Below are 53372 nucleotides of genomic sequence, written 5' to 3'. Positions count from 1 at the left end.
TGGCCGCGGACTGGACCTGGCCCCGGCTGGCCGAGGACCTGCTGCGCCTGCTGGACGCCGTGGCGCCCGGTGAGCCGGTCCACGGGATCGGCCCGTCCATGGGGGCGGCCACGCTGCTGCACGCCGCCCTCGCCGAGCCCGGGCGGTTCCGCTCGCTGACGCTCTGCGTGCCCTCCACGGCCTGGGCCTCGCGCCGCGGCCAGGCGGGGACGTACCGGCAGGGCGCGGACCTGGTGGAGCGCCACGGCCTCGAGGCCTACCTCCGGGCCGGCCGCGCCGCGACCCGGCCGCCCGCCGTGGCGGACCGGCCGGTGCACCCGCCGCGCGTCGACCCCGGCCTGCTGCCCGCCGTGCTGCGCGGCGCGGCCGGCACCGACCTCCCGCCGGTCGAGGAGCTGTCGCGGATCGGCGTGCCGAGCCTGGTGCTGGCCTGGTCCGAGGACGCCACCCACCCGCTGTCCACGGCCGAGGCGCTGCGCGCGGCCCTGCCCGGCGACGCCCTGCACGTGGCCGGCACGCCCGCCGAGCTGGCCGAGTGGCCGCGCCGGTGCGCGGATTTCGTCCGGGCGGTGGAGGCGGACCGGGGGGCCGGTTCGCCCGGCTGATCCGCGAAGGTCCGCAGGGGTCCGCCGGGGCCTCGCCGGGGCCGGCGGGTCAGAGCCGGCGGCCAGCGGTGAGGGAGGCGGACATGAACTCGGCGACGACCTGCTGGGAGATGGCCACGTCGAGGACGAAGACGCCCTCGTCGTGGGTGGCCAGCCAGTCGGTGAGCGCGGTGAGGTCGGCCAGGGTGTGCGCCTTGGCCCCGGCCGCGCCCATCGCCCGGCCCACGGCGGCGAAGTCGACCTCGTCGATGAGCATCGCGGTGGGGTCCAGGCCCTTGGACGCGTACTGGTGCAGCTCGGCGCCGTAGGCGGAGTCGTTGAGCACCACGATCACCCCGCGCTTCGTGGCGCGCAGGAACGTCTCGAGGTCGGCCAGGCCCATCAGCCCGCCGCCGTCGCCGGTGACGAACACGGTGGTGCGGTCGGGGCGGGCCACCGAGACCCCGGAGGCGGAGCCGAAGCCGAGGCCGATGGACTGGAAGGCGGTGCCGACCAGGACCATGGCCTGCGGGTCCGGCACGGTCAGGTACATCGGGGCCCAGCCGATGAAGTGGCCGCCGTCCATCACCACGGAGCGCTCGGCGGGGAGGACGTGCTCGAGGGCGGCGACGACGGCGCGGGGGTTGAGCCGGCCGTCCGGGCCGAACTCGGCCGGGTCCTCGACCGGGGCGGAGCCGCGGAAGGCGTCGGTGGCGACCTCCGGGGCGGCCGCCCGCCAGGTGTTCTCCGGGGCGGCGGCGGAGATCCGGCCGGTGAGTCCCTGGAGGAACGGTCCCAGGTCCGCGCGCACGTAGTCGGTGACCGGGGGCGTGCGGTCCTCGGGCTCGTTGTCGATGCGGATCACCCGGGTGCCCTCGGCGAAGAGCGTGCCGTAGCGCAGCTGGAAGGCGTTCAGCGATGCCCCGGCGACCAGCACGACGTCGGCCTGCCGGGCGAGCTCCAGACGGTGGGCGCGGGTGAAGCCCCCGGCGATGCCCAGGTCCCACGGGGAGCCGAAGACCCCGGTGGCCATGGCGGAGGTCATGAACAGCGCCCCGAGCCGGTCCCCGATCTCGGTGAGCGGGGTGGTGGCCCCGGCCAGGAGCACTCCGCGCCCGGCGAGGATCAGGGGCCTGGTCGCCGCGCGCAGCAGCCCGGCGATGCGGTCGAGGTCCTCGGTGGAGGCGGTGAAGGCGGGCTTGACCGGCAGCGGCTCCAGGACCGTCTGCTCGGTGAGGGGGGCGGTGGCGTGGTCGTAGGGGAGGGCCAGCACCACCGGCTGCACGGTCTGGGCGGCGAGGTCGAAGGCCCGGTGGGTGATCGCGGTCGCGTTGTCCGGGGCCGCGACCAGGGTGGTGACCCCGGCGGCGGCGGCCGCGGTGGTCTGGTCGACGTCGAAGGCCCGCCGCCCGGTGGTCGGGGCGTCGCCGACGACCAGGACCAGGGGGATCCGGGCCAGCCGCGCCTCGGCCAGGGCGGTGTAGGTGTTGGTGAACCCGGCACCGTAGGTGGTCGTGGCGGCCCCGGTCCGCCCGGTGGCCCGGTGGTAGGCGTCGGCCATGGCAACGGTGGCGGACTCGTGCCGGGCGGAGGTGAAGCCGAAGCCGCGGGAGGTCAGCGAGCTGATCAGGTGCGCGTTGCCGTTGCCCATCAGGCCGAACAGGTGGTCGGTGCGCTCGGCGAGCACGTCGGCAACGGCCGTCGAGACCGTGGGGAGCAGGAGGTCGGTGGTCATGGAGGAGTCCTTTCGGCGGGGCTCCGGTGGGAGCCCGGGGTGGGAGCGGGGTGTGCTCGGGGTGCCCGCACGAGCGGAGCCGCCCGCCCGCCCCCCGGGGGGGGGGGGGGGGGGGGGGGGCGCGGGGGGGGGGGGGGGGGGGCGGGGGGGGGGGGGGGGGGGGGGGGGGGGGCCGGGGGGGGGGGGGGGGGGGGGGGGCGGGGGGGGGGGGGGGGGGGGGGGGGGGCGGGGCCCCCCCCCCCCCCCCCCCCACGACCGGAGGTCGATCCCGTCACAGCAGGAACCGTCCCGTCGGATCAGCCGCGCGCGGCGCGACGGCGCAGGGCCCACGCGGCGCCGGCCGCGGCCGCCAGGACGCCGCCGCCGAGGGCCGCGGCCTGGGCGGTGGACCCCGTCTCCTGGGCCACGCCGGTGTCGGCGCCGCCCTCCGGCATCGCGCCCATCTGCGAGGCGGTCAGCGTGCCGCACGCGGCCGGGAGGGTCGCGGCCGCGGGCAGCGCCGGGTCGAGGTCGCTCATCTTCTCGGCGGCCGCGGCGGGCATCTTCGCCGGGTCCACGCCGTGGACCACGACGACCGCGGTGCCGTTCTGCAGGGACTCGGCGGTGGCCTCGTCCAGCTGCAGGGTCCGCTCGTAGGTGTACGCGGAGCCACCCGGGAAGCGCTCCACGGCCAGGCCGGAGTCGGGGCTGGTGTCGCCCTCGGTGGTGAGCGAGGTGCCGATCATGCCGTAGAAGGGGTGGCCCTCGGTGGTGTTGACCACGCCGTCGCCGTCCGCGTCCGCCTCCGGGCCCGGGCAGGTGCCCTGGCCGTGGATGTGGATGTGCTGGGCGTGCGGGAACGGGCCGTCCATGAACGTCTCGGCCGCGCCGCTCACGTTCATCGTGACGGTGGCCTCGGTGCCGTGGACGTCGACCATGACGTCGCCGGTGGTGCCGGAGTTGTTCAGGGTGCTCAGCGCCGCCTGGGCGGACCACATGTCGGAGTCGTGGGCGGCGGCGGGCGCGGCGGCCATGGTGAGCGCGCCGAGGGCCAGGGTGGGGACTGTGAGGAGCATGGACTTGCGCATCGGATTCTCTCCTGTGTCGTACCGGGGGGTCGTGCCGTGTGCGCACTTTCGGTGTGCGCACGGTGAGTTCGGCGCCGGAACGGGCCCGGACGGGTGCGGAGGCAGAAAAGTTTCCGGCGCGCCGGAACGGACCGCCGACCCGTCCGGTGCCGGCTCCGCGACGAACAACGGTCATGGAGACGACGAGTGTGTCGATGGCATCACATCGACCCGGTGTGGCAAGGTGCAGTGCGACACTGCTCCCGCCCGGACCCCGGGCGGGGTGCCGCTCTCCGAGTGAACAGCGAGACCGCGTGAGCCCAGGACCGACCGGCCGGAGCGGGAGAGCCGGGGCCCCGGTCCCCGCGCCCGGGCGGACCGAACAACAGGTCGAGCTGCTGCGCCGCGTGGCGGGCGGTGACGAGGACGCCTTCGCCCAGCTGTACGACGCGACGTCGTCCGCGGTCCACGGTCTCGTGCTGCGGCTGCTCCGCTCCCCGGAGCTCGCCGCCGAGGTGGTCCAGGAGGTCTACCTGATGGCCTGGCAGCAGGCGGAGCGCTTCGACGCCGGCCGCGGCACGGTCCTGGCGTGGTTGTGCACCATGGCGCACCGCCGCGCCGTGGACCGGATCCGGCAGAGCCAGCGGGAGCGGAATCGGGACCAGCAGTACGAGGTCCGGCGGGCCGAGACCCCCTCCGACTCCACCTGGAGCGAGGTGGAGCAGTCCCTGGACTCCGAGGAGGTGCGGGCCGAGCTCGGCGGGCTCAGCCCGCTCCAGCGGGAGGCCGTCTGCCTGGTCTACTACCGGGGGTACAGTCACCGACAGGTCGCGGAGCACCTGGACGTCCCGCTGGGCACGGCGAAGGCCAGGATCCGCGATGGACTCACCAATCTGAGATCGGCACTGGGGGTGCGGCAGTGAAGGACATCCAGGGGGACGACCGCGCCGGCGACGTCCACGCCGACGCGGCGCTCTACGCCGTGGACGCCCTCGAGCCCGGCGAGCGCGCCGCGTTCGAGCTCCATCTGCGCGGCTGTGCCGCCTGCCGGGAGGAGGTGGCCGCGTTCGCGGAGGTCGGAGCGCACCTGGCCGCCGCCGTGGCCGAGCCGCCGCCGCCGGCGCTGCGCGGGGACGTCCTCGCGGCCGTGCGCGGGACGCCCCAGGAGCGGCGGCCGGAGGAGCGGGCCGAGGACCGGGCCGGGGACGCGCCCGTGTCCCTGGCGCAGCGGCGCCGGCCCCGGCGCCGCTGGCTGGCCGCCGCCGCGGCCGCCGTGCTCCTGCCCGGTGCGGCCCTGGGCGGCTGGGCCGTCGGCACGCAGACCGAGCAGCGGGAGCAGCAGCTCGTGGCCCAGGAGCAGGACCGGCAGAACCGGCTGCTGAGCGCCCCGGACGTCACCACCCGACAGCTCGACGTGGACGGCCGGCCGGCCACCCTGGTGGTCTCGGCGCAGGCGGACGCGGCGCTGTTCGTCGCCTCCGACCTCGCTGGACCGGGGGAGGGCCGGGAGTACCAGCTGTGGCTCGTGCAGGACGAGACCCCGGTGCCGGACGTGCGCTTCGGCGGCGGACAGGTGCAGGTCTGGCTGGACGGCGACATCGACCGGGCCGGGGCGGTGGCCATGACCGTGGAGCCCGCCGGCGGCTCCGAGACGCCCACCCTGCCGGTGCTGGCCGCCGCGGAGATCTGAGCCCGGCTCCCGCCAGAATGAGGCCATGACCGAGGCAGAACCTTCCGGCAACGGCAACGGCAACGGCAACGGCGGCGACGACGGGGTGCGTGCGGGGGTGTGGGCCACGCTCGGCGACGCCCGGACCGTGCTCGCCCTCGAGCGCGCGGGCTTCGCCTGGGTGGGCGTCGACGCCCAGCACGGCCACTTCGACGACGCCGCCGTCCGTGGTCTCTTCGCCCTGCGGCGCGAGCCGGCCGCCCCGGTGCTGGTCCGGGTCGCCGCGAACGACCCCACGCTCATCGGCCGGGCGCTGGACGCCGGCGCCGACGGCGTCGTCGTGCCGCTCGTGCAGGACGCGGCACAGGCCGAGGCCGCGGTCGCCGCGGCCCACTACCCGCCGCGGGGCGCCCGGAGCTGGGGGCCGCTGCCCGGCACGCGGGACCCCGCCGCCGGGGTGGCGTCCGTGCCCCGGCCGCTGTGCGCCGTGATGGTGGAGACCGAGGCCGCGGTCGCCGCGGTCCGGGCGATCGCGGCGGTCCCGGACCTGGACATGGTCTTCGTGGGGCCCTTCGACCTCGCGCTCGCCCTGGGCCGGGACGTGGACGAGCTGCTCTCGGACACCTCGCAGCACGCGACCCTGCCCACGATCGTGCGCGCGTGCCGCGAGGCCGGTGTCCTGGCGGGCGCCTACGCCGGCACGCCCGAGCGTGCCGCCGCGCTGCGGGCGCAGAGATTCTCCTGGATCGCCGTCACGACCGACACCGGCGTCCTCCAGCTCGGCGGGGAGGCGGCCCGGGCAGCCCTGGCCCGCCCCTCATGAGATCCCGGCCGGGCGGGAGGCGACAGCACCCTCTGCGGTGGGTGCTGTCCCGGGAGCTGGTCCTCGACTGGCTGCGCTCGTTCGGCACCAGCCGCAGCGCCCTGCACTTCCGGCTTCGGAACCGCTTCTCGGACGCGCCCGTGCGGGGGGACGCGCCCGTGGTCGTGAGCCTCACGTCCTACGGGAGCCGGATCCGGGCGGTGCACCTGGCCGTCGAGTCGATGGTGCACGGCACCGTGCGCCCGCAGCGGCTGATCCTGTGGCTGCGCGAGGCCGACGTCGTGGCGGACCCGCCCGCGCCGCTGGCCCGGCTGGTGCGCCGGGGCCTCGAGCTGAGGTGCACCGAGGACTGGGGCCCCCACCAGAAGTACTACCCCTACGTCCGGTCCCGGGCGCGGCACGAGCTGCCGCTGGTCATCGCGGACGACGACGTGCTCTACGGCCCGGCGTGGCTCGAGGAGCTGCTCGCGGTCCACGCGCGGCACCCCCACGACGTGGTCGCCCACCGCACCCACCGGATCCGCCTCGGCGGAGGACGGATCCTGCCCTACGCGACGTGGAGCCCCGGCGCCCTGGCGGGAGCGTCCGTCCGCACCTTCGCCACGGGCACCTCCGGCGTGCTCTACCCGCCGCACCTGCTCGACGCCCTGCGCGAGCTCGGCACCGCGTTCACCGCGTGCGCGCCGATGGCCGACGACGTGTGGCTGCACGCCGTCGCCCTGCGCCACGGGACCGGCGTCCGGCCCGTCCGGGACGGCCGCACCGCCTACCGGCCCATCCCCAGGACGCTCTTCCGGGGCCTCAGCACCCGCAATGTCCTGCGCGGAGGCAACGACATGCAGATCGCAGCCACGTATTCGGCCTCGGACGTGGAAGAGTTGGAGCGTGCACGGGTGGCCGAGGGCCCCTGAGCACGTGGACGGGCGGTTCCCCCGCTTCCCGTCCGCCGGCCGTCCCCCCACGGCCGCTGTCCGCGCTCCCATCCCCCCAGGAGTTCCCATGCCGAAGAACTACCGCCGCCCGGACTCGCCGGACCACGTCGCAGCCGACGTGCCGGCGCGCGCAGCAGGGCACTCGATCGTCTTCGACTCGCCGGCCGAACTGGCCGCCTACACCCGCCACGACCGCCTGTCCGCCGACGGGCCCCTCCTGCTCGCCCGCCGCGCCGGGTTCCACCCCGACGGGTCCTGGCCCTGCTCGGCGCTCGAGTCCGCCCAGAACGTCCTGGCCACCCGGGCGCGCACCATGATCGAGATCGAGCTGCGCACCACGGTCGACGGCCGGTGCGTGGTCCTGCACGAGGCCGTCATGGGGCACGGGAGCACCGGCGCCGGCCCGGTGAGCGAACAGTCGGCCGACTACGTGCTCAGTCAGCACCTGGTGGACAACTACGGCGAGGTCACCCGGTTCCCCATCCGGGAGGCCGGCGAGTTCCTCACCTGGGCGGTGCTGGCCGGGGCGGTGCTGTGGCTCGACGTCAAGAACGTGACCCCGGAGGCCGTCGTCGAGCTCGTCCGCACGCACCGGGCCGAGGGCCAGGTGGTGGTGAGCGTGCACGGGCTGACGGAGCTGGCCGTCTACCGCCGGATCGCCCCCGACCTCGTCTACTTCGTCCCGACCCACCCGGACGGCCTGCCCACGGTCGACGACGTCCGGCGGGAGGTGCCCGACCTCCGCCGGGTGATCGGCTTCGCCGGCCACTACGTCCCGGACATGGAGGAGAGCCTGCGGATGCGGAGCTGGAACGTGCCCATGCGCCTCGAGCTGCACCGCTACGACGAGAACCTGTCCGCCGACGCCCTGGACGTGCACTACTACCGCCGCGCGGTCGAGGCCGGCTTCGGGATCCTCTCCACCAGTCACTACCGCGAGGTGGCCGACCTCCTCGGCCTGTCCGCGTGGGCGCCGAAGAACGCCTCCGCCCGGGACGACCGGGGGCTGACCCGGCACTGATCCCGGGCGCGTGCCGCCCTCGGCGGGACGCCCGGGACCGTCCGTGCCGGGGATCAGTCGTCGCCCGGCGCGTCCTCGGGGGCGTCCCCCTCGGCCTGGGAGGGCTTGTTGTCGTCCGGGTCGACGGCCGACTGCACGTTCTGGTCCTCCGGCACGTCCCCCTCGGCCTGGGAGGGCTTGTTCCGGGCCGGGTCCGGGGTCGTCTCGCTCATGCCGCTCCTCGTGTGCTCAGCAGGGTGATGGTCCCGGCTCACGCTACGCCGGGCCCGGGGCCCCGACAAGAGGATCCGGCTAGGCGGCGCGGCCGGCGCGGATCGCGGCGTAGAGCTGGGCGGGGATCAGCCCGGTCCGGTGGGCGCGCTCGACCGCGGCGAAGCCCTCCTCGGTCTCCTCGTACGGGAAGTGGATGAGGTCCGCCGCGAGCTCCCAGTGGTCGATCATCCCGCCGGCCCAGAGCTGGCAGATCGCCCACGGGGTGTCCGCGGAGAAGGCGGGGACGTCCGGCAGGACGTACTCGTCGGCCGGCACGCGCCAGGCCTCGAGGCTGTCCAGGTCCGCCGCGAGGTCCTCGAGGGTGTTGTAGTGGCCCGCGCGGTCCGGGTCCACGGAGCCGTTCGGGTTGGCCAGCTCGACGTCGTAGCCGCCCTCGGCCGCGGCGAACACGGTGGTGGGCCCGGGCTCCCCGCCCACGCCGGCGTCGAGGGGCAGCTGGGACGGCAGCCACTCCCACCCGTCGCCGAGCTGGTCCATCTCCAGGTCCCGGTAGGCCACCCAGCCGCGGGCGACGAGCAGCTCGTGGGCGTCATCGTCCCAGGTGCCCTGCGCGGCGCCCTCGATGTCGACGGTGCGGGCGCCGGCCGCGGCGTGGAACTCCCGCCGCTGCTGCTTCTTCTTGGCGGCGGCCTTCTTGCGGGGCTTGCTCTTGGGCACGGATCCTCCTGACGGACGGGGACGGACGCGTGCGCGGTCCCTCGGACCTCCCATGATCGCGCATCCGGCGGGATCCGGGGACGCCGGGCCCGCTCCGCCCTCCCGGGACCCCGCGGGGCTAGTCTGGCCGGGACCGTCCGTCCGTCCCGACCGCGAAGGATGCCCCATGACCTCTCCCCGGACCGCCCCCTCGACGAACGGCCCCGTGCGCTACGCGGTGGTCGGGCTCGGCCAGATCTCCCAGCAGGCGTTCCTGCCCGCCATGGCCCGGGCCGGCAGCTCCGTGCTGGCGGCGCTGGTCACAGGCACCCCGGACAAGGCCCGGGAGCTCGCGGCCGAGTACGGCGTGCCCGCGTACTCCTACGAGGACTACCCCGCGCTGCTGGCCTCCGGGGACGTGGACGCGGTCTACGTGGCCACGCCCGTGTTCCGGCACCGCGAGTTCGCCGAGCCGGCGCTCGAGGCGGGCGTCCACGTGCTGGTGGAGAAGCCGATGGAGACGTCCGTGGAGGACTGCCGGGCGATGATCGACGCCGCCGCGCGCGGCGGGGCCCGGCTGATGGTCGCGTACCGGCTGCACCACGAGCCCGGCACGCTCGAGCTGATCACCCGGGTCCGGGACGAGGGGCTGGTGGGCGACCCCCGGCTGTTCACCGCCGTCTTCACCCAGGACATCGACGAGGCCAACCACCGCGGGCACTCCGGGTACTGGGGCGGGCCCATCCCGGACATGGGCAGCTACCCCCTCAACGCGGTGCGCCACCTGTTCGCGGCCGAGCCCCTCGAGGTCCACGCGATGGGGGTGCGGACCCCGGGGCGCGGCTTCGACTTCGACGACACCGTGGCGGTGACGCTGCGCTTCCCCGGGCAGCGGGTGGCGCAGTTCACCATCAGCTACGCGGGCGAGGCCACCGAGCAGTTCACGGTGGTGGGCACCGGGGGCGTGGTCGCGGCGCAGCCGTGCTTCGGCTTCGGCCCCGAGGTGGGCATCAGCTGGACCGTGACCCGGGACGGGCGCAGCGAGACCCGCGCCCACGACCCGGTGGAGCAGTTCGCGGGCCAGACCGAGTACTTCTCGGACTGCATCCTCACCGGCACCGATCCCGAGGCCGGTGGGGAGGAGGGGCTGATGGACATCCGGGTGCACGAGGCGGTGCTCGCCTCCCTCGAGACGGGCCGGACCGTGCGCCTGGAGCCCGCGGACCGCGCGGTGCGCCCCGTCGCGGAGCAGGCCCGGGCCCTGCCGCCCGTGGCGGAGCCCGGCGACGACGAGCTGGTGGCCCAGGTCCCGCAGAACGGCTGAGCCCCGGTGGGCGGACCGGCTCCGTGCTTGTCCCGGCTCCCGCCCGGGAGTAGCTTGCGGGCATGACCAGCAGCAGCACGGACGTCGTCCGGCGGCTCTTCGCCGCCTACCTCGCGCAGGACGAGACGGCGGCCCGCGGGCTCGTCGGGGACGGGTTCCGGTTCACGTCCCCGCAGGACGACCACATCGACCGGGCCGCGTACTTCGAGCGGTGCTTCCCCACGGCGCAGCGGGTCTCCCGGCAGGACCTGCTCCAGGTGGTCGAGGCGGAACCCGGCCTGGTGCTCGTCCGGTACGAGTACGAGCTCCGGGCCGGGGGAACCTTCCGGAACATGGAGGCGATCACCGTGCGCGACGGGCAGGTGGTGGACGCCCAGGTCTATTTCGGCGGGCCGCCGCGACCGTAGACTCCGAGGACCATCCGACGCCCAGGAGGCTCGCCATGAAGCACTACCTGCTCAGCATCGAACAGCCCGACGGCGGACCGGCGGCCCCGGAGGTCCTCGAGCCCGTGATGCGGGACGTCGCCGCGTTCAACGAGGAGCTGAGGGCGGCCGGGGCGTGGGTCTTCGCCGGGGGCCTGGACCGGGCGGAGGCGTCCGTCGTCGTGCGCTTCCACGGCGAGGACGTGGTGACCACGGACGGTCCGTACGAGCGCGAGGACGAGCACGCCGGGGGCATCTGCATCGTGGCCGCCCCGGACTACGACGCCGCCATCGAGTGGGGCCGCAAGCTGGCGCAGGCGACCACGCTCCCGGTGGAAGTGCGCGAGTTCCAGGGCGAGCCGGAGGAGCACCTGGCGTAGGGCCCGCCCCGGTCCCGGCGGCTCACCGGCCGATCTGCTCGGCCTGCGCCTCCCACGCGGCATGGGCGTCCCGGGGCCGGGCCGGCCGGCGGGTCTCCCGCAGCGCCCGGAGCGCGGCGTTGCGCTCGCGCGCCAGGCAGTCCGCGGCGGCCCGGGCGGCGGCGTCCTCGCGGACCTGGGCGCGGACGGCGGTGATGGTGCCCATGATGGCCTCGACGCCCTGCGAGCCGCCCGCCAGGTAGGCGGCCCGGACCTCCCGGTCCGGGTGGTACAGGTAGCGGTCGTCGGTCTGGCCGCGGTGGGTGTCGAACTCCTCGTCGGTCAGCTCCGAGAGCATGGCGGCCACCCGGTCCAGGCGGGCCTCGACCTCCCCGTGCAGGGGCGTCCTGGCGGCGGCGTCCCGGACGGACCACAGGGCCTGGCCGTGCCGCCGCAGCCGGGTCGCGTCCCAGTCCGCGTGCGGGACCTCGGCCAGCCGGACGGCGATGAAGCTCGCCTCCCCGTGCCGCTGCTGCGGCGGCAGGACGCCGAGCTGCCACCGGATCCACGCGGTGCGCATGTCCTCCGCGGCGGCCAGCCGGGCCTGCTCCGCGGTCCTCGCGATCGACTTCCCGCTGTTCTTCCGGGGGCTCCTACCCGGGTTCCTCGCGGCGGCCCTTCCGTCCGTCCGCGCACCGGACCCGGCGCCGGTCCCGGAGCTGCTCCGCGGCCAGCCGTGCAGCCGCTCCCGCACGCGCACCACCAGGGAGCGGACGAGCGTCCGCAGGAGCACGCCGAGCAGCCACAGGGCTGCTCCGGCCAGCAGGAGGAGAAGGATCGTGCCCAGGTTGACGAGGACGAACGAGACCACCGACAGTACCACCGCCCCGATGATCAGGAGCACGATCCCGGAGACCTCGTTGTTCTCGGTGTTCTGCACGGCGGATCCTCCCGAACCCCTCACACCAGTGGACATCCACTCTAGCCGCCGGGGCGGGATCTGTGACCGGTCCCACAGGAAACTCCCGGCATCCCGGGGTGGTTGCGGGGGAGCCGGTGGCAGGGACCGCCCCGATATCCTGGACCCATGCGATCCGCCGTGCTGTCCGTGTCCGCCGCCGTCCTGCTCCTCGTCTCCGGCTGCGCCGGCGGGGGCTCCGAGCAGGACGACCTGCTCCGGGCGCACGGGCTCGAGGGCGCAAGCACGCAGGAGGTCGCCGAGCAGCTGGACCGCACGCACGAGGACCGCGACGCCGGGCTCGCCGGCTCCGTGACCTACGACGAGGTGGTCCTCGACGACGGCACCGCCGAGACGACCCTGCCCATGCCGGAGGACCGCTTCTACCTGGCGGTCGCCCCGTATGCCACCACCACCCACGAGTGCTTCTTCCACAGCCTCTCCGGGTGCCAGGGCGAGCTCGTGGGCGAGGACTTCGACGTGCGGATCACCGACGGCTCCGGGTCCGTGCTCGTGGACGAGAGCGTGACCAGCTACGAGAACGGGTTCGTGGGCTTCTGGCTGCCCAAGGACATCACCGGCACGCTCGAGATCAGCTCGGAGCGGGGCCGGGCGGTCCAGGAGTTCGAGACCTCCCCGGACAGCCCGACCTGCCTCACCACCCTCCAGCTGGCCTGAGCACGGCGCGAAGGAAGGGTGACCGGATGAGCATCAGCATGGCCCTGACCTCCCAGGCGGTCCGGCTGCGGGCGCGCCTGCAGCCGTGGACCCCGGTGGAGCAGCTGCACGGGCGCCGGTACCCGGAGCCGGCCAGGATCCCCGCCGACCTGCGGCGCTCGCACGCCGTGGAGCGCACCGAGGTGGCCGGGCGCCCGCTGCTGCGCCTGACCCCGCGCGCCGGGGCGGACGGGTCCCACCTGATCTACCTGCACGGCGGGGCGTTCGTGAACCCGCTGCTGCCGGCGCACTGGTGGATCGTCCGCGAGCTCGTGAAGAACACCGGGACCACGGTCACGGTCCCGCTGTACCGGCTGGCCCCGGAGGGCCACGTGGACGAGGGCTACGACTTCCTCGCCGCGGCCTGGGCGGACCTCGTGACCCTGCCCGCCGCGGACCGGATCGTGGTGGCGGGGGACTCGGCCGGTGGGTGCCTGGCGATCGGGCTGGCCATGCGCCTGCGGGACGCCGGGCAGCGGATGCCCGACCACGTGGTGGGCTTCTCCCCGGCGGTGGACGTCTCCGCCACGCACCCGGCCGTGCGGGAGATCGATCCGCACGACCCCATGCTGAGCACCGACCGGGTGGTGCCCATGGCCGCGGCCTGGGCGCGGGACCGCGAGCTCACCGACCCGCTGGTCAGCCCGCTCTACGGGGACGTGGCCGGGCTGCCGCCGGTGCACGTGGTCCAGGGCGGCAAGGACATCCTGGCCGCCGACGTCCTGGCCTTCGCGCGGGACCTGGCGCGGGCAGGCAACCCGGGGAAGCTGATCTACGAGCCCGGCGCCTTCCACGTCTACGTGGGCGCCTGGTGGACGCCGGAGGCCCGGCGGGCGGTCCGGCACGTGCGCTCCCTGCTCGGGGAGCACGCCCCGGCGGCGGGGCGGGCCCAGGAATAGCTCGGCACCCCCGGCCGTTCCCTGATTGGTGATACATCAACCAAAAAGGGGAGCGGGCATGAAGGTCGTGGTCATCGGGGCGGGACAGGCCGGGCTGTCGGCGGCCCACCACCTGCGGCGCCGGGGACTGGTCCCCGAGGAGGACTTCGTGGTCCTCGACGCCAATCCCGGCCCCGGGGGAGCGTGGCGGCACCGCTGGCCCTCGCTCACCTTCGGCGGCGCCCACGGGATCCACGACCTGCCCGGGCTGCCCCTCGGGGTGCCGGACCCGGCCGAGCCGGCCTCCGCCGTCGTCGCGCGCTACTACGGCGAGTACGAGCGCCGCTTCGCGCTGCCGGTCCACCGTCCCGTCGCGGTGCGGCGGGTCGAGGCGGCGTCCGACGACGGGCTGCTCGAGGTGGTCACGGACACCGGCACCTGGCGGACGGAGCTGGTGATCAACGGCACCGGCACCTGGGACCGCCCCCACTGGCCGTACTACCCCGGGCGGGAGTCCTTCCGCGGGCGGCAGCTGCACACCCACGACTTCCGCTCGGCGGAGGAGTTCCGTGGCCGGCACGTGGTGGTCGTGGGCGGCGGCACCTCGGCCGTGCAGTTCCTGCTCCAGCTCGCCGCGGCGGGCGCCACCACCACGTGGGTCACCCGCCGGCCCCCGCGCTTCACGGACCGGGAGTTCGACCCGGACTGGGGGCGGGACGTCGAGCGCCGGGTCGACGAGCGGACCCGCGCGGGGCTGCCGACGGCCAGCGTGGTCTCGGCCACCGGACTGCCCCTGACCGCGCAGTACCGGACCGGGATCGAGGCCGGGATCCTCGTCTCTGCCGGGCCGCTGGGGGCGGTGACGCCGGAGGGCGTCCGGCTCGCCGACGGCCGGGAGGTGCGGGCGGACGCGATCCTGTGGGCCACCGGCTTCCGGCCCGCCCTGGACCACCTGGCACCCCTGGGGCTGCGCGAACCTGGCGGCGGCATCCGGATGGACGGGGTGCGCGTGCTCCGGGATCCGCGGGTGCTGCTGGTCGGCTACGGCGCCTCGGCCTCGACCCTCGGCGCCACCCGTGCGGGGCGGGCGGCCGCCCGCGAGGCCGTGCGGCTGCTGTCCGCGGCTCCGGCCGGGAAGCAGCGGCCCGCAGCACGTGTTGCCACTGTCAGCACCTGATCCGAGACCCTCGGGAGGGATCGCCATGGTCCGCATCGGCATCATCCTCGGCAGCACCCGGCCGAACCGCAACGGCGGGGACGTGGCCCGCTGGGTCCTCGCCCACGCCTCCGGGCGCGGCGACGCCCGGTTCGAGCTCCTCGACCTGCGCGAGCACCCCCTGCCGCACTTCGACGAGCCGGTGCCGCCCTCGGCAGGGAAGTACCAGAACGAGCACACCAGGCGGTGGGCGGCCACGATCGATCGCTTCGACGGCTTCGTGGTGGTCACCCCCGAGTACAACCACGGCGCGCCCGGGGTGCTGAAGAACGCCTTCGACTACCTCTACGCCGAGTGGAACAACAAGGCCGTGGGCTTCGTCTCCTACGGCACCGCCGGTGGTGTGCGCGCCGTGGAGCAGCTGCGGCAGGTGGCCGGGGAGCTGCAGCTGGCCGACGTGCGCCAGCAGGTGTCGCTGTCCCTGCGCACCGACTTCGAGCACTACCGCACCTTCGCCCCGGCCGAGCACCACCGGCGCTCGCTGGCCACGATGCTGGACCAGGTCGTGGCCTGGTCCACCGCCCTCGCGCCGCTGCGCGCCCCGGCGGAGGACGCCGGCTGAGCAGGGCGCCGTCGTAGTCTGGGGACACCGCGCCGATGCGGCGCACGCCATCCCGACGAAGGAGCACCCCGTGAGCGAGCAGCCCACCTCCAGCCCGGACCCCATCGAGGACGCCGCCTCCAACGACGACGCCGACATGACCACCGAGATGACCCCGATCCCGCACGAGCACGGGGACGCCAAGAACGAGGAGTCCGAGCAGCGGGACTGAGCCCGTTCCGCTGGGCTCAGGCGGCCGTTCCGAAGAGCGAGGCGCGAAGAGCGGACAGGGGCGGGGCGTGCTCGGCCAGCTCCTGGAGGTAGCCCAGGTCGTCCAGGTCGCCCAGGGCGGCCGTGAGCTCCGCGCAGGTGAGCTGGGCGTCCTCGGCGACGACCTCGAGGGCGGGGGCCTCAGCGGCCGTGACGTGCTCGGCCAGGGCGTCGAGGACGACGACGGCGTCGACGCTGACGTGCTCGTCGTGGATGGCCTCGACGAGCAGCCGCTCGGCGGCGTAGACGGGCGCGGCGAACATGTGGGGAACGGGAGACTGCATCGGTGACATCACTGCCGGAACACTACCCCCGGTTCATAAGAATTCTCTGAGACCGGACGGCGGGCCGGGATGTCACCGGGAGATCGGCAGGTCCTCGTCGCGGCGCTCGCCGCGGGCCCGGCGTCGCGCGCGGATCCTGTGGCCGAGCAGCAGGAGGAGCACGACGACGACGAGCGGCGCGACCACCCACGGCTGCTCCAGCCACGCCCAGACGACCGCCATGCCCACGGTGCCGTAGATGACGCCCCAGATGAGGGTGCCCACGAGCATCGCGGGGATCCAGCGGCGCAGGGGCATGCCCGTGACGGCCGTGGTGAGGATGACGGCGGTCTGCAGACCCACGGTGAGGAAGCAGGCCGGGACGGCCAGGACGCCCCAGCGGTGCACGAGCCGCTGGGCCCGCCGGTAGACGGCGGTGTCCATGAGCTCGCGGACGCGGTCGGAGCGCCGGCTCCCGCCGGTGGCGGCGGCACGGCCCAGGGCGAAGATGGTGGTGGTCCGCACGACGGCCCCGGCCCAGAAGAACAGAATCGCGGCCCCGAGGGGGAGGGACTCCAGCCAGGCCTGCACCCGTCCAGTCTAGGGAGCGGGCCTGACAACCGCTGACGACAGGGTGTCACTCCGGGACGAGGTGTGCCCGCCCGGGCGCCGCGGATCCGGCCGGCAGAGGGTCTCCTCCGGCCCTGACGTGCCGCCCGGAGGTACTCTCGCCGTACGGCCGGCCCGCCCCGGGGGCCGGAGCCCCGACCGAGGAGGACGCATGAGCGTGGAGATCGACGAGCGCGGGACCGTGACCGCCAACGGGCGCCCCGTGGACTACGCGACGGCCTACGCCTGGTGCGTCGACTCGCCCGAGACGATCACCGAGCTCGTCCAGGACACGAAGGCGTTCGCCACGGTGATCGCCGCCGCCGAGCACGCCGGTCCCGAGGAGCAGGCCGAGGCCGTCCGGCAGGCCTTCGCCGCCGGGACGCCCCGGGAGCCCGGCGCCTCCTGGACCGAGGCGACGTCGGCGGAGCCGGTGACTGAGGAGCCGGCCGCCGAGGAGCCCACGTCCGAGGAGCCGTTGACCGAGGAGCCGCCGCTTACCGGGGGGTCTGCCGCCGAGGAGCCGGCCGCGGGCTGAGACCGCGGGATCAGCCCCGCACCAGGTTGACGGCCAGGGCGAGCATCACCACGCCGATCACCAGGTCCACCACCCGCCAGGTGCGCGGGCTGCTGAGCACCCCGGACAGCGCCCGGGCACCGTAGCCCAGGGCGGAGAACCACACCACGCTGCCCACCACGGCACCGCCGGCGAAGACCCACCGGGCGTCGGTTCCGTGCTGGTTGGCGAGGCTGCCCAGCAGCACCACGGTGTCGAGGTAGACGTGGGGGTTCAGGTAGGTCAGGGCCAGGGTGGTGGCGATGACCGATCCGCGGGAGCGTGGGGCCTCGGCGGTCACGGAGGACGGCTTCAGGGCCGAGGCGAAGGACCGCACGGCCCACCACGTCAGGTAGGCGGCCCCGCCCCACCGCAGCACGTCCAGCGCCTCGGGGAACCGGGAGACCAGCGCCCCGATCCCGGCCGTGCCGCCGAGGATCAGCACCGCGTCGCTGACCGCGCACAGCGCCACCACCACGCCCACGTGCTCGCGGCGGATGCCCTGTCGCAGCACGAACGCGTTCTGCGCGCCGAGGGCGACGATCAGCGCCAGTCCGCTCATCAGCCCGGTACCCCAGATGCTCCACATGGCCTCGACGGTAGCCAGCTCTCGAGATGCAGACAAACGAAAGAATTGACGGGTGCGTTAGTTTTGCTTCATGAACTTCGAGCATCTGCGCGCCCTGACCGCAATCGTCGACGAGGGCACCTTCGAGGCCGCCGCGGACGCCCTGGGGATCACCCCGTCGGCCGTCAGCCAGCGGATCAAGGCCCTGGAGGCCTCCGTGGGACAGGTCGTGGTGCGCCGCGGCGCGCCCTGCACTCCCACCGAGGCCGGGGCCGTGCTGCTGCGCACCGCCCGCCAGGTGCAGGTGCTCGAGGCGGAGGCTCTGCACTCCCTCGGCCACGGGATCTCCTCCCGGACGGTGACCCCGGTGGCCGTCAACGCCGACTCCCTGGCCACCTGGTTCGTGCCCGTCCTGCAGGAGGCCGCCGGCTGGTCGGACACCACCCTGGACCTGCACGTGGAGGACCAGGACCACAGCAGTCGGCTCCTGCGCCAGGGGGACGTCATCGGCGCCGTCACCGGCGACCCCGCCCCCGTGAGCGGGTGCCGGCTCGAGCGGCTGGGCTTCATGCGCTACGTCCCGGTCGCCACCCCCGCCCTGCGCCGGCGGTTCACCACCGAGGCCGGCGTCGACTGGGCGGACATGCCGGTGCTCCGGTTCAACGCCAAGGACGACCTGCAGCTGCGCGCACTGCGCGCCCGCGGCGTCGACGGGTCCCCGCCCACCCACACCGTCCCGTCCGCCGAGGGCTTCCTCGCCGCGGTCCGGGCGGGTCTGGGCTGGGGCATGCTCCCGGAGCTGCAGCTGGGCACGGAGCTCGCCGACGGGTCCCTGGCCCTGCTCGAGGACCACGCGCACCACGACGTCGCCCTCTACTGGCAGAGCTGGGCCCTGGACTCCGAGCGGCTGCACCGCATCACCGAGTGCGTCCGCCGGGTCGCCCGGGAGCACCTGCGCGCCACGGAGCAGGACGGGCCTGGGGCCGGCCCGCCGGCGTAGGGGCCCAGTCGGTCAGTGCGCTCGCGGTGCGGGGAAGGGGGTTGGTGCTCGACCGCCTGTTGAGCAGACGGCACGCGGACTAGTGTGAAGTGCGTCTCGTTGCAGCCTGCCCAGGAGTCCTGATGTCCTCTCGAGAACGTCCCGTATCGCGTCGTACGGTGCTCGGCGGTCTCGCCGCTGCGGGTGCTGTTCCGCTGCTCGCCCCGGCCCCCGTGGCTGCGGCGGCGGCCCGCACGCCGTTGCGTTCCGATGCACGGACCAAGATCGTCCTCCTGGGCACCAGCGGTGGTCCGGGCTGGGGCGCCACCGAGCCGCCGCGCACGGGCATCGCCAGCGCGCTGGTCGTCGGTGACCGCTACTACCTCGTGGACACCGGCGAGGGCGTCGGATTCCGGCTCATGGACGCCGAGCTCGGGAACTGGCAGGCCAGGGCCGCGCTGAGCGATCTGCGCGCGATCTTCCTCACCCACCTGCACTCGGACCACATCAACGACCTGTCGAACATCCTCAGCCTGGGCGCCTACAACGGTCTGGTGGCCGCGGACCGCCCTGTCCCGGTGTGGGGCCCCGGCAACCGCGGGATCCTGCCGCCGAAGACCGGCACCCATCCGATGCCGCCCATCACCGCCCCCGACAACCCCACCCCGGGCACCGCGGAGATGGTCGGGCTGCTCGTGCGTGCCTTCGCCACGGACTTCAACGATCGCGCCATCGACGGCGGCATGCCCGCTCCGCAGGACATGTTCGCCGGTCACGACATCCCGCTGCCGGAGCGTCTCGTCGACGACCCGAACGGCGATCCGCACCCGCGGATGAAGCCGGTGGTCTTCTACGAGGACGACCGGGTGAAGGTCTCCGCGACCCTGGTCCAGCATGCTCCGGTCTTCCCCTCCTTCGCCTTCCGCTTCGACACCGAGGACGGCAGCGTCGTCTTCTCCGGCGACACCGGACCCAGCGAGAACCTCGTCCGGATGGCACGGGGCGCGGATGTGCTGGTGCACGAGGTGATCGCCACCGAATGGGCGGCCCAGCGCTATCCGGAACCTCGCAGTTCCGAGGACGAAGCGGCTTTCCAGCACCTCATCAAGTCCCACACCCCTGTCGAAGAGGTGGGCGCCATCGCGGAGAAGGCCGGCGTCCCGACGCTCGTGCTCAACCACTTCGTGCCCGGCAGCTGGCCGCTCGAGAAGTGGCAGGCGGCGCAGCAGGGGTACAGCGGTCGGCTGATCGTCGGGGCCGACCTGGACGAGATCGGTCTGTAGCCGCCTCCCACGCCTTCCTCCAGGCGCTCCTGGTACTCCCGGACCGGTCTTTTCGTGCTGCGCCCCGGCCTCGACCTCCTCGGTCCCGCCGGGTCGTACGCCCGTTGACCCGGGAACCTGCTCCGGAAGATCAGCGTTCCATGAGGGCGAAGACTCCCCAGCCGAGGTGCTCACGCGTGGAGCGCGCGTAGCGGGCGGGCTCCGTGGTGAGTTCTTCGCGTACCTCGGTAGCCAGATCGTCGTCCGGGTTCTGGTCGAGCCAGCGGCGCAGGTTGAGCCACTGGGCCGCGGCGTAGCAGTCCCAGCTGTCCTGGTCGGCCAGCATCATCTCCACGACGTCGTATCCGAGCTGCTGGAACTGCTCGATCAGTTCCGCCAGGAGCAGGAAGTCGGCGAGGCCGGTGGCGTGGCAGGCCCGGGCGGTCTCCTCGTCCGGAGGGGTCCGCCGCCAGTAGGGCTCGCCGATCAGCATCAATCCTCCGGGGCGGAGGCTGCGGTCGAGCAGCTCGGCGGTTCCGGCGACGCCGTTGCCGATCCACGTGGCGCCGATACAGGCGGCGAGGTCGACCGGCTGGTCGGCGACATGGCCGGCGGCGTCACCGTGGACGAACTCGACCCGGTCCGCGACGCCGAGTTCGACGGCGCGGGCCCGGGCCTGCTCGGTGAAGACCGTGCTGATGTCCACCCCGGTGCCCGTGAAACCCAGGTCACGCGCCCAGGTGCACAGCATCTCGCCCGAACCGCTGGCCAGGTCGAGCATCCGTGTCCCGGGGTCGAGACGGAGCGCTTCGCCCAGGGCTGCGAGCTTGTCCGCGGTCAGCGGGTTGTGGATCCGGTGGGTGCTCTCGCGGATGGTGAAGATGCGGGGAAGGTCCATCACCAGATTCTTCTCCGTCCTGCCGTGCGAGGGGAAGAGCAGCGGGGCTGCCGCCCCGCAATCATGTGGTGCGACAGACCCCATTGAACTCATGGGTGAAGCGTGCTTCACTTGTTCGCACAGGGAGGGGAGTATCCCACCAGCGTTCCGTCGTCACTACGACCCCGTGCGGGTCCGGCGGACGGGCCCGCAGCCGGGGCCGGGAGAGACCTCCGATCGGATCGATCGGAAGGTTTCGTCATGGATGTCCCGTTCTGGATCTGGGCCGCGGTATTGGGCTTCATCGTGGTGATGCTGGCGGTGGACCTGTTCGCCCACCGCCGCGCCCACGTGATCGGAGTGCGCGAGGCGGCGGTGTGGTCGGGGGTGTGGGTGGCCTTCGGCGTGGCCTTCGGCGTCATCGTCTGGCAGGTGTGGGGCGCGGAGTTCGGTCAGCAGTACTTCGCCGGCTACCTGATCGAGAAGTCCCTGGCGGTGGACAACGTCTTCGTCTGGGCGATCATCTTCAGCTACTTCGCCGTCCCGCGGGAGTTCCAGCACCGGGTGCTGTTCCTGGGGGTGCTCGGCGCCCTGGTGTTCCGCGGGATCTTCATCGCCGCCGGGGCGGTGCTGATCCAGAACTTCTCCTGGATCCTCTACGTCTTCGCCGCGTTCCTGCTCTACACCGGCTACCGGATGATCCGCCAGCGCAACGAGCACCTGAACCCCGAGCAGTCGATGGTGCTGCGCGGCTTCCGCCGCTTCGTGCCGATGACCGATGCCTACCACGGGCAGAAGCTGCTGGTCCGGAAGAACGGGGTGCTGCTGGCCACCCCGCTCCTGGCGGTGCTGGTGCTGATCGAGGCCACCGACGTCGTCTTCGCCGTCGACTCCATCCCGGCGATCTTCGCCGTCACCGACGAGGTGTTCCTGGTCTTCACCGCCAACGCCTTCGCGATCCTGGGGCTGCGGGCCATGTACTTCCTGCTGGCCGACCTGATCCACCGCTTCGTGTACCTGAAGATCGGCCTGGCTCTGGTGCTGATCTGGGTCGGGATCAAGATGCTGCTGAAGATCGACGTGTTCTACATCCCGACCCCGGTGTCGCTTGCCGTGGTCGCCACGATCATCGCCGTCTCCGTCGTCGCCAGCCTGCGCGCCACCCGCGGACAGGGCCGCCAGGCGCTGCCGGCCCCGGCCGAGCCCCCGTTCCGGGTTGCCACCGAGGCCGAGGACGCCGCCCTGGAGCCCGTGTGGACCCGGCGCACGGCGTCACGCCCGGCCACTCGACCGCAACAGGCCCAGGCCCAGGACACCCACCGCGAGCCCGAGCGCGTCCACCCGCACGAAGGAGACCCCCGATGACCCTGGTCCACCTGTCCCCGGCACCGTGCCGCACCGTGGTCGCGGTGATCACCGACGGGCCCGAGGCCGTCGCGGTGACTCGCTGCGCCGTCCGGATCGCCACCGACCAGGACCGCCCGCTGCTGCTGCTGGTGCCGATGCTGCGCTCGGCCTTCACCATCGAGCCCGTCATCGCCGACCGGGTCCGCCAGGAAGGGCTGCGCGAGGCCGAGGCCATCGCAGCCCGCACCCGCCCGACCCTCGACGCCGCCGGCATGAGCGCCGCGGTGCAGGTGGTGTGGCACCGATCCTGCCCCTTCCGCCGCGCCCAGCAGGTGCGGGCCATCGCCGTGTCCCACGCGGGCGCCCGGATCGGAGCTGCCGTGATCGTCACCCCGGCACAGCTGCCGGTGCCCACGGTGCGGCACGGGGCCGAGGTCCTGCTCGTGGCCGAGGCCGGCGGCTCCCCGTTCAGCGTGCACCGCCCGGCGCGCTCCCGCCGACTGGCCCAGCTGTGATGCCCGCGCCCCCTCGGGACGGCACACCGGTCGACGAGAAGTCCATGGACGCCCCGACGACAAGGACCCCACCATTGCCCTCCAGCTCCCATCCCGGTACGGCTCGGACCTCCTCCCCGGCCCCAGGTCACTCCGACGCGGCAGGAGCGGAGGATTCCGGCCCGGTCCAGCGCCCGCCGTGGACGCTGCTCACCAATCACGGCCACGTCCTGTTGGCCGTGGCCCAGTCCCAGGACGCCCGGGTGACCGAGATCGCCGCCCAGGTGGGCATCACCACCCGGGCGACCCTGACCATCCTCAAGGACCTCGAGGACGCCGGCTATCTCACCCGGCACCGAGTGGGCCGGCGCAGCCACTACACCGTCGACACCCACCGGCACTTCCGCCATCCGGCCACCGCCGCCCACGAAGTGGGCGAGCTCCTCGCGATCTTCGCCCCCGGGGCGGCGGCTCCGTCGCAGGAGAACGGGTGAGTCGATGCCGGAGAGGGCGTTCCCGAACTGCACGAGGAACGGTGTGTGGGAGTCAGGCCGGGCCCGCATACGCCGTTCCGGTGACGGCCCCGGTGGTCCTCCGCGGAGAGCGCCGCGGCGTCGGCCGTCACTCGCAGGCCAGGCCCTCGGCCCCGCCCCGGTCCAGCTCCGGCCGATAGCCGGGCTGGTCCGAGCGCAGGGGCGCCGCACCCGCGGCGCGGACCGCGGCGCAGTCGGCGTAGTAGACCTCCTCCGCCGGTGACGGTCCCGCGGCGGCGTTCCCGGCGGGCGGGACGTCGGTGGGCACGTCCTGCTCCGGGCACCCGGCCAGCACGTCCGCCATGGCGTCCCGCTCGGGAGCCGTCACGAACAGCTCGTAGCGGGTCTTGACCGCGATCTGGGTGGCCACGTACTCGCACCGGAAGGACTCGTTCGGCGGCAGCCACCCGGCGGCGTCGGAGGCGGACTTCTCCCCGTTGGTCGGCCCGTCAACGGCCCGCAGGTTGAGCGGGTCGTTGGCGAGGGCCGTGCGCTCGTCCTGGGTGAGCCGGTCGGCCCCGGAGATCCACGCGTTCTTCAGCGCCACCACGTGGTCGATCTGCACGTCGGCGGAGGTCAGCGGTCCGCGGACGAACTCGATCGTCCGCCCGGTGTAGGGGTCCTCGAGGGTCCCGGAGAGGACCCTGCACCCGTCGTCGTGGAGGACGTCACCGGTCAGGTCCCGGGCCAGGACGTCGTTGCGGGCGTCGCAGCCGTTGCCGTCGGGATCGGCCCAGTCCCCGAACTGGGCGAGCCGGTCGTAGTCCTCCCCGCCGCCGGCGTTCTCGACCGGCAGGGCCGCCAGCGCCCGCGCGGCGGGGGAGGTGGCCTCCACGGCCTGCGGCGTGCAGCCGGTCAGGACGCCCAGGGCGACCGCGAGCGGGACGAGCAGCGTCCGCCGGGCACGGGGCTGCGGTGGCTCGAACCTGCGCACGGTGTTCCCTCCGCTCCGGCCGGTGGTGTCGGGACCCCTATTCTCGCAGGTCAGCCGTTCGGGGTAGATTGCGGCACCGGAGGAGGGCAGACATGAGACGGTGCTTCGCCGCGGCCCGCGTGCTGATGGGCCTGGCCCTGGTCGTGGCAGTGGCCGGGCGGCTGCAGGCGTACCTGCGGTTCTGGATCGAGCGCGGGGACCGGGCCATCGCGGTCGACGTCGCCAACTTCTTCAGCTACTTCACCATCCAGACGTCGCTGTTCCACGCCGTGGTGTTCGGGTTCGGCGCGTGGTACCTGCTCGCACGGCGGGGCGCCGACCCGCCGTGGTTCGGGGCCCTGCGCGCCGCGGCCACGACGTACACCGTCACCACCGGGGTGGTCTACAACGCGCTGCTGCGCGCTCTGCCGCAGGAGGCGGCCCTGGAGCAGCCGTGGGCCAACGAGGTGCTGCACACGATCGTCCCGGTCTACGCGCTGCTGGACTGGCTGCTCGCGCCGGGGCGGAGCCCGGTCCGGTGGCGGACGGTCGGCGGGATCGTGGTGTATCCGGTGCTGTGGGCCGTCTACACCCTGGTGCGGGCGCCGTTCGTGCTGGACGAGGGCACCGGCAACCCCTGGTGGTACCCCTATCCGTTCCTGGACCCGCACGAGGCGGCCGGCGGCTACGGGTCCGTGGCGGTCTGGATCGCGGTGCTCGCGGTGGCGATCACGGCGACGGCCTCGGTCCTCGTCGGGTTCTCCCGGCTTCGCACCAGGGCTCCCGCCGACGACGACGGGGCCGAGCGCCGCCGGTGACCGACCGGGCCGCGCAGGGACCGCCCGGTCCGGCCCGGGCGGCCCCTGGAATTGCGGCGTCAGGGCAGGGCGCCGGACCGGGTCGTCAGGACAGGTCCTCGAGGGCCGCTACCGCGAGGTCCGGGTGGTCGGAGAAGAGTCCGTCCATGCCGGCCTCCACGAAGGCCCTGATCTCCCCCGCCAGGTCGCCGTGCGCCCGCGGATCGGCGCCGGCGCGGTGCTCGGCGGGGAGGAAGAAGTTCTCCGCCCGGAAAGTCCAGCCGTGGACCTCGAGACCCGCGGCGTGGGCGTCGGCGATCACGGCCGTCGGCTCGCCGAGGGTGTCGTCGGCCTTCCGCGGGATCATGACGTCCTTGCAGGCGCCGAGGATGTCGGCGTAGGACGCGATCTCCTCGAGGCCCTCCGCCGTCGTGAGGTCCGCGTAGCCGCGCGGATCGCCGGCGGTAGCGAGGTCGAACGGCGCGCCCGAGCAGTCGACCAGCTGGGCGAGGCGCACGTCGGTCATCCCGTCGAGCTCGCGCAGGTTGGCCGTCTCGAAGCTCTGGAGGACGACCGGGTCCGCCTCGTCGCCGTAGCCCTTGGCCTCGAGCACCTGGACCGTCCTCTCCTCCAGGGACAGGCCGATCGAGTCGAAGTACGTGGGGTGCTTGAGCTCGGGCGCGATCCCCACCGGCTCGCCGTCGCAGGTGCGCGAGCGGCGGGCGAGGTCCACGACCTCCTCGAACGTCGGGATCGGGTACAGGCCGTCGAAGGCGGTGCTGCCCGGGCGCAGATCCGGGATGCGCTCCTCCGCGCGCAGGGTGCGCAGCTCGGCCAGCGTGAAGTCCTCGGTGAACCAGCCGGTGACCTCGGTGCCGTCGACCACCTTGGTGGTGCGCCGCTCGGCGAACTCCGGGCGGTCCTCGACGTCCGTGGTGCCGCCGATCTCGTTCTCGTGCCGCGCCACGAGCTCGCCGTCCTTCGTGGGGACGAGGTCGGGCTCGACGACGTCGGCGCACTGCGTGATGGCCAGCTGGTAGGAGGCCAGCGTGTGCTCGGGGCGGTAGCCGGAGGCGCCGCGGTGACCGATCACCTCGGGGCCCGTCCCGGCCGCGGGCTCGAGGCGCTCGCGGTCCAGCACGATGAGCTCGGTGTCGTCCGGGGTGCCCGGGACGCGGGCGTCGTTGCCCGGGTAGTTGTTGTCGTTGCCGACCAGCAGGCGGCCGTCCCGCAGCTGCAGGACCACCTCGACCGACTGCTGGGGGAAGGAGAACTGCGCGCCCACGCCGTAGGCGCCGGGGGAGGTCCCGGTGCCGATGCCGGCCGGGTTGTCGATGGCCAGCAGATCGACCACCAGCTCCTTCTCGAGGCGACCCGAGTCCTCCGTGCGGCGGAGGTCGACGGCGTAGACGCGCTTGGTGACCGCCGCGGGGCCGTCGAGGTCGTCGCGCTCGAGGACCAGGAGCCGGTTCTGACCCGTCAGGAACGCGTCGCCCACGAGGTTGGCGTCGGTGTCCGTCTCGTAGTCCCACGTGCGGCCGGTGTACTCCCGCGTCCTCGTGTCGAACTCCAGGACCAGCCGGCGGCGCGGATCGTCGTCGTCGGCGAGGGCGCCCTCCAGGATCGGGTAGAGGTAGCGGCCGTTCCGCGAGCCCGCCATGGCCTCGAAGCCCTTGCTGGCGCCGACGGCGGGCTGCTCCCCGTCCTCGAGGTAGGGGCTCTGCGGCGACTCGAGCGTGCCCGTCCCGCCGTCGCGGACGTCGGCCAGCGGCACGGGCTCCTCGAGCACCACGCCCTCGGCGTCCACGTGCAGCAGGAAGGGCCCGAACTCCTCGCCGATCCAGAAGGTGCCGTCCGGCTGGCGGACCACGGACTCGACGTCGAAGTCGTTGCCGGTCAGCAGCCGCTCCTCGGTGTCCTCGTGCACCACGGGGAAGGGGATGCGGTGGTGCGGGTCCCGAAGCGACACGTGGTCCTGGACCTCGATCTCGCCGCTCCCGCCCTCGGCAGTCTCCCACTGCGGGGCGATGCGGTAGAGCCGCAGCAGGAAGTCGGCGGAGTTCTCCTGGTTGCCGAAGCCGTTGTCCGGCATGGCCCAGAACGTGCCGTCGCCGTTGTCGACCATGGCGGAGAAGCCGGGGATCACCTGGCCGTCGAAGGGGCCGGTGCGGCCGTTCGCCGGCGTGGCTGCCGCCCCGGAGGGCGGGCCCTCGGCGAGGTGGTCGGCAGATAGGGTGGCGCGCCGCTCGAGCACGGGCGCGCCGGCGGGCCCGCGGCCCGGATCACCGCTGTGGGCGAGCGCCCCCGGCGTGGAGGTGAGGAGGACGGCCGCGGCCAGTGCGGCGGCTGCTGCTGCTGGGACTCTGCGCATGCGCCGAGCGTAGGACCGGGGCGTGGCCGGCCGGTGGCGTCCCGGGAACATGTCGGCGAACGACGCCGCGCCGGTCGTTCACCCACCGGGCGTCCGCCCACCGCGCTCCGGCCCGAAACCGGGTGCGGCGGGCGGCACGCCGGCGCGGTCCGGGTCAGAGCCGCGGCACGCACGGCCCGGCGCCCAGCTTCGCCAGGCCGGCCCGGTCCCCGGCCGAGAGCACCGTGGCCCTGCCCGCCGGGTGCATCATCTGGGTGGGTTCGTCGACGTGGGCGAGCCCCACCACGTGCGCCAGCTCGTGGATGACGGTCGCGCGGACGTGGGCCGCCCCGTCCGGGTGCTCCAGCACCGGCGCCAGGCCCGGGGCGTCGAGGGCGACCTGACCGGTGACGTAGGCGAACGGCCCCCCGGGCACCTGCCGGGCCGTGCTGCCGCCGAGGCCCACCACGTTGCCGGCCAGCCCCGGCACCTCGGTCTCGTCGGACCACGCGATGAGCACGGGCGCCCACTGCCGGCCGTACCGGTCCGGCTGATAGGGCGTGCGCTGCTCGGCGGGCGCCTCCGTCGTCGTCCCCACGGGGACGAACCGCAGACCGGTGGCCGCGGAGATCTCGGCGACCGCCTCCTCGACGAGCTGCCGGCCGCCCGGCGGGGCGCCGTCCGGGCGCACGACGTAGTGCACCGGACGGCACGGGTCGTAGGCGACCATCGGCTGGGCGGGGTCCGGGGAGTCCATGAAGCGGTGGCCGCCGACGTCCTCGACCGCCGGGGGCGCCCCCAGCGGCGCCGGTGCGGCCCCGACCCCGGGCGGGGGCGCCGACGCGTTCGGCAGGTAGGGGCGGATGACCGGCAGCGCGTAGTCCTGGAGGAGCCCGGGCGTGAACCAGAGCATCAGCAGCACCACGACGCCCACGGCCGGGGTCCCCCGCCACGCCGGGCTGCGCCTGCGCGGCGCCCTCGCCCAGCGGCGGGCGGATGCCCTGGCCGCCCGGGCGGCGCGCCGGTCCCGGCGCCGGCGCGCGCCCGGGCCCAGCAGGGCCTCGCGCTGCTGCTCCAGCGCCTCCTCGAGCACCCACTGCGGCGTCCGTCCGCTCGGGGACCGCGGGAGGCGCGCGGCGGCGGCGTGCTCGTCGCGGGTCCGGGGCGACGCTCCCCGCTGCGGCGTGGTGCCACCGGGCTGGTGCATGGTTCCTGGCTTCTGTGCTGGATCGGGCCGTCACCCGGCCCACACTGAAGTGTACGAAAGCAAACGCCTCGGAGGATCCCGCACCTGCCCTGTGATGGGGAATCGCCTGTCCACACTCCTGCCTACACTGGCCCGACGCAGCCCCGATCCGAAGGAGCACCGCAGTGGAGACCACCCCGCACCAGAACGTCACCTTCCCCTCGGCCGGGGGCCGGGCCCACGGCTACCTGGCGCTGCCGGCCGCCGGCCGCGGTCCCGGCGTGCTCGTGATCCAGGAGTGGTGGGGGCTCACCGACCACATCCGGGACGTGGCGGACCGGCTCGCCGCCGAGGGCTTCGTGGCCCTGGCCCCCGACCTCTACGGCGGGTCCATCACCCACGACGGCGAGGAGGCCGCCGAGATGATGTCCCGGCTGCCCGAGGAGGAGGGCGTGCGGCTGCTCGCCGGCTCCGTCGACTTCCTGCTCGGCCACGAGGCCGTCACCAGCTCCACGGCGGGGGCGATCGGCTTCTGCATGGGCGGCGGGTTCGTCCTGGCCCTCGCCGCCGACCAGGGCGGGCGGATCGGCGCCGCGGTGCCGTTCTACGGTGTCGGCCAGGGCGTGCCGGACGCCTGCCACGGGGTGCGCGCGGCGGTGCAGGGCCACTACGGCCGCGAGGACTCGTCCTACCCGGTCGAGAAGGCGCAGGCGCTCGAGGAGCAGCTCCGCCGCGAGTCCTCTGCACCCGTGGTCGAGTTCCACTACTACGACGCCCCGCACGCCTTCCACAACGACCGGAACCGGGCGAACCACCGCCCCGACGCCGCGGCCGCGGCCTGGGAGCGCGCGGTCGCCTTCCTGCGGGAGCACGTCCGGTAGCCGACGACGAGGGCTGTCCCCCGACCCGCCCACAAGGGGAAACGTCCTGCTGCGGGGGTTGTTACCAGGATGTAGGAAACGGTGGCGCCCGGCGTCGGGCGTGGTGGAACTGGGGCTTTGCGGAGGCAAATGCGTGGCCGGGCGGTGGAACGGCGCTCCGTAGTTTTGGAGTCAACAACCCACCGCAGCGCACCACCGAAGAAGGGCTCCTCCCATGACCGCCACCGCCGTCGCCACCGTCTCCCGCCCCCGCCGCTACCGCGTCCTCGTCCCCCTCGCCGGCCTCGCCGCCGCCGCCGCGCTCGCCGTGGGCTCCGGGGCGGACTTCACCTCCAACTCGGTGAACTCGTCCAACGCCTTCAGCACCGGCTCGCTGACCCAGACGAACTCCAAGGCCGGCAGCGCGGTGTTCGATCTCGCCAACATGAAGCCCGGTGACACCCTCAACGGCTCGGTCACCATCAAGAACTCCGGCACGCTCGGCGCCGGCTTCAAGCTCACGGAGACCGCGACCAACGGCTTCACCACCAAGTCCAACCTCAAGCTCACGATCACCGAGTCCGGCTCCACCGCGCCGGTGTGGACCGGCACCTTCGGCGAGCTCACCGCCGCCGGCCCGCTGACGCTGGGCGACTGGGCTCCGGGCCAGGCCAAGACGTTCGTCTTCAGCGTCACGCTCGCCCAGTCTGCGGACAACACCGAGCAGGGCAAGACCGCCACCGCCACCTACAGCTGGGACGCCGTGCAGGCCACGGGCACCACCACCAACCAGTGATCCACCCGGCGGGGCCGGCCCTGACGTGCGGGCCCCGCCGTCTTCGTTCGACACGACCGCGGGCGTGCGCCCGCAGCAGGAGGACACCGTGCGTGCTGTGCGGATCGCGGTCCGGACCGCCTCCCGGGTGCTGCTGAACCTGGCGGCACTCGTGGTGCTGGCCCTGGCGCTGGCCATGCTCGTGCCCGGTGCGCTGGGCTACGAGCGCTACGTCATCACCGGCGCGTCGATGTCCGGGACCTTCGAGAAGGGCGCCCTGGCCATTGAGAGCGCGGTGCCGGTGGCGGACCTGGCCGTCGGCGACGTCATCACCTATCTGCCGCCGCCGGACTCCGGGCTCACCGAACTGGTCACCCACCGCATCCTCACCGTCGAGGAGTCCGAGAGCGGGCCCGTGTTCCGGACCCAGGGCGACGCCAACGCCGACGCCGACCCGTGGACCTTCCAGCTGCCCGGTCCCAACCAGGCCCGTCTGGACCACGCCGTCCCCCACCTCGGCTGGGTGTTCATCGCCCTGTCCGAACCGCAGGTCCGGCAGCTCGTCATCGGCGTGCCGGCCGGGCTCATCGCCCTCCGCTGCGCGATCGAGGTCGTGCAGGTCCTGCGCCGGCCCCGGCCCCGCACCGAGACCCCCCAGCCGTCTGCCGCCACGGCGCGGAAACACCTCGGCGGCCCGCCGAGACGCCCCGTCCCGGGCCGGAGGACCGCCGCCGCGGTCTGACCCGCGGCGGCACGGCATGCCGTATGCCCTGCCGCGGAGGTGTTGCCGAACTGTGGAACTGCGAACGGCCTCTGTTCCCCGGCTGTTGCCACCGGCTCTCTAGCGTGGGAACCGACCACCCGGTCCTCGCCCACACCGACCTCGACCCACGCTTCGGGAGCCACTGATCGCCATGACCGCACGAACCGCCGCGACCGCCGTTCTCGTCGTCGTGCTCGGTCTGCTCCTGGGCCTCAGCAGCACCGCCGAGTTCTCCTCCGCGTCCTTCACGAGCCGCTCGGCCAACCCGCAGGGCACCGTCCGGGCCGCCGCGGACTGGACCCCGCCCACCACGTCTCTCACCCCTCCGGGCGCAATCCTGGCGGGCTCGGTCGTCCTCACCGCGTCCGCCGCAGACGCCGAGACCGGGATCGACACCGTCGCGGTCCAGTACCGCTCGGCCTCCGGAGGCGAGTGGCGCACGGTGTGCACCACCGCCTCTGCCCCCTACCGCTGCACGTGGAGCACCCCCGGTGTCGTGGACGGCTCCTACGCGCTGCGCTCCGTGGCGACCGACCGGGCCGGGTACTCGGCGGTCTCCGCCGTGGCGACCACCGTGGTGGACAACACCGGGCCCGTCGTGACGATGATCGATCCCGGCACGCTCCTCGGCGGCACCCGGACCTTCGAGGCCACCGCGGCCGACCCCGGCGCCGGTGTGCAGAAGGTGGTCCTCCAGTACGCCCCGAGCGGCTCGAGCACCTACCGGGACCTGTGCACCGCGACCGCCGCCCCCTACTCCTGCCGCTACGACACCCGGCAGCTGCCCGACGGCCGCTACGACCTCCGGGCGGTCGCGACCGACCGCGCCGGCAACGCCACCACCTCCGCGGTGGTCGCGAACCGGGAGGTCGAGAACCCGGTCAGCACCGTCACCCTGGCCGCCCCGAAGACCTACCTGTCCGGCGGCACCACGCTGAGCGCCACCGCTGCCTCCACCGCGGGGGTGCAGGCGGTCCGCTTCCAGTACGCCCCCGCCGGCACGACCACCTGGAGCACGGTGTGCACCGACACCACCGCGCCGTACAGCTGCGCCTGGACCACGACCGGTGTGGCAGACGGCGCCTACGACCTCCGCGCGGTCCTGGTGGACAGCAAGGGGCGGGAGACCGCCTCGGCGTCCGTTCCCGAACGGCACGTGCTCAACACCGTGGTCCGCGGCGTGGACGTCCAGGCAGCTAACGGGGGCAGGGCCGGCACGATGGACGCCGGGGACACGATCACCTACACCTACAGCCACCTCGTGGACCTGAACACGATCAGCACCGGGTGGGACGGCAGCGCACTGGCGACCGCGCTGAACATGCAGAGCGGCTGGTTCGCCGACAGCAGCATCACCGTGGCCGGCTCCGCCCGGGCCGATTCCGTGGGCTCCGTGAACCTGGGCGCCGACTACCTCTCGGTCTCGACGAGCGCCCGGTTCGACGCCACCATGACGGCGGAGGCGGTCGTCGTCGACGGCCGTCCGCGCACGGTGATCACCGTGACACTGGGCCAGAGGACGGGCGGCGGCACGCCGAGCACGAACAGCACGCCGACGATGGCCTGGACGCCCAGCACCGCCGTCAAGGACCTCGCCGGCAAGGCCGTGTCGTCGGCAGCGGTCAACGAGACCGGCGCCGCGGACGGGGACTTCTGATGCGCCGTCCGCGCGCCCGCCGGGCCACCGCCGTGGCCGCGGTGCTGCTCGCCGCAGTCCTCGCCGTCCAGGCCGTGCTCATCCGGGACGAGGCCGCCTACCTGAGCGTGCTGCTCTTCGCCGGTGCCGCACTGGGCGTCGTGGGCGCCGTGCGCTTCCGGCTCCGCGGCTGCTTCGCGGCCCGCTTCACCCTGGTGCTCGTGGCGGCGCTCGTGCTCTTCGGGGAGGGCCTGCTGGCGGCGCTCGGTCTGCCCGGGCTCGGTCACGCGGGCGCACGGACCGGCCTCACGGTGACGGGAACAGCGGCGATGGCGGGCGCCGTCGTCGTCCTGGTGGGCCTGCGGCCGAAACATGACGCGGGACACCGGACAGTCCCATGAGAATGGATATGCTTTTGCAATGGTCCCCAGCATCCTCCTGGTGGAGGACGACGACGGCATCGCCCTCCCCCTGACCCGCGCCCTCGAGCGGGAGCAGTACGCCGTGGAGCGGGTGAGCACCGGCCAGGCCGCCCTCGTGAGCGCCGCCACCGGACGGTTCTCCCTGGTGGTCCTCGACCTCGGGCTGCCGGACGGGGACGGACTGGACGTGTGCCGGCAGGCCCGCGAGGACGGCTACACCGGGGCCGTGCTCATCCTCACCGCCCGCGGCTCGGAGATCGACCGGGTGGTCGGCCTCGACGTGGGCGCCGACGACTACATGGCCAAACCCTTCAGCCTGGCCGAGCTGCTGGCCCGCGTCCGGGCGCTGCTGCGCCGGCAGAACGGCCCGTCCACCGCTCCCGTGCCGCAGCCGCAGACCGCCCCGGGGCTGCGGGTGGACCCGCGGTCCCGGCAGGCCTTCGTGGCCGACACGGTCCTGCCGGTCACCGCCAAGGAGTTCGACGTGCTGGCCGAACTGGACGGTGTCCGCGGGGACGTGGTCACGCGGGAGCACCTCATGGACCGGGTGTGGGACGAGAACTGGTTCGGCTCCACCAAGACCCTCGACGTCACCGTGGCCCGGCTGCGGCACAAGCTGGCCGACTCCGGGGCGCCGGCCCAGATCGTCACCGTGCGCGGGATCGGCTTCCGGCTCGAGGACGGCCCGCCGGATGCGTGACCGGCTGATCACGGCGCTCGTCGGTCTGGCGATCGCCGTGATCGTCCTGTACGGCGGCCCGCGGGCCTACATGGTGGCCGAGCAGGCACGGACCACCGTGGTCCAGCAGACCGAGCGCTCCGCGGACCTGATCGCAGCCGTGCTCACGGAGCGCTCGCGCGGCGGTGGACCCGTCGACGAGGACCTGGACGCCCTCGTGCACGACGGGGAGGTCCTGGTCCACCGAGGTGCGGACGGCCGGATAGTGGCGTCGGCGGGCGAGGCCGAGGGCCACGCCGCGGACGTGGTGGCGACCCGGCGGCTGCCGGACGGCAGCGCCCTGGAGCTGACCCGCTCCGGTGCGGCGGTGAGCGAGCGGATCACCGATGCCGTGATGCCGATCGTGCTCATCGGCCTGGGGGTCGTGGTCCTGGCCGTCCTCGCCGCGGTGGTGCTGGCCCGCGGGCTGGCGCGGCCCTTCCAGCGGCTGGCCGACGCCGCCCGCCGGCTGGGGGACGGGACCTTCAGCCTGCCGCCGATGGACTCCACGCTGCCCGAGGCCCGGGCCATCGGGGTGGCGCTGCAGACCAGCTCCCGGCAGCTCGAGGCCCTCCTGCACCGCGAGCGCCAGTTCGCCGCCAATGCCTCCCACCAGCTGCGGACCCCGCTCACCGCCCTGCGCCTGGAGCTCGAGGACCTCACCTACTGGCCCGAGACCGCCCCCGCGGTGTCCGAGCAGCTCCACCGGGCGCTGGGGGAGCTGGACCGGCTCAGCGGGACGGTGACCGAGCTGCTGGAGCACTCCCGCGGCCGCCGTCTGGAGCGCCCGGTGCCCGTGGACCTGGCGCTGCTCACCGCCGAGACCGCCGCGCGCTGGGACCGGCAGGCCGGTGCGGCGGGCCGCACCGTCACGGCGATGGCACCGCGTCCCGCCCGCGTCCGCACGCATCCCGGGCTGCTGCAGCAGATCCTGGACGTGCTCATCCACAACGCCCTGCGGCACGGCCGCGGAGTCGTGCGCGTACGGGCCAGGGATGCCCGCACGCACTGGGCGATCACGGTCCAGGACGAGGGAGACCGACCCGCGGGCCCGGGCATCTTCGACCGCCACGTCAGCACCGGGGAAGGGGGCGAGGGCATCGGGCTGACGGTCGCCGCCGAGCTCGCCGAGTCCCTCGGCGGCAGCCTCACCCTCGAGTCCGTCCCGACCACCACGTTCCTGCTGCGGCTGCCGGCGGCACCGTCGACCTGAGCCGACGCCCAGCCACTGCCGGTCGCGGTGACAGCTCCGGCACAGCCTGCCGTGCCAGGCTCGGCCCCGGAGCACGCCCCAGACCACCCAGGGAGAACCGATGACGCAGACGACCACCCGGACCATGACGCGCACCGCGACCGCCGTGCTCACCGCGGCACTGGTCGCCCTGGCGGTGGTGCTGCAGCAGCCGGAGCCCCTCACCGCGGCACTGCTCGTCGTCGTCCTCGGCACCGGGTGGGACCTGCGCCTGACCCGGGAACTGGCCCGGGTGCGGGTCCGCCCCTGACCCCACCGCCCCGAGCACGCCGGGCGCCCGAGCACCGAGGAGTCCCCATGACCGAGATGTGGCCCGTGGTCCACGCCGAGCGCCGGGCGCTGATCCGGGACCTGGAGGACCTCCCGGCGCGGCAGGGGGCGACCCCCTCGCTGTGCCCCGGCTGGGACGTCCACGACGTCCTGGCCCACCTCGTCGACGACGCGCGGACCACGCGCCTGGGCTTCCTCCGCCGCCTCGCGGCCGCCCGCTTCGACTTCGACCGCTGCAACGCCAGCGGCGTCGCGCGGGAGCGCCGAGCGGATCCGCGGGACACGCTGGCCGCGTTCCGCGCGGTGAGCGGCCGCACCACGAGTGCGCCGGCGGCGCCGGCCACCCGGCTGGTGGAGGCGTTCGTGCACGGGGAGGACATCCGGCGCCCGCTCTCGCTCACCCGGGACCGCCCGGCCGGACCGGTCGCCGAGGCCCTGCGCCACCAGTTGCGGACCAGCACGAAGCTCGGCGGCGGGAAGGAGCGGGCGGCGGGCCTGCGGCTCGTGGCCACCGACGCCGACCTCGACGCCGGGACCGGCCCGGAGGTGCGCGGCGGCGTCCTCGCGCTGCTGCTGGCGGTGTCCGGGCGCCCGGTCGGCCCGGAGGAGCTCACCGGCCCCGGAGCGGCGGCACTCGTCTCCTGAGCGCTCGCCGTTCCGGACGGCCCCCGATGCAGTCTTGTGACGGCCCCGCACTGTGATCCTTGACACTTCGCCCCGGATGTCCCTACTCTCCTAACACGTGTCAGGAACCTGACACGTGTTAGTTCAGCAGAGTGAGGACACGCGGATGACTGCAGCGAGCAGCATGACCCGTCGCGCGCTACTGGGGGTCGGGGGCGTCGCCCTGGCCGGGGCCACCGTCGGGGCGTGGCCGCGCCTGACCGCCTCCGACATCCCCGGTCGCGGGGATGACGTCCTGACGGTGGCGATCCAGGGCACGTCCCAGGACGCCGCGAAGCGCCAGCAGCTGGTGGACGAGTTCCGGGCCGAGCACCCGGACATCCCGGTGCGGATCCAGGCCGTCCAGAGCGCCGACTGGGGCGACTTCTTCTCCAAGATCCTCACCATGGTCGCGGCCGGCCAGGCGCCGGACCTGGTGTACGTGGCCACGGAGGGCACCCAGCTGTTCGCCGACCGGCTCGCGGTGCCCCTCGACAGCTTCGTCCAGCGGGACGCCGCCACGATGGGCGAGTACTTCCGCGACGTGCACCCCAGCCTCGTCGAGGCCTTCATGTACAAGGGGAACCTGTACCAGCTGCCGCTGGAGTTCAACGCGGCCAACATGTACCTCAACACGGCGGCGCTGCGCCGGGCCGGGGCGGAGCGGCCCGCCGACGACTGGACCAAGGACGACTTCACGGGGCTCATGCGCGCCATGCAGCGCTCCAACGAGGGCTCCTTCCGCCCCTACTACTGGACGAACCGCCTGTTCGGCGGTGTGGTCCCCTGGCTCTACGCCAACGGCACCAGCTTCCTCACCGAGGAGAAGGCGCCGGGCGGCGGATGGCTGTGGAACGGCTTCTACGGGGACCACCCGGCGGGTGCCGACCGCAGCGGCGGCTACCTGTGGACGGGCTCCAACGTCCGGGACGAGCGGGTCACGGAGACGTTCGACTACCTGCGGGAGCTCGTGCAGGAGGGCCTCGGCGTGCGCCCCGAGGAGGGCGGCGGCAACGCCCTGATCGGCCTGTTCGCCTCCAACCGCGTGGGCGCCACCCCGGCCGGCGGGTACTGGGCGCAGGGGCTGAACGAGGCCGGGATGGGGCCGGAGGCCTTCGACGTGCAGTTCTTCCCGCGCTGGCGCACGCAGCGGCACCAGTTCGGCGGTGCCGGCTACGCGCTGATGAAGACCTCGGAGCGCAAGGACCAGGCGTGGGAGTGGATCAAGTTCACGGCCCGCAAGGAGTCGATGCAGCTGGCCACCCCCCACCCGAACACCACGCCGAGCCGGCGCTCCATGGTCACCGCGGACTTCTACCGCGGGGCCGGTCCCGAGCACTGGCAGGTCTTCTACGACACGCTGGACCGCTTCCCCAGCACCGGTCCCATTCCCGCCCCGCCGCAGCAGGCCGCCGTCGAGTCCGCGCTCATGAAGAACGTGGCGGTCGCCATGGGCGGCGGCGCCGGCCAGATGACCTCGGCCCTCGACCGGCTCGACACCGAACTCGCTCTCATCCTCGGGGAGGACTCATGACCACCATCGCACCGGCACCGGACGTCGCCCGGACCACGGTCCCCGCACCGGCGCCGCCGCCGCGGCGGACCCGCTCCCGGGCCGAGGGGTGGATGACCGTCGTCTTCCTGGCCCCCACCGTCATCGGGATGGGCGTCTTCACGGTGCTGCCCATCCTGGCCTCCGTGGTGCTGGCCTTCTTCCAGTGGGACATCATCTCCGCGCCCGAGTTCGTGGGGCTGCGCAACTTCACCGAGCTCGTCACGGACCGGACCGTGCGGGTCTCCTTCCTCAACACGATCGTGTTCGTGGTGGTCGCGGTGGCTCTGCAGCTGTCCCTCGCGATGACCCTCGCGGTGCTGGTGCAGGGGAAGATGCCGAGCTGGTTGCGGCTGTTCTTCCGCTCCACGTTCTTCTTCCCGCTCATCCTCTCCGCGGCCAGCGTCTCGATCTTCATGCGCTACATGTTCAACGAGCAGTTCGGCGTCGTGAACTGGCTCCTCACCAATGTCGGCCTGCCCGCGGTGCCCTGGCTGACCACCACGACCGGGGCCTCGCTCGTGGTGGTGCTCGTCTACGTGTGGCAGAACTTCGGCTTCACGTTCCTGATCCTGCTGGGCGGGATCGCGTCCATCCCCAAGGAGCTCTACGAGGCGGCCGACCTCGACGGCGCCAAGGGTTGGTCCAAGTTCCGCAACGTGACCCTGCCCCTCGTCAGCCCGACCCTCCTGGTGGCGTCCGTGACGGCGATCATCACGGCGCTGCAGGTCTTCGACCAGCCCTACGTGCTCACCCGCGGCGGCCCCGGGGACTCGACCCGCTCCGCCGTGATGGTCGTCTACCAGACGGCGTTCCAGCAGCTGGAGTTCGGCAAGGCGTCCGCCATCGGCCTGGTGCTCATGGTGCTCATCATGCTCGTCACCCTGGCGCAGTTCCGCCTCTCCCGGCGCTACGTCCACTACCAGTGAGCTCTCCCGACCGACGAAGGACCACCTCATGTCTGCACCTGCTCACACCCCGTCCCGGGCGGCCGGCTCCGCGCCCCGCCGTCGTCGGCGCCGGGGGCTGCCCACCCCGGGACGCGTCGCCGGCTTCCTCTTCCTGATCGTCGCCGCCGTCGCGGTCCTGGGACCCGTCATGTGGACCCTGTCGACGTCGCTGCGAAGCCCCAGCGAGGCGTTCGACCTCCCGCCCAAGTTCTTCCCGACCGACCCGGACACCACGGCCTACGCCGAGGTCGCCCGGCAGATCGACCTGGTGCGGCTCGTCCTCAACAGCGCGCTGGTCACCGCCCTCATCGCCGCCGGGCAGATGCTGACGGCGGCCATGGCCGGGTACGTCTTCGCCCGCATGCGCTTCCGGGGCTCCGGGCTGATGTTCGGCGTGGTCCTGGCCACCATGATGGTCCCGGTCCAGGTGACGATCGTGCCCGTGTTCATGCTGGTCCGCGGCATGGGCCTGGCCGACACCCTCCTGGCGCTGATCATCCCGGCCATCCCCACCGCGTTCGGCACGTTCCTGATGCGCCAGTACTTCATGGGGCTGCCGAACGACTTCGCGGAGGCCGCCGCCCTGGACGGGGCGAGCCCCTGGCGGACCTTCTTCTCCATCTACGCCCCGCTGTCCCTGCCGGGCATGGCCATCGTGGGCATCCTGGCGTTCAACTACCACTGGAACGAGTTCTTCCGGCCCCTCATCCTGACCATCTCGGAGCAGAACTTCACCCTCCCCCTGGGCCTCGTGTCCCTGCAGGGGAACCTGGGCACGGGCTCCATCTCCGTGGTCCTGGCGGGCGTCGTGATCTCCATGATCCCCGCACTCATCGTCTTCGTCTTCGGGCAGCGCTACCTGCGCGAAGGCCTCACCGCAGGAAGCAGCAAATGACCCTCTCTCCCAGCACCGCCTCCGCCGTCCTGCCCATGAGCCGGGCCTTCCCCCGCACCCACCCCCGGCCGGCCCGGGGCTGGCTCAACGACCCCAACGGGCTGTGCCGGGTCGACGGCACCTGGCACGTGTTCTTCCAGTACAACCCCGGCTCCGCACGCCACGACGCCATCCAGTGGGGGCACCTGTCCTCACCGGACCTGGTGACGTGGCAGGAGGAGCCGGTGGCCCTGCGCCCGCAGCAGCACGGCCCCGACGCGTTCGGCTGCTGGTCCGGGGTGCTCACCGTCGACGACGGGCGCCCGGTGGCGGTCTACAGCGGTGTCGAGGCCGGCGACAACCGGTCCCGCGTGACGCTGGCCACCGGCTCGGAGGACCTGCGGTCCTGGCGGCAGGAGGGCGTCACGGCGGCGGGGATGCCCGAGGACCCCGACGTCGTCGCGGTGCGCGATCCGTTCCTCTTCCGCTGGGCGGGGCGGCGGTACGCCCTCCAGGGCGCGGGGCTGGCCGACGGCCGGGCGGCGATCCTGCTCTACGACGCCGCCGACCTGGCGCACTGGACCTACCTGGGCGTGTGGCTGACCTCGGACCACCCCGTGCTCAGCGCTGACCTCGACGCCTCGATCTGGGAGTGCCCCCAGATCTTCGAGGTGGTCGAGGGCGAGGTGTCCCGCTGGGTGCTGATCGTCTCCCGGTGGATGCGCCAGGAGGACGGGTCGGGCCGGCTGCAGGACGTGCGCTACATCGTCGGGCACATGGACGCGGACCCCGATAACGACAACGACAACGACGACGACGGGGCCCGGGCCCGGGGAGCCGCCCCCCGCTTCACCCCCGAGGCCTGTGGCGCCGTGGACACGGGGCCGGCCTTCTACGCGCCCCAGGTGCTGGCCCTGGAGGACCGCACCCTCCTGTGGGGCTGGTCGTGGGAGACGCGGCCGGAGGAGGTCAGCGACGAGGAGGGGTGGGCCGGTCTGCTCACCTGGCCGCGCGAGCTCCGCCTGGACGGCGACGTCCTCGTCGCGGCCCCCGCAGCCGAGTGCGCGGGGCACCGGCGCGAGCCCCTCGAGCCGGCGTCCGCGGACGGGACGGTCGAGCTGCCGGACGCCGCCGAGCTCCGCGCCACGGGCCCGGACGCCGCCGTGCGCCTGCTGCTGCGCGGTCCCGCCGGCGAGCGCGAGGTCTGGTCGGGGCGCGCGGCGACGGTCGTGGTCGACGGCTCCCTGGTGGAGGTCTACGCGCAGGACGGGCCCTCCCACACCCTCCGGGCCTATCCGCAGGACGGCGAGACCTGGTGCGCGGCGGTCGAGCCGGGCGCGGTCACCGGGTGGGCGCTGGGCCCGTCGACGCCCTGACGATCAGCGGGCAGTCGATGCGCTCCACCGCGGGCGGGACCTCGACGCCGTGGAGCTGCTCCAGGAGCAGCTCCACGGCGCGCGCCCCGATCCGCAGGTGCGGCAGGGCTACGGTCGTCAGCGCGGGGACGAGCTGGTCGGCCACGCTCTGCTGGTCGTCGACCCCCACGAGGGAGAGGTCCTCCGGGACCCGCAGGCCGGACGCCGCCGCGCAGAGCAGCACGCCCGTGGCGGTGCGGTCGTTGGACGCGAGGACCGCCGTCGGCGGCTCGGGCAGGGCGAGCAGCCGCTGCGCCGCCCGGTAGCCGTCCTGGATCTCCCAGCCGGTCGGCTCGACCGTGAGCCGCAGGCCCTCGCGGCCGAACTCCGCGCAGGCCGCCTCGAAGCCCTGCCGGCGCAGCGGCGTGGCCGGCGAGTCGGACGTGCCGGTCAGCAGGGCGATCCGGCGGTGCCCCAGGCCGAGCACGTGCTCGGTGGCACGGCGCATCCCGGTCACCTCGTCCGGGATCACCGCGGCGAGCCGTTCCTGCGGGTCGTAGCAGTTGGCGAGCACCGCGGGGCGGTGCAGCAGCGCCACGGGCGGGTCCAGCTCCACGAGGCCGCCCGTGGCGTAGACCAGCCCGTCGACGTGCCGGTGGATCAGGGCCTCGGCGAGCTCGAGGTCGCGCCCCGGCACCCCTTCCGTGTCGGCCACGGTGAGCACGTAGCCCGCCGGGCGGGCGACGGAACCGGCGCCGCTGATGATCCGGCCGGCGAAGGGACTGGTCACGATCTCGTCGGTGATCACGCCGATGGTGTTGGTGCGCTGGCTCTGCAGGGCGACCGCCACCGCGTTCGGCACGTAGCCCAGCCGCTGCACGGCCTCCCGGATCCGCTGCTGGGCGGTGGGCGAGACGTTGCCGTCGGCGTTGTTGTTGAGGACCATCGAGACCGCGCTCCGGGAGACCCCGGCCTCGCGCGCGACATCGGCGGCAGTGGGGTTGCGGGCCATGTTCCTCCGGCGGTAGCACCGGTCTCGAACCGGGTCGGTGTGCGGCCCCCAGTCTATCGGGGACGCCCCGCCCGGGGCCGGGGGCTCAGCGGACGAGGGTGAAGAGGATGCCGCTGATGGCCACGAGCCCGGCGACGGTCACGAACACGTTGGAGAGCTGCCCCCGGTAGGGCGCCAGCGCCGGGATCCGGCGCACGGCGTACATCGGCATCAGGTACAGGATCACGGCGATGACGGGCCCGGCCAGGGACTCGATGAGGGACAGGATGCTCGGATTGAGCACCGCGGCCGCCCACGTGGTGAGGAAGATGAAGACCGCGATCCCCCGGCGCAGCGTCCGGTCCTGCGGCTGCCGGATCCGGGCGGGGAGCATGCTGCGCACGATCCCCGCCGCGCCCTCGCTGGCGCCCAGGTAGTGGCCGAAGAACGAGGAGACGATCGCCACGACCGCCACGGCGGGGCCGAGGTAGCCGATCCAGGGGTTGTCCTGCACGTTGGCCAGGTGGGAGAGCACCGGGAGGTTGGCCTCGCGGGCCTCCTGCAGCCCGGTGGTGCCCAGGGACAGGACGCAGGACCAGACGAAGCCCATGGTGAACAGCACCAGCAGGACCGTGGTGCGGCGCAGCACGCGGGACGCCGCCGCGGGCGCGTCCGTCCCGTGCTCGCGCTGCATCGCCAGGGAGAACTGGGAGATCGCGGGGGAGTGGTTGAACGCGAACACCAGCACCGGGATGATCAGCCACACCGACAGCGTGAGCTCGCCGGCGGACGGCACCACGGCGAGGTCGCCCACCTGCCAGGTGGGGACGAGGTAGATCGTCACCCCCAGCAGGGCGAGGATCAGCGGGTAGACCAGCCACCGGGTCACCGCGAGCATGAGGCGCTGACCGGCGACCATGACCAGCATCATCAGGGCGATCAGCACCCCGGAGAGCAGCACGCGGGGCACCTGCGGCAGGCCCAGCTGGTTGACCAGCAGGCTCTCGACCGTGTTGGTGATGCCCACCCCGTAGATCAGGACGATGGGGTAGATCGCGAGGAAGTACAGGACGGTGATCACCCGCCCGGCGCCCTCCCCGAAGTAGTCGCGGGCCACGACCGTGATGTCCTCGCCCTTCCGCGGCGAGGCGCAGACGAAGCGTGCGAGGGCCCGGTGGGACAGGTAGGTCATCGGCCCGATGAGGACCGTCACCACGAGCAGCGGCCACAGGCCGCCGGCCCCCGCGTTGATCGGGAGGAAGAGGATGCCCGCGCCGATGGCGGTGCCGAACAGGCCGAGCATCCAGCCGGTGTCGACCGCGGAGGGCCGGCTCCGGGCACCGGGTGCCGTGGCCGAGCGGTCCGGGGCGGGGTTCGTGGTCGTCGGCGTGGTCGTGGGGGAGGGAACAAATTCTGCGTCGGCGGAGATCGTCCGCGGGGCAGGGGAGCGCGACATGGTGGTCCTCGCTGGGTGCACATGGGGTGGACCTCAGGGACGATACCAGCCGGACCGCGTCCCTCCGGGCCTCGGGCGGCGTCACTCCCGGGCAGCGGCACCCGCGCCCCGGAACCGCCGCCGGGACGACGACGGAGCGTCGGTGGGTCAGGACCGGCACCTCGGTGCCGGCGGGTCAGTGCTGTCGCAGGGGGCGTCCCACGATCCCGGTGGACACCGCGAAGTACGCGGCCGCCGCGAACAGCAGCGTGGCCCACCCGTAGGCCTGGGACCCCAGGGCCAGGACGGCGCCGTTGGCGACGAACAGCATGACGGCTGCGACCGTCAGCCACTGCGCCACCTGATTTCCGCGAACCTCTCGAACCCCTGCCACTGTCTTCCCCTTCGTCGATCGCCTCCCGCCTGCGACCGCAGCCGGGATGAGGCCAAGTTAGGTGCCTTTCGGGACATATGTCAGTCGACTTAAGTCCAGACCTCGTGGGAGCCGCGCCAACATCGGGCCTGGTCAGGGGCAACAGGCGAACATGACGAAAGATGGCGCGGCCTGCGTCCAGGAACAGGGGCCGGCACGGGAAGGGGCGGGGACGTGGTATCCACGTCCCCGCCCCGGTCCTTCCGGTGTGCTGCCGTCTACGGCGCCGCGGGCACCGCACCGGCGTCGGCGCCCGGCACGGCCTGCTCGGCGGCCGCGCCGGCGCCCGGCTGGACGGTGTCGGTCTGCCCGCTCTCCGACTCCTGGCCGCTCGTGTCCGGGAGGGTGCCGCCGGTCGTGGTGTCGTCCTCGGTCACCGCTCCGTCCGTGGGGGCGACCTCGCCCGGAACGACTCCACCCGGGGCCACGGTGACCTCCGCGTCGGGGACGGTCCCCTCGGCAGGGGCCACCTCGCCGGTGCCGGCGGCCGGGTCCTCGACCGGGGCGGGGGCAACGTCGCTGCGCACGGAGACCGACTCGCTGCCGGTCACGGTGCGCTGGATCGTGCCCGTGCCCCCGGAGAGCTCGGTGCCGGTGAGCGCCTGGATGCCGAAGATCGCCGCGACCGCGAGGCCGAGGACGGCGCCGGTGGAGACCAGGACGGGCTTCAGGCGCGGGCGCAGGGCGGTCCAGCGGCTGCCGGCGGCCACGGCGGTGCTGCCGTCCGACTCGGAGGAGTCCAGGCCGGGGCGGGCGAGCACGCGCTGGGCCACGGTGGTCTTCACCTTCTTCAGGCCGCGGCGGCTCTTCTCGAGCGAGGTCGAGTAGATGACGATGGCGATGCCGGAGACGATGCTGGTCAGTGCGGCGCCGAGGACGGTGCCGGCGACGCTGAGGTGGCCGCCGATCACGGACATGGTCGCGGCGGTGGCGGCGCCGGCGAGCAGGCCCGGGATGTTCAGGGCCGGGCTCTTCTTCTCGGACTGCTCCTCGGCCGGTGCCTGCGGATGGTCCTCGGCCGCGGGGGCCTCGGTGCGTGGTTTTTCCAGAGTCATGCTGTCCTGCTTCGGTTGCGGGGAAGGGGGTGCTGATCCCCGCGACGATGCTCGGGCCAGCCTTCCCCATTATCCGGACTGACCTGGGAAAGCACAGGCCGAGTGGGAACTCTCACACCTTGCGGTCCCCTGTGGGCGCAACGTGGCGTCAAAGGCCCAGGTCACCGTCCGGTCCGCTCCGGGCGCCCGGACCGCCGGGCGCCGGGGGCGGCCCGGCCGCCGTGGCCGGCGCGGCGGGCGGGCCCAGGTGCCGCCGCCCGTACGCCTTGCCGGCCTGGACGACGGCGACCAGCAGCACCAGCAGCAGCGCCGCGGCGGCGACCGGGACCGCGTCGACGGGCAGGGTGTAGGCCATGACCGCTCGGGCGCCGGTCCCGATCAGGAAGGCGGCTCCCCAGCCCGCGGTCATCGCCCGGAAGATCCGGCGGAACACCGGGTCCTGCTCCCAGCCGTGCCTCCAGCGGGTGGCGGCCTCGGCGGGCATCAGAGCCACGGTGGCGTCGAAGAGCGCGGACCGGCCGCCGGCGAGACTCGTCAGCAGCCACGCGCCCAGCAGTGCGGTGAGCCAGCCGCCCAGGGCCATCAGCAGCCGGGCGTCGGCCGTGATCAGCCCCACGGCGGTGTTGAGGGCCAGCACGGACAGGGTGAAGGCCCCGAGCCGGTCCAGCCGGCGGGTGCGGGCCGCGGCGCCCAGCACGCGCAGCAGCGGGGCGAGCCCGCCGAGCACCAGCGCCACCCAGGGCTCCGCCCCGGCCAGTCGCAGTCCGTAGTACAGGGCGAAGGGCAGGCCCAGGCCTGCGCCCAGCAGTCCCACCAGCGGGTGACGCCGGCAGCTCACCGGCGTTCCGCCCGGGACCGCACCGCCGCTCGGGACCGCACCGCCGTCCGGGGCCGGCGACGGCGCAGGGTTCCGGTCCGGTGGTGTCCCGGCAGGGGGAACGGTCGGCCGCGGGATGGGGTCCGGGACGCTCACAGCGCTCTCCTCAGGGTCTCTTCCGGGTCGCGAGCCCGATCACGGAGACGAGCTCGCGGGTGTAGGTGCCCAGGTCGAAGTCCGGGTCGGTGACCAGCCGCCCGGAGGCGGTGTCGATCGCCCCGCGGACGAGGATCGCCAGGGCATGGGCGTCGAAGTCCCGGAAGGCCCCGGTCTCCTGCCCGTCGCGCAGCAGGCGCTCCAGGTGGGCCAGCACCGGGTCGGCCCCGGACGGGGTGAACCGGGGGGCGCCGTCCGGGGCGCGCAGGTTCATCACGATCTCGGTGACCGCCCGGAGGTCCGCCGGATGCCGGCCCAGGAAGGCGAGGTTCGCCTCCACGTAGGCGGTCAGCACCGCCGAGGGGTCGGTCTCGGCGTCGGTGCGGGCCGCGATGGCGGCCCCGGCGCGGCGGTAGACGTCGATCACCACCTGGGCCAGCAGCTCGTCCTTGGACGTGAAGTAGTAGGAGACCACGCCCTTGCTCACGCCGGCGCGGCGGGCGATCTCGGCCAGGGAGGCCCGCCCGTACCCGGACTCGGAGATGGCCTCGATCGCACACGCCAGGATCTGGGCCCGGCGGGCCGTCTCCGTGAAGGTCGGGGAGTCACCCGAGGCCTCGTTTGACCGCATGGTCAAAATATAGGCCGCGCGGTCAACCCGGGAAAGGGGAGGGCCGAGTGTGACGCCCCGCGGTCGGGACAGGACTCGTCACACCGTCTGAGAGGTCGGAGAGGGAAGAGGGCGTGTCCCGAGCAGGGTGAACGCAGTGGGCCGCCGTGCCCGCGCGAGGGCGAGGGGCGTCTCGCCCGCGAAGCACCGCACCTCCCGGGTGAGGTGGCTCTGGTCCGAGAGGCCGTGCCGAGCGGCGAGCGCCCCGAGACTCCGGCTCCCCAGCTCCGCGTGCAGGCGCTCGAACCGGATGATCTGTGCTGCGACCTTGGGCGGGACCCCGGTCACCTCGTCGAAGCGCGCGCGCACGTGCCGCACGCTCCAGCCCGAGCGCCGTGCCAGATCCGCGATCCGCGCCTGTCCGCCCGTCTGCTGGAGCTCCGACCACGTCCACTCCACCAGGGCATCGGCCGGTGCCCCGGACCCGGCGAGCCGCACCAGTTCGTCGACCACGATCGCGAAACGCTGGGACCAGCCCGGCGCCTCGGCGAGCCGGTCGGGCAGGTCGTGGCCCCATCGCGGCACCAGGTCCGCCAGTGGCAGGACGTGCCCGGCGGTCTCCCGGCCCGGCACGCCCAGCAGCCGGCAGGCGCCCGGTGGGGTCAGATAGACCTGCACGGAGGCGTGCCGGTCGAAGAAGACCGTGCGCACCGGACCGGGCATCAGCCCGGCGAGGAAAGCACCGTGAACCGTCTCCGCTGCCGCCGGAAGCGCCCGGACGTGCAGCGGTGAGGTGAAGGAGATCTCCAGCACCAGGAAGCTGCCGACCGGCTGCACCCGGGACCGTCCTCCCGGCGGAGCGAGTTCGTCGAAGCCCACGATCCCCGCCACCAGCCCCCGCAGCGGAGGCGGAACGGCCTGCCGGAGGACCGTCGGTGCGGACCCGCTCACGTCTGCCCTCTGTGCCGTGCCGCTTTCTTCAAGACCCCCTCGGCCCCGGAGTTCTACCGTCGGAGGAGGACGAGGAGAGGACCCCACGATGGGCGCGCTGGTCATGATCGAGTTTCTGACGGTCGACGGAGTCATGCAAGGGCTGGGGTCACCCGGGGAGGACCCGGAGGGCGGGTTCGTGCACGGCGGCTGGGGTGCCCCCTATGCCGGGAGCGTCCATCAGGTCACCGCATCCGCGGGGTTCGCGAGGACCTCGAGCTACCTCTTCGGGCGCCGGACCTACGAGAAGATGGCCGCGTTCTGGCCCCACCAGCCGGCCGACAACCCCGTGGCCGCGCATCTGAACGCCACCCCCAAGTACGTGGCCTCCCGGACCCTGACCGAGGCCGCGTGGCCGGGGACACGGATCCTCTCGACGGACGTCGTCGACGCCGTGCGCGGGCTGAGGGCGGGCGAGGACGGGGACATCGCCGTGCTGGGCAGCGGCGTGCTCTGCCGGGAGCTGCTCGCGGAGGACCTGGTCGACGAGATCCGGCTGTTCGTCCACCCCTTGCTGCTCGGATCCGGCAAGCGGCTGTTCGGCGAGCTGCCGGTCCCACGCCGGCTCGCGCTGAGATCGGTCGCCAGGACGGACCTCGGGACCGTCGCGCTCGTCTACGGCACACGGGCGTGAGCGGCCCGTCATGATGGGGACCTGAGGCCGATCGACCTCACCTGTCCATGGGAAAGAGCTCACACAGGAGGAACTCATGATCACGAACGTCGCGGCGGCGGTGCTGTACGTCGGCGACCAGGACGAGGCCCTGGCGTTCTACCGGGACACCCTGGGATTCGACGTCGTCACGGACGCCGACATGGGCGGGGGCGCTCGCTGGATCGAGGTCAGGCCCCCCGGCGCGCAGACGTCCATCGTCCTGTCGGCGGCCTCGGCCTCCGGCAAGGATCCCGGCGAGGGCGCCCACCTGACCTTCACCGCCGACGACGTCGCGGCGACCGTGGCGGAGCTGCGCTCCAGGGGTGCCACGGTGTCCGATCCGGTCAGCGAGCCGTGGGGGACCTACGCCACCGTCGAGGCGCCGGACGGACACCGGCTGCAGTTCCACGAGCGTCCGGGCCGCTGACGACCGCCGTGCACTCCCTCCCGGTCGGCCCGGGCTCATCCGGCGAGGGCGAGAGCGAGGACGCCGACCCCGAGGGCGAGATCGAGGGCACCGCACCACTCGGCCAGCGATCGCGAGACCACCTCGTGGCGGTGCCAGTGCACCAGGTCCCACGCGGCGTGGCCGATCAGGCCGGCAGCGACCAGCACGCGCCCTGCCTCCGGGGAGAGCCAGAGCGCACCGAGTGCGAGCGCCATGAACCCGACGGCGGCGAACGGCTGCCAGCGATAGGCCCCGGGCCGCGAGAAGGTGCCACGGACCGCGCCGCCGACGACGGCGCCCAGCACGACCGCGGTCATGGCGGCCAGTTCGACGACCGGCCCCGCCCCGGCGAGCCGGGCCGTGACCACGAGGACGACCAGGACGGCGAGCACCGGCCAGGACCAGCGGGGACGGACGAGCACGGCGATCACCACGTACCCCGTCGTCGCCAGCACCAGCACCAGGAGCACGGCTGTGACACTGCGCGGGTCGTCGGTGGCGAGGTTGAACGCGGCGAACGCCAGGCCGAGGACCGCGGGCCACCGCCGTGCGATCGCCAGGACGGGTCGGGGCGCCGACGATGTCGGTGCCGGAGCGGAGAGGGTTGCGGACGGAGACCGGTGGTTCATGCCACGAGGGTAGGAGCGGCCGGACGTCACTCTTCGGACCCGTCCTCCGCTGCGTCCGGAATCCTGGGATACTCGTCCCACACCGGGTGACAGGGGAACCTGATGGCTGATCGTGCCACGGCGGTGATCGCCTACGACGGGGCGGAGCTGCTCGACATCGCCTGCATCACCACGCCCCTGGCCCTGGCCAACATGATCGGCCGGCCGCGCGACCCCTACCGGGTGCAGGTGCTGAGCCTGCGCGGGGTCCCGATCCGCTGCGAGACCGGTCTGACCCTGCAGGCGGACGGCGCCCTCGAGCACGTGCTCGGACCGGTCGACACGATGATCGTGACCGGCGGCCTCGGCCACCACCGCGCCGCCGACGCCGAGCCCCTCCTGCGGCACGTGCGGCGCCTCGCGGCCACGAGCCGGCGGGTGGCCTCCGTGTGCACCGGCGCCAGCGTCCTGGCCGCCGCCGGGCTGCTCGACGGGCGGCGCGCCACCACGCACTGGCGCTTCGCCGCCGACCTCGCCCGCCGCTATCCGCAGGTCGAGGTCGACCCGGACCCGATCTACATCCGCGACGGGCGGATCGCCACCGCCGCCGGGGTCACCAGCGCGCTGGACCTGACCCTGTCCTTCATCGAGGACGACCACGGCGTGCCGCTGGCCCGCCAGGTGGCCCGCAACCTCGTGACCTACCTGCAGCGGCCGGGCAACCAGGCCCAGATGAGCCTGTTCACCGGCGTCTCCGGAGGAGGCAACGACGTGGTGCAGCAGGCGATCGGGTTCATCACCACCCACCTGGACGCGGACCTGTCCACCGCGGCCGTCGCCGACCACGTCGGGGTCAGCCCCCGCCACCTCACCCGCCTCTTCGACGCGCACCTGGGCCTGCCGCCGGCCCGGTTCGTGCGGGAGGCCAGGACCGACGCCGCCGCCCGGCTGCTGGAGTCCAGCTCGTTGCCGGCGGCCGCGATCGCCCAGCGGTGCGGGTTCGGCTCCGCCGAGGCCCTGCGGCAGAGCTTCGTGGGCCGGTACGCGATCTCGCCCACCGACTACCGGGCCCGCTTCAGCCGCCCGCCCCGGGCCGCGCCCGCGTCCTGACCGCGTGCCCGGTGCGGGCCACGCTCAGGCCCCGCTCACCGCAGCGGCAGCCGCATGAGCACGCGCGGGAAGCCGTTGAGGACCGAGGTGGTGTCGGCGGCCTGGGTGAAGCCGGCGCGCTCGAACATGGCGCGGGTGCCGACATAGGCCATCGTGGTGTCGACCTTCCGGTCCCCGTTGTCCACCGGGTAGCCCTCGACGGCCGGCGCGCCGTGGCCGCGGGCGTGCTCCACGGCGCCCTCGAGCAGCGCCTGGGCCACACCCCGGCCCCGCTGGCCGCCGCGCACCCGGAAGCACCACACGGCCCAGACCGGGAGGTCGTCGACGTGCGGGATGCGCCTGCTGTGGGCGAAGGAGTGCAGCTCGGCCCGCGGGGCCACGCCGCACCAGCCGACCACCGTCCCGCCGTCGTAGGCGAGGACGCCCGGCGGGATCGGCCGGGCGCACAGCTCCTGGACCCTCTGCGCCCGTTCCCGCCCGGTCAGCGCGCGGTTCTCCTTGGAGGGGAGCCGGTAGGTGAGGCACCAGCAGACCGCCGAGTCGGGGTTGCGGGGGCCCAGGACGGTGGCGACGTCGTCGAACCTCTCGCTGGTCGCCGGTCGGATCGTGAACGCGGTGGAAGTCATGATCGTTCCTCGCTGCTGGGCGGAGTGGCGCCGGCCGTGCTCTTCACCGAGGGAGAACCCGCCGTTCGGACCACCCTACGGGCGGGCCACCCTCCGGCGGGTGCGGACGGCGGCGGGACCCGGTGCGCCGGGGCAGCCGGAGTCGTAGCGTGGTGGGAGCACCGGACTGCTCGAGGCAGAGGGGACCCGTCATGAGGATCGTCGTCACCACGCCCACGGGGCACGTGGGCTCCCGCGTCGTGCGGCTGCTCGTGCAGGCCGGGCTGCGGCCCACCGTGCTCGTGCGCCGCGCGTCCCGCCTGGACCCGGACCTGCGGGCCCGGTGCGAGGTGGTCGAGGGGGACCAGGGCGATCTCGCCGCCGTGTCCCGGGCCACCGCCGGGGCCGACGCCCTGTACTGGGTGAACCCGCCGACGGACGACGACGACCCCGTCGCCGGCTACGCCCGGATGGGCGAGGTCGCCGCCGCTGCGGTGGCCGGGAACGCCGTGCCGCGGGTGGTCTTCCAGAGCAGCGTCGGCGCCGAGGCCCGGCAGGGGTTCGGGGAGATCGACGGGCTGGCCCGCACCGAGGAGCTGCTCGACGCCACGGGCGCGCACGTCACCCATCTGCGCTGCGGGTACTTCTTCACCAACCTGCTGCTGGATCTCGAGTCGGTGCGGTCCGGGGTGCTGAGCACCACCCTGCCGGTCGACCACCGGATGCCCTGGGTGGACCCGCGGGACATCGGGGACGTCGCCGCCGTCCGGCTGCTGGCCACCGACTGGACCGGCCGGCACACGCAGGGCGTGCACGGGCCCGAAGACCTCTCCTTCGCCGAGGCCGCCCGGATCGTGGGGGAGGCGCTCGGGCGCCCGCTGACCGCCGTCCAGGTGGCCGAGGCCGAGGTCGCCGGGATCCTGCGCTCGGCCGGCCTCACCGACGCGCAGGTCGAGGGGGTGCTGGGGATGTCCCGGGGGCAGCGGGGATTCACCCCGGAGAACCCGCGGGAGCCGCTCACCACGACGCCCACTGCACTGGGCGCCTGGGCCCACGCCGTCCTCCGGCCCGCGCTCGCGGCCTGAGCCGCCACGCCGACCCCGGAGCGGTGCCCGACGGGTCAGGACGAGGCGACCGGGCGGCGGTCCCAGGTCAGGACCACGTGGCCGCCCTCGAACGTGCTGACGTCCGTCAGGTCGAACCGGGCGGGCGAGAACTCCCCGGCGTCGAAGGCCGGCCGCCCGGCCCCGGCGAGCACCGGGTAGAGCTTGACGACCACCCGGTCGATCTCCGGGAGCACCGCCGCGGCCAGCGACGCACCGCCGACGAGACAGACGTCGAACGGCGAGTCCTCGGCCTTGAGCGAGCGCACGAGCCCGGCCGGGTCCTCGCGCACGACCGTCACCTCCGGGGTGAGCTCCTGCTGCGTGGTCGACACGACGTACTGGCGCAGGTGCGCGTACGGACTGACCACACCGATCGCCAGGGCCGGCTCGTAGGTGCGCCGGCCCATGACCACGGTGTCGAAGTGCCGGTGGGGCGCGTCGTCGATGCCGAGGTGGGTGCGGACATGGGTCGGGAGGGTCTCGGGGAACTCCTCGCCCAGCCAGGCGCCGTAGGCGTCGGAGAGCGGGAAGAAGTCGGTCTCGTCATGCGGACCGGCGATCCGGCCGTCGATCGAGACGCCGATGAAGTAGGTCAGTCGTCGCATGCTCCCATTCTCGACCGGTGCGCCGGGCGACGTCACGGGAGTCCCGGACGACGACGGGCGCGGTGCCGCGCGGCAACCGCCGAGGGACGGCGCCGGGTCCGCCTCACCGACCGCGCCGGACACGGTCGAAGGTCTCCCGGGCGACCTCCCACGTGGTCTTGCCGACGTCGAAGTGGTCGGTGAGCATGTACACCCCGATCCAGCGCTGGTAGGTCCAGGCGCGGTCGAGGAGCCCGGGGTCCCTGGGCCCGGTGTAGCGCTCGTACACCGCGCGGACGAAGTCCTCGCCGTACTCGTGCAGCTCCGCGAAGTCCACGGCCGGGTCACCGACACACATGTCGCTGAAGTCGATCACGCCGAGCCGGGCGTCGTCGTCGTCCCAGAGCAGGTGCCGGCTGTAGACGTCGTTGTGGACGACCACCTCGGGGAGGTCGGCGGCGAGGAGCGCGTCGACGTCGGTCAGGATCCGCTCCACCTCGTCCAGTTCGGCCGGAGTCAGCACAGCGGGCAGGTGCGCGGCGGCCGCGCTGCGGACGTCGTCCTGGTCCTCGGCCAGGAAGGACGCCGGCACCTGCTCCAGCGGGGTGCCGGGGACGGGTGCGGTGTGCAGGGCAGAGAGGAAGCCGGCCAGCTGGTCCACGAGCGCGTCGCGCGCCGTTCCGTCCAGGGAGGCCAGCACCTCCGGCTGGAGCGTGCGGCCGGGCAGGAGCGGGTACCCGGCGAACGAGCCGTCCGGCGCCACGCGGTCGTAGCGCGGGATCCGCACCGGCAGCCGCGGGGCGAGGTGGGCCAGGACCGCGACCTCCCGGCCGAGCGCCTCCGTGTACGGCGCCTCCTGCGGGAAGCGGAACACCAGGGCCTCGTCCAGGACGACGATGACGTGGTCCCAGCCCTCGGTGATCCGCCGCGCCCTCGACCACGTCAGTCCGGGGAACGCCGCGTCGATGCGCTCCAGCTCGTCCATGCCGCTCCTTCGTCGTCCTCCGGATCCGTCCGGCGCGGGCTCCTTGCGCGCGGTGGTGCCGGTGCCGAGCGCGCGGGTCACGTCGGGCCGCAGTGCTAGGCCGGCGGGCGGATTCCGGTTCGTCGCCCACCGGCCGGTCCCGTCGACCTCTCGTGCCCCGGTGCGCGGGGGTGTTCTCGGGACCGCGGTGCTCGACGGGCTCAGCCCGGGTGCGGGGCAGGCGCAGCACCATTTTCCCATCCCGCCCGCGGGCAGGCCAGAGCGCGCGGAGGGCATTCGGGCCGCGCACTGCTCATCGGGACATCAGAGGTCTTCATGAAGGGATGTTGCTCGGCTCCGCCCGCCGGACGGCGCCGACCGCATATGGTGCCTTGCACTAGGACAAACTTTCGATGTGGCAGGGAGTTGACGGCAATGGCGCCGAAGACTGTATTTCTGGCGTTCGCGGAGCAGGACGAGCTGTTCCGGAACCTTTTCACCGCGCAGTGGGACCGGGCCGGGGACCAGGCGCGGTTCGTGGAGCCGCCCGGGAACGGGGCGAGCGCGGACGAGT

The 53372-nt window shown here is 73.7% G+C and carries 62 protein-coding genes (2 of these 62 running past the window's edge); 39 read left to right on the top strand and 23 right to left on the bottom strand.

Annotation, left to right across the window (positions count from 1 at the left end; genetic code table 11):
• On the top strand, positions 1-605 hold the 3' portion of the coding sequence (locus ACP7CD_RS10300) for an alpha/beta fold hydrolase (protein ID WP_368827302.1). The gene continues 199 nt to the left of window position 1, outside the view; only the last 605 of its 804 coding nucleotides appear in the window; its start codon lies off the left edge, out of view; the stop codon is at positions 603-605.
• A gap of 49 nt (positions 606-654) precedes the next feature.
• On the opposite strand, the gene ACP7CD_RS10295 is transcribed toward ACP7CD_RS10300, so the two are convergent.
• The gene (locus tag ACP7CD_RS10295; RefSeq protein WP_176337342.1) at positions 655-2319 is read right to left on the bottom strand and encodes a thiamine pyrophosphate-binding protein; all 1665 of its coding nucleotides are present in this window, start codon (positions 2317-2319) and stop codon (positions 655-657) included.
• A 296-nt stretch (positions 2320-2615) separates the two neighbouring features.
• The gene (locus ACP7CD_RS10290; RefSeq protein ID WP_017835002.1) at positions 2616-3386 is read right to left on the bottom strand and encodes a hypothetical protein; all 771 of its coding nucleotides are present in this window, start codon (positions 3384-3386) and stop codon (positions 2616-2618) included.
• A gap of 293 nt (positions 3387-3679) precedes the next feature.
• Between ACP7CD_RS10290 and sigK the strand changes: the two genes are divergently transcribed.
• The 5 genes from sigK (at position 3680) to ACP7CD_RS10265 (ending at position 7810) form a co-directional block, all read left to right on the top strand.
• Positions 3680-4288: an ECF RNA polymerase sigma factor SigK gene (gene sigK, locus ACP7CD_RS10285; RefSeq protein ID WP_426120153.1), complete on the top strand. Its 609-nt coding sequence runs from the start codon at positions 3680-3682 to the stop codon at positions 4286-4288.
• Positions 4285-5055: an anti-sigma factor domain-containing protein gene (locus ACP7CD_RS10280; RefSeq protein WP_426120152.1), complete on the top strand. Its 771-nt coding sequence runs from the start codon at positions 4285-4287 to the stop codon at positions 5053-5055. Before sigK ends, ACP7CD_RS10280 begins: the two co-directional genes overlap by 4 nt.
• Positions 5056-5080: 25 nt before the next feature.
• Entirely contained in the window at positions 5081-5857 is a 777-nt protein-coding gene (locus tag ACP7CD_RS10275; protein WP_426120151.1) for an aldolase/citrate lyase family protein, read from the top strand.
• Positions 5858-5898: 41 nt separating this feature from the next.
• The gene (locus tag ACP7CD_RS10270) at positions 5899-6768 is read left to right on the top strand and encodes a hypothetical protein (RefSeq protein WP_426120150.1); all 870 of its coding nucleotides are present in this window, start codon (positions 5899-5901) and stop codon (positions 6766-6768) included.
• Between the two features lie 88 nt (positions 6769-6856).
• The gene (locus tag ACP7CD_RS10265; RefSeq protein WP_017834998.1) at positions 6857-7810 is read left to right on the top strand and encodes a hypothetical protein; all 954 of its coding nucleotides are present in this window, start codon (positions 6857-6859) and stop codon (positions 7808-7810) included.
• Positions 7811-7863: 53 nt separating this feature from the next.
• On the opposite strand, the gene ACP7CD_RS10260 is transcribed toward ACP7CD_RS10265, so the two are convergent.
• Both ACP7CD_RS10260 and ACP7CD_RS10255 read right to left on the bottom strand, forming a co-directional pair.
• A complete protein-coding gene (locus tag ACP7CD_RS10260) occupies positions 7864-8022 on the bottom strand; it encodes a hypothetical protein (protein WP_426120149.1) in 159 nt (52 codons plus the stop codon).
• A gap of 79 nt (positions 8023-8101) precedes the next feature.
• The gene (locus ACP7CD_RS10255; RefSeq protein ID WP_426120148.1) at positions 8102-8740 is read right to left on the bottom strand and encodes a hypothetical protein; all 639 of its coding nucleotides are present in this window, start codon (positions 8738-8740) and stop codon (positions 8102-8104) included.
• A 166-nt stretch (positions 8741-8906) separates the two neighbouring features.
• Here ACP7CD_RS10255 and ACP7CD_RS10250 point away from each other — a divergent pair, with 166 nt between their 5' ends.
• The 3 genes from ACP7CD_RS10250 (at position 8907) to ACP7CD_RS10240 (ending at position 10848) form a co-directional block, all read left to right on the top strand.
• Positions 8907-10043, top strand: coding sequence for a Gfo/Idh/MocA family protein (locus ACP7CD_RS10250; RefSeq protein ID WP_426120147.1), 1137 nt, complete (start codon positions 8907-8909; stop codon positions 10041-10043).
• 62 nt (positions 10044-10105) lie between these two features.
• A complete protein-coding gene (locus tag ACP7CD_RS10245) occupies positions 10106-10450 on the top strand; it encodes a nuclear transport factor 2 family protein (RefSeq protein WP_115163310.1) in 345 nt (114 codons plus the stop codon).
• Positions 10451-10485: 35 nt separating this feature from the next.
• Positions 10486-10848, top strand: a complete 363-nt coding sequence (locus ACP7CD_RS10240) for a YciI family protein (RefSeq protein WP_035924466.1) — start codon at positions 10486-10488, stop codon at positions 10846-10848.
• Positions 10849-10870: 22 nt separating this feature from the next.
• On the opposite strand, the gene ACP7CD_RS10235 is transcribed toward ACP7CD_RS10240, so the two are convergent.
• Positions 10871-11767 carry a hypothetical protein gene (locus ACP7CD_RS10235; protein ID WP_426120146.1) on the bottom strand — a complete coding sequence of 299 codons (897 nt, stop codon included), beginning with the start codon at positions 11765-11767 and terminating at the stop codon, positions 10871-10873.
• A gap of 147 nt (positions 11768-11914) precedes the next feature.
• Here ACP7CD_RS10235 and ACP7CD_RS10230 point away from each other — a divergent pair, with 147 nt between their 5' ends.
• From ACP7CD_RS10230 to ACP7CD_RS10210, 5 genes are all read left to right on the top strand, one after another.
• Positions 11915-12463 carry a CueP family metal-binding protein gene (locus tag ACP7CD_RS10230; RefSeq protein WP_426120145.1) on the top strand — a complete coding sequence of 183 codons (549 nt, stop codon included), beginning with the start codon at positions 11915-11917 and terminating at the stop codon, positions 12461-12463.
• A 26-nt stretch (positions 12464-12489) separates the two neighbouring features.
• Entirely contained in the window at positions 12490-13401 is a 912-nt protein-coding gene (locus tag ACP7CD_RS10225; protein WP_426120144.1) for an alpha/beta hydrolase, read from the top strand.
• A 58-nt stretch (positions 13402-13459) separates the two neighbouring features.
• Positions 13460-14557, top strand: a complete 1098-nt coding sequence (locus ACP7CD_RS10220) for an FAD-dependent oxidoreductase (RefSeq protein WP_426120143.1) — start codon at positions 13460-13462, stop codon at positions 14555-14557.
• Positions 14558-14582: 25 nt separating this feature from the next.
• Entirely contained in the window at positions 14583-15158 is a 576-nt protein-coding gene (locus tag ACP7CD_RS10215) for an NADPH-dependent FMN reductase (RefSeq protein ID WP_109221548.1), read from the top strand.
• A gap of 70 nt (positions 15159-15228) precedes the next feature.
• Positions 15229-15369: a hypothetical protein gene (locus tag ACP7CD_RS10210; RefSeq protein WP_017834987.1), complete on the top strand. Its 141-nt coding sequence runs from the start codon at positions 15229-15231 to the stop codon at positions 15367-15369.
• A gap of 16 nt (positions 15370-15385) precedes the next feature.
• On the opposite strand, the gene ACP7CD_RS10205 is transcribed toward ACP7CD_RS10210, so the two are convergent.
• Together ACP7CD_RS10205 and ACP7CD_RS10200 are read right to left on the bottom strand one after the other, a co-directional pair.
• Entirely contained in the window at positions 15386-15691 is a 306-nt protein-coding gene (locus ACP7CD_RS10205; RefSeq protein WP_017834986.1) for a hypothetical protein, read from the bottom strand.
• 72 nt (positions 15692-15763) lie between these two features.
• Positions 15764-16261, bottom strand: a complete 498-nt coding sequence (locus ACP7CD_RS10200; protein WP_426120142.1) for a DedA family protein — start codon at positions 16259-16261, stop codon at positions 15764-15766.
• A 190-nt stretch (positions 16262-16451) separates the two neighbouring features.
• Between ACP7CD_RS10200 and ACP7CD_RS10195 the strand changes: the two genes are divergently transcribed.
• Positions 16452-16817, top strand: a complete 366-nt coding sequence (locus ACP7CD_RS10195) for a hypothetical protein (protein WP_426120141.1) — start codon at positions 16452-16454, stop codon at positions 16815-16817.
• Positions 16818-16827: 10 nt separating this feature from the next.
• Here the strand turns inward: ACP7CD_RS10195 and ACP7CD_RS10190 are convergent, their stop codons facing one another.
• Positions 16828-17424: a LysE/ArgO family amino acid transporter gene (locus ACP7CD_RS10190; protein WP_368795523.1), complete on the bottom strand. Its 597-nt coding sequence runs from the start codon at positions 17422-17424 to the stop codon at positions 16828-16830.
• Between the two features lie 70 nt (positions 17425-17494).
• Here ACP7CD_RS10190 and ACP7CD_RS10185 point away from each other — a divergent pair, with 70 nt between their 5' ends.
• The gene (locus ACP7CD_RS10185; RefSeq protein ID WP_426120140.1) at positions 17495-18403 is read left to right on the top strand and encodes a LysR family transcriptional regulator ArgP; all 909 of its coding nucleotides are present in this window, start codon (positions 17495-17497) and stop codon (positions 18401-18403) included.
• 122 nt (positions 18404-18525) lie between these two features.
• On the top strand, positions 18526-19665 hold the full coding sequence (locus ACP7CD_RS10180) for an MBL fold metallo-hydrolase (protein ID WP_426120139.1): 1140 nt from the start codon (positions 18526-18528) through the stop codon (positions 19663-19665).
• A gap of 130 nt (positions 19666-19795) precedes the next feature.
• On the opposite strand, the gene ACP7CD_RS10175 is transcribed toward ACP7CD_RS10180, so the two are convergent.
• Complete coding sequence (locus ACP7CD_RS10175) at positions 19796-20542, bottom strand: SAM-dependent methyltransferase (protein ID WP_426120138.1); 747 nt, start codon at positions 20540-20542, stop codon at positions 19796-19798.
• Positions 20543-20782: 240 nt separating this feature from the next.
• On the opposite strand from ACP7CD_RS10175, the gene ACP7CD_RS10170 reads away from it, so the two are divergent.
• The 3 genes from ACP7CD_RS10170 (at position 20783) to ACP7CD_RS10160 (ending at position 22856) form a co-directional block, all read left to right on the top strand.
• The gene (locus tag ACP7CD_RS10170; protein WP_426120137.1) at positions 20783-21886 is read left to right on the top strand and encodes a TerC family protein; all 1104 of its coding nucleotides are present in this window, start codon (positions 20783-20785) and stop codon (positions 21884-21886) included.
• On the top strand, positions 21883-22383 hold the full coding sequence (locus ACP7CD_RS10165) for a hypothetical protein (RefSeq protein WP_426120136.1): 501 nt from the start codon (positions 21883-21885) through the stop codon (positions 22381-22383). Before ACP7CD_RS10170 ends, ACP7CD_RS10165 begins: the two co-directional genes overlap by 4 nt.
• A 242-nt stretch (positions 22384-22625) precedes the next feature.
• Positions 22626-22856 (top strand): winged helix-turn-helix domain-containing protein, encoded by a 231-nt coding sequence (locus ACP7CD_RS10160; RefSeq protein ID WP_426120135.1) that lies wholly within the window; start codon positions 22626-22628, stop codon positions 22854-22856.
• Positions 22857-22983: 127 nt separating this feature from the next.
• On the opposite strand, the gene ACP7CD_RS10155 is transcribed toward ACP7CD_RS10160, so the two are convergent.
• On the bottom strand, positions 22984-23829 hold the full coding sequence (locus tag ACP7CD_RS10155) for a GmrSD restriction endonuclease domain-containing protein (RefSeq protein ID WP_426120134.1): 846 nt from the start codon (positions 23827-23829) through the stop codon (positions 22984-22986).
• 92 nt (positions 23830-23921) lie between these two features.
• Between ACP7CD_RS10155 and ACP7CD_RS10150 the strand changes: the two genes are divergently transcribed.
• Positions 23922-24626 carry a Pr6Pr family membrane protein gene (locus ACP7CD_RS10150; protein ID WP_426120133.1) on the top strand — a complete coding sequence of 235 codons (705 nt, stop codon included), beginning with the start codon at positions 23922-23924 and terminating at the stop codon, positions 24624-24626.
• A gap of 85 nt (positions 24627-24711) precedes the next feature.
• Here ACP7CD_RS10150 and ACP7CD_RS10145 read toward each other — a convergent pair whose 3' ends face one another.
• Entirely contained in the window at positions 24712-26976 is a 2265-nt protein-coding gene (locus tag ACP7CD_RS10145) for an esterase-like activity of phytase family protein (RefSeq protein WP_426120132.1), read from the bottom strand.
• 154 nt (positions 26977-27130) lie between these two features.
• Entirely contained in the window at positions 27131-28162 is a 1032-nt protein-coding gene (locus ACP7CD_RS10140) for a peptidase (RefSeq protein ID WP_426120131.1), read from the bottom strand.
• Positions 28163-28326: 164 nt separating this feature from the next.
• Here ACP7CD_RS10140 and ACP7CD_RS10135 point away from each other — a divergent pair, with 164 nt between their 5' ends.
• The 13 genes from ACP7CD_RS10135 to ACP7CD_RS10075 all read left to right on the top strand — a co-directional run bounded on the left by ACP7CD_RS10135 (position 28327) and on the right by ACP7CD_RS10075 (position 40252).
• Positions 28327-29022, top strand: coding sequence for a dienelactone hydrolase family protein (locus ACP7CD_RS10135; RefSeq protein WP_426120130.1), 696 nt, complete (start codon positions 28327-28329; stop codon positions 29020-29022).
• 214 nt (positions 29023-29236) lie between these two features.
• Complete coding sequence (locus ACP7CD_RS10130; protein ID WP_251355516.1) at positions 29237-29797, top strand: CalY family protein; 561 nt, start codon at positions 29237-29239, stop codon at positions 29795-29797.
• Positions 29798-29885: 88 nt separating this feature from the next.
• A complete protein-coding gene (locus ACP7CD_RS10125; RefSeq protein ID WP_426120129.1) occupies positions 29886-30518 on the top strand; it encodes a signal peptidase I in 633 nt (210 codons plus the stop codon).
• 172 nt (positions 30519-30690) lie between these two features.
• Positions 30691-32196, top strand: a complete 1506-nt coding sequence (locus ACP7CD_RS10120; RefSeq protein WP_426120128.1) for an Ig-like domain-containing protein — start codon at positions 30691-30693, stop codon at positions 32194-32196.
• The gene (locus ACP7CD_RS10115) at positions 32196-32576 is read left to right on the top strand and encodes a hypothetical protein (RefSeq protein WP_035924531.1); all 381 of its coding nucleotides are present in this window, start codon (positions 32196-32198) and stop codon (positions 32574-32576) included. Before ACP7CD_RS10120 ends, ACP7CD_RS10115 begins: the two co-directional genes overlap by 1 nt.
• A 19-nt stretch (positions 32577-32595) precedes the next feature.
• The gene (locus ACP7CD_RS10110; protein WP_035924534.1) at positions 32596-33297 is read left to right on the top strand and encodes a response regulator transcription factor; all 702 of its coding nucleotides are present in this window, start codon (positions 32596-32598) and stop codon (positions 33295-33297) included.
• Positions 33290-34528 (top strand): sensor histidine kinase, encoded by a 1239-nt coding sequence (locus ACP7CD_RS10105; protein ID WP_115163329.1) that lies wholly within the window; start codon positions 33290-33292, stop codon positions 34526-34528. Before ACP7CD_RS10110 ends, ACP7CD_RS10105 begins: the two co-directional genes overlap by 8 nt.
• A gap of 100 nt (positions 34529-34628) precedes the next feature.
• Positions 34629-34817: a hypothetical protein gene (locus ACP7CD_RS10100; RefSeq protein ID WP_017834960.1), complete on the top strand. Its 189-nt coding sequence runs from the start codon at positions 34629-34631 to the stop codon at positions 34815-34817.
• A gap of 47 nt (positions 34818-34864) precedes the next feature.
• Positions 34865-35482: a maleylpyruvate isomerase family mycothiol-dependent enzyme gene (locus ACP7CD_RS10095; RefSeq protein WP_426120127.1), complete on the top strand. Its 618-nt coding sequence runs from the start codon at positions 34865-34867 to the stop codon at positions 35480-35482.
• Between the two features lie 145 nt (positions 35483-35627).
• Complete coding sequence (locus tag ACP7CD_RS10090) at positions 35628-37034, top strand: extracellular solute-binding protein (RefSeq protein WP_176475267.1); 1407 nt, start codon at positions 35628-35630, stop codon at positions 37032-37034.
• The gene (locus ACP7CD_RS10085) at positions 37031-37981 is read left to right on the top strand and encodes a carbohydrate ABC transporter permease (RefSeq protein WP_419720442.1); all 951 of its coding nucleotides are present in this window, start codon (positions 37031-37033) and stop codon (positions 37979-37981) included. The genes ACP7CD_RS10090 and ACP7CD_RS10085 overlap by 4 nt, the downstream gene beginning before the upstream one ends.
• Positions 37982-38009: 28 nt before the next feature.
• The gene (locus ACP7CD_RS10080; protein WP_095650109.1) at positions 38010-38897 is read left to right on the top strand and encodes a carbohydrate ABC transporter permease; all 888 of its coding nucleotides are present in this window, start codon (positions 38010-38012) and stop codon (positions 38895-38897) included.
• Positions 38894-40252 carry a glycoside hydrolase family 32 protein gene (locus ACP7CD_RS10075; protein ID WP_272026488.1) on the top strand — a complete coding sequence of 453 codons (1359 nt, stop codon included), beginning with the start codon at positions 38894-38896 and terminating at the stop codon, positions 40250-40252. Before ACP7CD_RS10080 ends, ACP7CD_RS10075 begins: the two co-directional genes overlap by 4 nt.
• On the opposite strand, the gene ACP7CD_RS10070 is transcribed toward ACP7CD_RS10075, so the two are convergent.
• From ACP7CD_RS10070 to ACP7CD_RS10040, 7 genes are all read right to left on the bottom strand, one after another.
• Positions 40218-41243, bottom strand: coding sequence for a LacI family DNA-binding transcriptional regulator (locus tag ACP7CD_RS10070; RefSeq protein ID WP_109269087.1), 1026 nt, complete (start codon positions 41241-41243; stop codon positions 40218-40220). The two genes, ACP7CD_RS10075 and ACP7CD_RS10070, sit on opposite strands and share 35 nt — an antisense overlap.
• Before the next feature lie 85 nt (positions 41244-41328).
• Positions 41329-42678 (bottom strand): HAAAP family serine/threonine permease, encoded by a 1350-nt coding sequence (locus ACP7CD_RS10065; RefSeq protein WP_109244002.1) that lies wholly within the window; start codon positions 42676-42678, stop codon positions 41329-41331.
• Between the two features lie 175 nt (positions 42679-42853).
• Positions 42854-43018: a hypothetical protein gene (locus tag ACP7CD_RS10060; RefSeq protein ID WP_017834952.1), complete on the bottom strand. Its 165-nt coding sequence runs from the start codon at positions 43016-43018 to the stop codon at positions 42854-42856.
• A 290-nt stretch (positions 43019-43308) separates the two neighbouring features.
• Positions 43309-44145 carry a hypothetical protein gene (locus ACP7CD_RS10055; RefSeq protein ID WP_109269089.1) on the bottom strand — a complete coding sequence of 279 codons (837 nt, stop codon included), beginning with the start codon at positions 44143-44145 and terminating at the stop codon, positions 43309-43311.
• A 148-nt stretch (positions 44146-44293) separates the two neighbouring features.
• On the bottom strand, positions 44294-44983 hold the full coding sequence (locus ACP7CD_RS10050; protein ID WP_426120126.1) for a VC0807 family protein: 690 nt from the start codon (positions 44981-44983) through the stop codon (positions 44294-44296).
• A 145-nt stretch (positions 44984-45128) separates the two neighbouring features.
• Positions 45129-45749, bottom strand: coding sequence for a TetR/AcrR family transcriptional regulator (locus tag ACP7CD_RS10045; RefSeq protein WP_109269090.1), 621 nt, complete (start codon positions 45747-45749; stop codon positions 45129-45131).
• 78 nt (positions 45750-45827) lie between these two features.
• Positions 45828-46679 carry a helix-turn-helix domain-containing protein gene (locus tag ACP7CD_RS10040; RefSeq protein WP_426120125.1) on the bottom strand — a complete coding sequence of 284 codons (852 nt, stop codon included), beginning with the start codon at positions 46677-46679 and terminating at the stop codon, positions 45828-45830.
• An 88-nt stretch (positions 46680-46767) separates the two neighbouring features.
• Between ACP7CD_RS10040 and ACP7CD_RS10035 the strand changes: the two genes are divergently transcribed.
• Together ACP7CD_RS10035 and ACP7CD_RS10030 are read left to right on the top strand one after the other, a co-directional pair.
• Positions 46768-47352: a dihydrofolate reductase family protein gene (locus ACP7CD_RS10035; RefSeq protein ID WP_426120124.1), complete on the top strand. Its 585-nt coding sequence runs from the start codon at positions 46768-46770 to the stop codon at positions 47350-47352.
• Positions 47353-47428: 76 nt separating this feature from the next.
• Positions 47429-47800 (top strand): VOC family protein, encoded by a 372-nt coding sequence (locus ACP7CD_RS10030; RefSeq protein WP_109269092.1) that lies wholly within the window; start codon positions 47429-47431, stop codon positions 47798-47800.
• 35 nt (positions 47801-47835) lie between these two features.
• Here the strand turns inward: ACP7CD_RS10030 and ACP7CD_RS10025 are convergent, their stop codons facing one another.
• Positions 47836-48450 (bottom strand): hypothetical protein, encoded by a 615-nt coding sequence (locus ACP7CD_RS10025; RefSeq protein ID WP_426120123.1) that lies wholly within the window; start codon positions 48448-48450, stop codon positions 47836-47838.
• Between the two features lie 102 nt (positions 48451-48552).
• Between ACP7CD_RS10025 and ACP7CD_RS10020 the strand changes: the two genes are divergently transcribed.
• A complete protein-coding gene (locus ACP7CD_RS10020) occupies positions 48553-49539 on the top strand; it encodes a GlxA family transcriptional regulator (protein ID WP_035923709.1) in 987 nt (328 codons plus the stop codon).
• Between the two features lie 35 nt (positions 49540-49574).
• On the opposite strand, the gene ACP7CD_RS10015 is transcribed toward ACP7CD_RS10020, so the two are convergent.
• Entirely contained in the window at positions 49575-50165 is a 591-nt protein-coding gene (locus tag ACP7CD_RS10015; protein WP_017834942.1) for a GNAT family N-acetyltransferase, read from the bottom strand.
• A gap of 191 nt (positions 50166-50356) precedes the next feature.
• Between ACP7CD_RS10015 and ACP7CD_RS10010 the strand changes: the two genes are divergently transcribed.
• On the top strand, positions 50357-51229 hold the full coding sequence (locus ACP7CD_RS10010; RefSeq protein ID WP_290467663.1) for an NAD(P)H-binding protein: 873 nt from the start codon (positions 50357-50359) through the stop codon (positions 51227-51229).
• A 35-nt stretch (positions 51230-51264) separates the two neighbouring features.
• Here the strand turns inward: ACP7CD_RS10010 and ACP7CD_RS10005 are convergent, their stop codons facing one another.
• Together ACP7CD_RS10005 and ACP7CD_RS10000 are read right to left on the bottom strand one after the other, a co-directional pair.
• Entirely contained in the window at positions 51265-51855 is a 591-nt protein-coding gene (locus ACP7CD_RS10005; protein ID WP_426120122.1) for a dihydrofolate reductase family protein, read from the bottom strand.
• A 103-nt stretch (positions 51856-51958) separates the two neighbouring features.
• Positions 51959-52819 (bottom strand): phosphotransferase family protein, encoded by an 861-nt coding sequence (locus ACP7CD_RS10000; RefSeq protein WP_426120121.1) that lies wholly within the window; start codon positions 52817-52819, stop codon positions 51959-51961.
• A 414-nt stretch (positions 52820-53233) separates the two neighbouring features.
• Here ACP7CD_RS10000 and ACP7CD_RS09995 point away from each other — a divergent pair, with 414 nt between their 5' ends.
• Positions 53234-53372, top strand: partial view of a TIR domain-containing protein gene (locus ACP7CD_RS09995; protein WP_109221529.1) — the start only. Its footprint extends 239 nt past the window's final position; the window shows 139 of its 378 coding nt (coding positions 1-139); it begins with the start codon at positions 53234-53236; its stop codon lies beyond the right edge, outside the window.

This window comes from Kocuria sp. LHG3120, assembly GCF_049897445.1.
GTDB lineage: Bacteria > Actinomycetota > Actinomycetes > Actinomycetales > Micrococcaceae > Kocuria > Kocuria rosea.
Note: the sequence above shows the minus strand (reverse complement) of the source record. Positions and strands in the feature narration are given on the sequence as shown.

Excerpts from the sequence above, each read along its gene's own strand:
- ACP7CD_RS10295 (WP_176337342.1), bottom strand. The coding sequence starts at position 2,319 with ATGACCACCGACCTCCTGCTCCCCACGGTCTCGACGGCCGTTGCCGAC.
- ACP7CD_RS10290 (WP_017835002.1), bottom strand. The coding sequence starts at position 3,386 with ATGCGCAAGTCCATGCTCCTCACAGTCCCCACCCTGGCCCTCGGCGCG.
- ACP7CD_RS10275 (WP_426120151.1), top strand. The coding sequence starts at position 5,081 with ATGACCGAGGCAGAACCTTCCGGCAACGGCAACGGCAACGGCAACGGC.
- ACP7CD_RS10265 (WP_017834998.1), top strand. The coding sequence starts at position 6,857 with ATGCCGAAGAACTACCGCCGCCCGGACTCGCCGGACCACGTCGCAGCC.
- ACP7CD_RS10260 (WP_426120149.1), bottom strand. The coding sequence starts at position 8,022 with ATGAGCGAGACGACCCCGGACCCGGCCCGGAACAAGCCCTCCCAGGCC.
- ACP7CD_RS10250 (WP_426120147.1), top strand. The coding sequence starts at position 8,907 with ATGACCTCTCCCCGGACCGCCCCCTCGACGAACGGCCCCGTGCGCTAC.
- ACP7CD_RS10245 (WP_115163310.1), top strand. The coding sequence starts at position 10,106 with ATGACCAGCAGCAGCACGGACGTCGTCCGGCGGCTCTTCGCCGCCTAC.
- ACP7CD_RS10240 (WP_035924466.1), top strand. The coding sequence starts at position 10,486 with ATGAAGCACTACCTGCTCAGCATCGAACAGCCCGACGGCGGACCGGCG.
- ACP7CD_RS10230 (WP_426120145.1), top strand. The coding sequence starts at position 11,915 with ATGCGATCCGCCGTGCTGTCCGTGTCCGCCGCCGTCCTGCTCCTCGTC.
- ACP7CD_RS10225 (WP_426120144.1), top strand. The coding sequence starts at position 12,490 with ATGAGCATCAGCATGGCCCTGACCTCCCAGGCGGTCCGGCTGCGGGCG.
- ACP7CD_RS10220 (WP_426120143.1), top strand. The coding sequence starts at position 13,460 with ATGAAGGTCGTGGTCATCGGGGCGGGACAGGCCGGGCTGTCGGCGGCC.
- ACP7CD_RS10215 (WP_109221548.1), top strand. The coding sequence starts at position 14,583 with ATGGTCCGCATCGGCATCATCCTCGGCAGCACCCGGCCGAACCGCAAC.
- ACP7CD_RS10205 (WP_017834986.1), bottom strand. The coding sequence starts at position 15,691 with ATGCAGTCTCCCGTTCCCCACATGTTCGCCGCGCCCGTCTACGCCGCC.
- ACP7CD_RS10195 (WP_426120141.1), top strand. The coding sequence starts at position 16,452 with ATGAGCGTGGAGATCGACGAGCGCGGGACCGTGACCGCCAACGGGCGC.
- ACP7CD_RS10190 (WP_368795523.1), bottom strand. The coding sequence starts at position 17,424 with ATGTGGAGCATCTGGGGTACCGGGCTGATGAGCGGACTGGCGCTGATC.
- ACP7CD_RS10185 (WP_426120140.1), top strand. The coding sequence starts at position 17,495 with ATGAACTTCGAGCATCTGCGCGCCCTGACCGCAATCGTCGACGAGGGC.
- ACP7CD_RS10180 (WP_426120139.1), top strand. The coding sequence starts at position 18,526 with ATGTCCTCTCGAGAACGTCCCGTATCGCGTCGTACGGTGCTCGGCGGT.
- ACP7CD_RS10175 (WP_426120138.1), bottom strand. The coding sequence starts at position 20,542 with ATGGACCTTCCCCGCATCTTCACCATCCGCGAGAGCACCCACCGGATC.
- ACP7CD_RS10170 (WP_426120137.1), top strand. The coding sequence starts at position 20,783 with ATGGATGTCCCGTTCTGGATCTGGGCCGCGGTATTGGGCTTCATCGTG.
- ACP7CD_RS10165 (WP_426120136.1), top strand. The coding sequence starts at position 21,883 with ATGACCCTGGTCCACCTGTCCCCGGCACCGTGCCGCACCGTGGTCGCG.
- ACP7CD_RS10150 (WP_426120133.1), top strand. The coding sequence starts at position 23,922 with ATGAGACGGTGCTTCGCCGCGGCCCGCGTGCTGATGGGCCTGGCCCTG.
- ACP7CD_RS10145 (WP_426120132.1), bottom strand. The coding sequence starts at position 26,976 with ATGCGCAGAGTCCCAGCAGCAGCAGCCGCCGCACTGGCCGCGGCCGTC.
- ACP7CD_RS10140 (WP_426120131.1), bottom strand. The coding sequence starts at position 28,162 with ATGCACCAGCCCGGTGGCACCACGCCGCAGCGGGGAGCGTCGCCCCGG.
- ACP7CD_RS10130 (WP_251355516.1), top strand. The coding sequence starts at position 29,237 with ATGACCGCCACCGCCGTCGCCACCGTCTCCCGCCCCCGCCGCTACCGC.
- ACP7CD_RS10120 (WP_426120128.1), top strand. The coding sequence starts at position 30,691 with ATGACCGCACGAACCGCCGCGACCGCCGTTCTCGTCGTCGTGCTCGGT.
- ACP7CD_RS10115 (WP_035924531.1), top strand. The coding sequence starts at position 32,196 with ATGCGCCGTCCGCGCGCCCGCCGGGCCACCGCCGTGGCCGCGGTGCTG.
- ACP7CD_RS10110 (WP_035924534.1), top strand. The coding sequence starts at position 32,596 with ATGGTCCCCAGCATCCTCCTGGTGGAGGACGACGACGGCATCGCCCTC.
- ACP7CD_RS10105 (WP_115163329.1), top strand. The coding sequence starts at position 33,290 with ATGCGTGACCGGCTGATCACGGCGCTCGTCGGTCTGGCGATCGCCGTG.
- ACP7CD_RS10100 (WP_017834960.1), top strand. The coding sequence starts at position 34,629 with ATGACGCAGACGACCACCCGGACCATGACGCGCACCGCGACCGCCGTG.
- ACP7CD_RS10095 (WP_426120127.1), top strand. The coding sequence starts at position 34,865 with ATGACCGAGATGTGGCCCGTGGTCCACGCCGAGCGCCGGGCGCTGATC.
- ACP7CD_RS10090 (WP_176475267.1), top strand. The coding sequence starts at position 35,628 with ATGACTGCAGCGAGCAGCATGACCCGTCGCGCGCTACTGGGGGTCGGG.
- ACP7CD_RS10085 (WP_419720442.1), top strand. The coding sequence starts at position 37,031 with ATGACCACCATCGCACCGGCACCGGACGTCGCCCGGACCACGGTCCCC.
- ACP7CD_RS10080 (WP_095650109.1), top strand. The coding sequence starts at position 38,010 with ATGTCTGCACCTGCTCACACCCCGTCCCGGGCGGCCGGCTCCGCGCCC.
- ACP7CD_RS10075 (WP_272026488.1), top strand. The coding sequence starts at position 38,894 with ATGACCCTCTCTCCCAGCACCGCCTCCGCCGTCCTGCCCATGAGCCGG.
- ACP7CD_RS10070 (WP_109269087.1), bottom strand. The coding sequence starts at position 41,243 with ATGGCCCGCAACCCCACTGCCGCCGATGTCGCGCGCGAGGCCGGGGTC.
- ACP7CD_RS10065 (WP_109244002.1), bottom strand. The coding sequence starts at position 42,678 with ATGTCGCGCTCCCCTGCCCCGCGGACGATCTCCGCCGACGCAGAATTT.
- ACP7CD_RS10055 (WP_109269089.1), bottom strand. The coding sequence starts at position 44,145 with ATGACTCTGGAAAAACCACGCACCGAGGCCCCCGCGGCCGAGGACCAT.
- ACP7CD_RS10045 (WP_109269090.1), bottom strand. The coding sequence starts at position 45,749 with ATGCGGTCAAACGAGGCCTCGGGTGACTCCCCGACCTTCACGGAGACG.
- ACP7CD_RS10035 (WP_426120124.1), top strand. The coding sequence starts at position 46,768 with ATGGGCGCGCTGGTCATGATCGAGTTTCTGACGGTCGACGGAGTCATG.
- ACP7CD_RS10030 (WP_109269092.1), top strand. The coding sequence starts at position 47,429 with ATGATCACGAACGTCGCGGCGGCGGTGCTGTACGTCGGCGACCAGGAC.
- ACP7CD_RS10025 (WP_426120123.1), bottom strand. The coding sequence starts at position 48,450 with ATGAACCACCGGTCTCCGTCCGCAACCCTCTCCGCTCCGGCACCGACA.
- ACP7CD_RS10020 (WP_035923709.1), top strand. The coding sequence starts at position 48,553 with ATGGCTGATCGTGCCACGGCGGTGATCGCCTACGACGGGGCGGAGCTG.
- ACP7CD_RS10015 (WP_017834942.1), bottom strand. The coding sequence starts at position 50,165 with ATGACTTCCACCGCGTTCACGATCCGACCGGCGACCAGCGAGAGGTTC.
- ACP7CD_RS10010 (WP_290467663.1), top strand. The coding sequence starts at position 50,357 with ATGAGGATCGTCGTCACCACGCCCACGGGGCACGTGGGCTCCCGCGTC.
- ACP7CD_RS10005 (WP_426120122.1), bottom strand. The coding sequence starts at position 51,855 with ATGCGACGACTGACCTACTTCATCGGCGTCTCGATCGACGGCCGGATC.
- ACP7CD_RS10000 (WP_426120121.1), bottom strand. The coding sequence starts at position 52,819 with ATGGACGAGCTGGAGCGCATCGACGCGGCGTTCCCCGGACTGACGTGG.